The sequence below is a fragment of the Brevibacterium sp. ZH18 genome, from assembly GCF_022748595.1.
Lineage (GTDB): Bacteria > Actinomycetota > Actinomycetes > Actinomycetales > Brevibacteriaceae > Brevibacterium.
In genome coordinates this window covers 57356-103253 of the sequence record NZ_JALDSX010000009.1, presented here as the reverse complement: position 1 = coordinate 103253, position 45898 = coordinate 57356, and the positions used below count along the sequence as shown (strand labels likewise).

Sequence of the window (45898 nt, the reverse complement as noted above, 5' to 3'; positions counted from 1 at the left end):
CCCAACGCCACCAGTGCATTCACGGCTGCTCACGCCGTAGCGAGGAATTCGTGCAGCCTCGTGCCGAAGAGTTCCTCGGTTGCTGACGGACCGCAATCCGGTGACCCGTTCGGCTTCGACGCCCGTGTCCTCAGCTGACTGATATCGGCCATCAGGGTCGGTGCAGTCCCGGTCGCCGCAGACGGTGCGGGCTCCGCGGTGCTGGGCACCGTCGGGGTGGGCGCCATCGTGGTTGGCACCGTCGTGGTGGGCGCCGTCGACTGTCTGCCCGGCGGACTGAGTCCGACCCCATCTCCGCCTGCGTTGTCATCTCCGGTATCAATTCCCGGACTCCGCGCAGGCGAAACGATGGGCTTGGTCCTCACCTCATAGCGGTGGCCCGTCGGAGTCTTCACGATCAGCTTCTCGGGTGTCGCTTCGTGACTCCATCCCGGCAGCTCTTTGGCGAAATTGCACGCCGCGCACAGCCCCGAAGCATTGCACCAACCGGTCTCCCCACCTGCCGCATAGGGATCAGCATGATCGGCATGTTTGATCTGCGCATCGCACCAGGGCGAGCGACAGACATCGTCGCGGATGATGACCATGCGCCTCAGCAGCCCGGAGAACTCTCTGCGTTTCGAATCCATCCGCACCAGCTGCCCGTCGCTCGGGCGGGCATAGAGCCTGCGCAAGAACACCGCCGCCTCGTTCTCAGCCAGAAACTTGCGCGCCGCACCGGCGGGAACAGGTCCAAAACCGGGAAGCCAGCCAGGACTGTCCCCGGGTGCGACAAGGCTCTCTTCGCTCATCACGAGTTGAATTTCGGTCGGCACAGCTGCTGCATCAGCCTGGCCAGTGGCCCTCTCGACCAGCAGGTCAGCCATCACCTGAGACTGAGTCCGTCCATCTGCCTCACCGGTGCCGACGAGTGACTGTGCGGACTTCGACAGGTTGGCGTAGATCGCCACAGCTTGCGGCATCGGCAGGAGCGCAGTCAGGTAGGCCATATTTCCCGGCGCAGGACGCACGGACACTGCCCGCTCCTCTGTGCACCGCTCGAGATGTTCGACCGCCGCCTTCTGGTCGATCTGCTGAGCCAGCGCTCTGACTTCGTTGCCGAGCCGTCCGACTCCCACCTCGGCGAGGCGATCTGCCATGCGCTCGTCGACTTGCTGACGTTTGTCGTTGGGCAGCCAGTCGGTCTCCTTCGCGACGACTCGTGCCTTCTCCTCTGATATCTGCCCGGATACGAGCGCCGCATACGTGTGCGGAAGGTCCACGAGCAGCGTGCGTGAGAACTTGAGTAGTTTGCAACCGCGTGCACGTGAGACTTTTCGGGCCAACGCGATCTCTGCGCCGATGCCTCTGCCCTGCTTCTTGCTCGGCACACCGTCTTCGGCTTCACGATTACGCCTGCGCATGTCGAAAGTCAGGGATTCCCTGGCCTGAGCGGCCGCAGCCGCAGAAGTCAGTTCCTCAAGTGCCGTGATCCGTTCGATTGCTTCGTCTTCGCTGAGCGAGGGAGGCAGAGCGGCCAGCAGTTCGCGACACCGGTAGATCTCGGTGATCGCGTCGGGAACCTTCTCTGCTTCCATGTTCAAAGGCTAGCCGTCGCCCCTGACACGACATTTTCACTGCATGTCATCCCTGGTCAAGGACCTATTGGGCGCAACTGAATAATCAGAAGTCGATGTCGATGTGGGCGTCGCGGTCCCACTCGCCCGCCCAGCCGAGGTGGTCGAGCGCGAAGTCAAGGATGCCGGCAGTGAATCCCCAGACGCGGAGCACGCCGACGTCGAACGCCGGAGTGGAGATCTTGAGATCAGGGCGAGAGAACGTGCCCCGGTTGCCCGGCGCCACGAGGTCAGCGACAGAGACCCGATAGACCGAGTACGACTCGGCCTCGTCCACCACCCGAACTGCTCCGGGCCGGGCCCAATAGCCGACCACAGGGGTGACCTCGAACTTGCTGACGGGAATGTAGAGCGGGTCCATCTGCCCGAGGACATCGACCGTCGAGGGTGCGATGCCGGCCTCTTCCTCGGCCTCCCGCAGAGCTGCGGCAATCATCGACGAGTCCTCCGGATCCCGACCGCCGCCGGGGAATGCCACCTGCCCGGGATGATTGCGCAGCGTATTCGCCCTCTGCAGCAAGACGATGTCGACGTCGTCAACTCCCAGGTCAGCCAGCCGCGACAGTTCGGTCCGGCCAGCTTCGGTGCGCGGGGCCCCTCCCCTGCCGAAGAGCATCAGCACGGCCGCGTCGCGTGCGGGCGCATCTCCCTGCGCCCGAGATCGACGCAGCCACATCGGCGAACCCTTGGAGGTGGCCAGATCAGCCAGCTGGGCACGCAATGTCTGGTCCTGGACGGAAGCCCCAAACCCATCGGAAGCCCTGGAATCGCCCGTCGTTCCAGAATCGCCCGAAGCCCCAGAATCGCCCGTCGTCCCGGAATCGCCTGTAGCCCCGGACTCGCCGGAAGCCCCAGCCAACCCGTCGAGAAAGCCGCTCATGCCTCGGGTGCCATTTCGAACCGCAGCATCGCGCGGGCATTCTCCGGGTCGAGTTCGCCGACACCGAACGACGGGCACAACGCCATCAGCGGGCAGACGCCGCAGGCCGGCCTGCGCGAGTGGCAGATGCGCCGGCCGTGGAAGATCACCCGGTGCGAGAGCAGAGTGAGCTCCCTCTTCGGAAACAGCTCAGCGATGTCCTTCTCGGCCCGGACCGGATCAGTCTCATCGGTCCACCCGAATCTCCGCGCCAGACGCCCCATGTGCGTATCGACGGTCAGCCCCGGCGTGTCGAACGCGTTGCCGAGCACCACGTTCGCGGTCTTCCGGCCGACTCCGGCCAGCTTGACGAGCTTGTCCATTGTGTCGGGGACCTCGCCGTCGTAGGTGTCGACGAGTTCGTTCGCGAGCTTGACGATGTTGCGAGCCTTGGCCCGGTAGAACCCTGTCGAGTGGATGAGCTCCTCGACCTCGATGAGGTTCGCCACCGCGAGACTGTGCGCGTCGGGGAACGCTGCGAAGAGTCCCGGCGTCACCGCATTGACCCGGATATCCGTGGTCTGCGCGGAGAGGACAGTGGCGATGAGCAGCTGGAACGGCGTCGCGAAGTCGAGCTCGCACTTCGCGTTCGGATACACCTCGGCGAGGATACGGTTGATCTTCCGCGCCCGTCGAGTCCTGCCCAATGGGGTCTCTTTGGCGAACTTCCGTGCGCTCTTCTCTGCCACCGTCAACACGATTCACCATCCTAATCCGTGCCTCGGAATTCCGCAGTTGCGTCCCTCACCTCGCCGAGGTGGCTCTGCCCACCCAGCCGACCCAACAGTGCGTACGCGTCCGCCTCACCCACCTCGGCGAGGGTGCAGGAAACGGAAGCAAAACTGCTCGTTTTGCACTAATGACGCAAACTGCGGCGTCTTTGCTGGTATCGATACCGTTGACCAGGTAGATTTATGTGTGATTACCACGACAAGGAGGACACAGTGGATATTGAAGTTGTGCGGGGCGCCACGCTCTTCGCAGGGTTGGACGATGAAGCGACCAGCGCATTGATGAAGTTCATGAACCCGCGGAGTCTCCGTCGGGGAACCGTGCTCTTCCATGAGGGAGATGCCGGCGACGAGCTTTACATCGTCTCCACTGGCAAGCTCAAGATCGGCCGCGAATCCTCCGACGGCCGCGAGAATCTCCTCTCGGTCATCGGTCCCGGCGAGATCATCGGCGAGCTCAGCCTCTTCGATCCGGGCCCACGCTCGACCTCGGTCACTGCAGTTTCGCAGTCCGAGCTGCTCAGCCTTAAGCACGAGGATCTCACCACCTGGCTCAATGAGCGCCCGCAGGCCGGCATGAACCTGCTCAAGGCGCTGGCTCAGCGCCTGCGCCGGACCAACGAGACCGTGGGCGACCTCGTGTTCTCTGACGTCCCCGGACGCGTCGCCAAGGCGCTTCTGGACCTCGCGTCACGCTTCTCGAAGCCGGCACCGGACGGTGTGCTTGTCGCTCACGACCTGACCCAGGAAGAGCTCGCGCAGCTCGTCGGTGCTTCACGTGAGACCGTGAACAAAGCTCTGGCCGACTTCGCCGCCCGTGGCTTCATCCGCCTCGAGGCCCGCTCGGTCGTCATTCTCGACATGGAGCGCCTGCGCAACCGCGCCCGCTGAGCAGAGTTTCAGCCGGCTGTTGTCGAACTACTGAATTCTCAGTCGTCGAACGCCCAAGCACACAGTGTGCTTGGGCGTTCATCTGTTTGGTGGAGTTCTAGCTCGCGACCTATCTACGCCTGATCGTCGGCGGAGAGTGCCCCCAGATAGTGAAGCTGGGCCCGCACGATCTGTTCGGCAGCACCGCGGACACTGGGGTCGACGTCGGAGTAGACGATGTCGCACACCGCCGAGGCCGTCGTTGCGCCCTTCGCCAGTGCCTCCTTGACCTGTTCGATGCGTTCAAGGCGGTGGCTGCGGTAATAGTCGAGCACCTCGGCAGGCGATTCGATCGAAGGACCGTGTGCCGGTTCGATCCTCGTGTAGGCACCCTGGTCCAGGAGCGTGCGCAGACGCTGGAGGGATTCGAGGTAGTCGCCCAGTGAGCCTTCCGGGTGGGTGACGATGGTCGTTCCCTTCCCCAACACCGTGTCGCCGCTGTAGAGGACCTGACCGTGGATGAGGCTGATGCTGTCCATCGTGTGCCCCGGAGTCGTGACGACATCGAGGGCGTCTCCGGGGTCGGAGCCGAAGGAGATCCTCTCACCGTCGGACACAGTCGGCACGTGGCGGGCGAATCGCTCGAGAACGGCGTAGACGGGCACCTCGGGGGCCCACTGGTCCACGCTTCCGAGCATCTCCGAGTGATCGGCATGCTGATGGGTCAGGACGATGGCGGTCAGCTCCCGGTCCCCCACCTCGGCGAGAAAGCTCTGCCGATGCTCGGACAGCTCCGGGCCGGGATCGATGATCACCGCTGAGGTGTCATCACGCGAGGTCAGCACGTAGGTGTTCGTGCCGGTCAGTGTCATCGGGGAAGGGTTGTTCGCACGGATCCTCATCGGTCGTCCGTCTCCTCTGCTTTCACATCTGAATCGTCGTCATCGTCGCCCTGGGACAGGAATCCCGGGCTCTGGTCATTCTCGTCATCGCCGACGGCCACCGCGTAGTCACGCAAGGTGCCCTTCCGGTACAAGTCGCGGCCGGGTTGGATCACGACCCGCCAGTCGCCGTTGTCATCGATGACCTCCGGCCGCAGCGGATGCACGTCGCGCACCTGTGCCATGGCGGCTCCGACAGTGGGGACCTCGAGCAGGCTCTCAGCGATCAGCGTTGTGCTCGCGCTGATGCGGTCAGGGTCTCCGCCCGCGTCGGAGAGGACCTCCTCGGGGCGCTTCCAACCGCCAGACGTCTCATTGGGAGAGAGGAAGTCGACGTCCTGCCCGAAGGGCACTGTGGCCAGGAAGAACGTCGTGTCGAAGCGGTGCAGCTGCGTGGAGGTGTTGATCCATCGCAACCAGGGCTTGCAGAGGTCGGGGCGCAGCCTGAGATCGCGCTCGCGCAGGATCTGCGACCAGGAGATCTCGCTGGAGAACAGACGGGATCGGGTCCCGCGCCAGTCTGCCTGCGGGGAGGCCACGACGTCACGGTCGACGTCCTCGGCCAGGAGGATCCCGGTGGCGGCGAAGGCCACCCGTGCAGCGGCTGAGAAGTGGTGAAGTGCACGGGATTTGTTGTCGATGCTCAGCGCTCTGGCGCAGCGAGCCGAGTTCCATCCGGCGCACGGCAGTTTGCGCAGGTCTCCGGGCCGGAGACTGCCGACCGGGTAGGCCCAGCGGTTGCGGTCCTCGACTCCCCTGGCATCGATCTGCCGGGTGATGTACGTTTCGAGCCCATCGAGGGTGTCGCGGATGAGCACGATCGCCGAGGCGGGGCGTGGTGCTTCGGGGACGGGCAGCCGTCCGTCGGAACGCCACTGGTCCAACAGCCAGCGCAGCTCCGACGAGACGGGGAGGGTGCGTCCGCTAAGCGGCATCGTCCTCGACCTCGACGATGACCTCGACCTCGACGGGGGTGCCGAGGGGAAGGGTGTTGACGCCCACAGCACTGCGTGTGTGCTGGCCCTTGTCGCCGAAGATCTCACCGTAGAGTTCGGAGACTCCGTTGATGACGGCCGGCTGCTGGGTGAAGTCATCGGCCGAGTTGACGAACCCGGTCACCTTGACGACTCGCACGATCTTGTCGAGGTCGCCGATGACTCCGGCGATCGCGGCCAGGGCGTTGAGCCCGGCGGTGCGCGCCAGATCGTACCCGGTCTCGAGGTCGACGGTATCGCCGAGGTGGCCCGTTGTCGGCAGCTTTCCATCCACGACGGGCAGCTGACCCGAGGTAAAGACGTAGTTGCCTGTGCGCAGTGCCGGAACGTAGGCACCGGCGGGAGCTGCGATGGCGGGCAGTGTGAGCCCGAGTTCTGCAATGCGGTCAAGGATCTTCGACATAGCTATTCCTTCGACGAGGTTGTTCTGCGGGTGAGAGACTATGGTCCGGGTGCTCGGTCCGGAGGTCTCAGGCTGGGCGGAGTCTGGCGTCAGGCCTTGGGGCGCTTGAGGTAGGCGACGAGACCATTGTTGTCGGGCCCCGGAACGACCTGTACGAGCTCATATCCGTCCTCGCCCCACTGGTCGAGGATCTGCTTCGTTGCGTGAACGATGAGCGGCACGGTGACGTATTCCCACTTGGTCATGATTCTCCTCGGTTATCGGTATGCCCGGGGCTGCGCCCCGACTGGCCGTTCGTTGGTCGAACTGCGCTGTCATTCCCACACTAGCGGAGTTGCAACCGGCGGTGAGTCCAGCGCCCGAACTGATGACGGCGCCGATCATGACATCCTCAGCGAGCTCCGGTATCCGTGGCGAACTGTCGCAGAGGTCGCCGGTGCACAAGCCGTCGAATTTCTGCGGTCGTCACCCACGATAGAGGCCAACGACCCCAGCCTCGGGGTTTCATGATTAGGGTCGTCCGGCAGACGGACTGATACAAGAAAAGTGCTCCTGACCAGGGAAAATGTTGTTTACCACAACCGCACAAACCCGAAATCAAGGAGCACCCTCACGGTGAATCCTACCCGCACCTATCCGATGCCGCATGTCAGACCCCGCCCGGTGAACGCCGCCAGCCAGGCCGGCGGCCTCCTCATCACCGAAACCATCCGCACAGTCGGCCTCGACCAGACGTTGGGTGAAGCGTTGGCACCGTAGAAGAGACCATCGTCAACACATGATGCGGGCAAGATTCTCCTCGACCTCGCCGCCATCCTCGTCCTTGGCGGTGATGTCCTGTCCGACCTCGACATCATTCGCGACGAGCCCAGCATCTACGGATCCGTGGCGTCGATTCCCACCGTCACCAGACTCATCCAAACACTGGCTGCCGATGCCGATGCGGCACTGTCCGCGATCAACACAGCTCGCGCAGTGGCGAGAATCCGAGCATGGGAGCTGGCCGGACACCACGCTCCCGACCATGATGCCTGCGCCAAGGATCCAGTAGCCGTCGATCTCGACGCCACACTCATCACCTCCCACAGCGAGAAAGAACACGCGAACCCCACCTACAAGAAGGGATTCGGTTTCCATCCACTACTGGCGTTCATCGACCACGGTCAGATCGGTACCGGGGGTCCCATTGCTGAGCTCTTGCGTCCGGGCAACGCCGGATCGAATACGGCAGCTGAATCACATTGCTCTGGTCAAACAGGTCTTGTCCCAATTGCCGGGGGTGCCCCTATGTTTTTCGTCAAGGGGTAACCCGGACTTCTTCGAAGAGTTTTGCTAGCTGATGCTGGGCAGGACTGATCGGTCCGGGACGCAGTTTCGGACTGGACTCTCGAGTTTCTGAACTGGCCTACGCGGCGGTGGCCTCCATCGGTGTGTGGAAGTAGGAACCGTCACGCAGCATCGCGAACAATCGATATCAGCGTGGTTGGTGATCATGTCACTCATCTTCTTCGACTCATGTGACTGGATTGATATGGCGGCGGCTGGCCGGTGGTGCAGGTGCAGCTCCGGGGTTCGGCATCCACGTTACGGTCGGGCTCAAGGCATGTGTTCTGCCAGTGGTTCTGGCCCCTATTAGCGATTTGCCTGGTGCCTTCGATTCCCGGTGACAACACCCCCTGTAAGACTAGATCTAGCTGGTCTGGGACTAGCTGGCAGGCTTGGTGTAGGCCGCCTCTTTGAAACTGTGATCCAACACCCCCTCGGCCCCTTGCGGGCCTTAGGCCCGAATTGTCCGGCTTCGAAGCAGGCGGTCGACACCGACCCTGTCCACGCCGACGGCTTGATCAGAAGATTGCCCGGCCCAAGTGGTTGTGGCCCATTACAGGATTGCCTCGGAGTGACGTCCATTCGGGCTGATGTCGGCCGTGTCGCGGTCGAACGTATCTGCCCGCTCATCAGAAAGGACATCGGTGGCAATGACTACCGTCGCTCATTCTTATCCCTTCGTTATCGGCGTCGACACACACGCCCGGACTCACACCTATGCCGTGCTCGCCGCCAACGGTGAACACGTCGACACCGCCTCATTCCCGAACACCAAACCTGGGCGATCCCGTGCCATCGCCTGGGCAGCCCGCCGGACCGGAGCAGACCTCGCAGCTTTATGGGCCGTTGAAGGTACTGGAAGCTACGGCGCGCTGCTGGCCGGTACCGTCGCACGAGACGGATACGAGGTCATCGAAGCGCCCCGAGTCGCGGCCTATGCATCGGCACGGTCAGGGGCCGGTAAATCCGACCCGCTGGATGCCGCTGCCATCGCGGCAGCCAGCCTGCCGCTTGAACGAGCAAAGCTGCGGATCCCGCGCCACGATGAAGGGGCACGAGCGAGTCTGCGTGTCCTGCTCGCGGCCAGGGAACAGATGACCGACGATCGCACCGCGAAAGTCAACGCGCTCATCGCTCTTGTGCGCAGTGTCGACCTCGATATTGATGCCCGTCACGGCCTCACGCCCGACCAGATCACGACCGTGGCACACTGGCGCACGCGTCGTGAGGAGCTGGCGGCCTCGACGGCGCGGACCGAAGCCACCCGGCTGGCTAAACGAATCACGACTCTCGACATCGAACTCAAAGACAGCCATTCCCGCATCACTGAAATGCTCCAGGCCACACCCGCTGCCCCACTCTTGGAAGAGACCGGGATCGGGCCGGTCAATGCTGCAGTCGTTTACACCGTCTGGTCGCATCTGGGACGGGTGCGTTCCGAGGCTGCGTTCGCTGCCCTTGCCGGAGTCAATCCCATCCCTGCCTCGTCGGGTAACACTGTCCGGCATCGGCTCAACCGTGGCGGAGATCGTCGTCTCAATAGTGCTCTGCACATGGCCGTCGTGGTCAGGATGGCTCACGATCCCGCTACCCAGGAGTACGCTGATCGGCGAACGACGGAGGGCAAGACTCCGCGAGAGATTCGGCGTTGTCTCAAGCGCTATCTCGCTCGTCATTTGTATCGAGCTCTCAACGCCCTTCATGCCAGTGCTGAAAACAGCCCCGAGGTGTCTTGACCGATATAGAAGATTCGGATCATGATGACTGGGGGAATGAATCATGCCGGGAATCTCAGGCCAGCGACCCCTTCTATCCTGACGGATCTCGGGGCTACTTAAAAGGTAACGGGGGTGTTGCCGCCAGGAATCCAGGACGCGCGTGGACTGCTGATAGGGGCTCGGCCCAGCTTTGTCTGAGGTCTCGTCGTAACGTGGGTGCCAGCATCGGGTGTCACGACAACCAACGACCACAGGTTGGATGGTCAAGGAGGGCTGTCATGAACACCGAATACGACGTGTGGTTAGGACTCGACGTCGGCAAAACAAACCATCACGCGTGCGGACTGAATCCGGCGGGTGAGCGGGTCTATGACCATGAACTCCCGCAAGACGAGACTGCGCTTCGGGACGTGATCACGACCTTGCAACACGAGTACGGTCGCGTGCTGGTGATCGTCGATCAACCGAACACAATCGGAGCACTGCCAGTGGCCGTGGCTCGTGATTGCGATGCCGATATTGCCTATCGCCGGGGCTGGCGATGCGGAAGGCTGCTGATTTGTATCCGGGTCAGGCGAAGACCGATGCCCGGGATGCGTTCATCATCGCCGACACCGCCAGGACGATGCCGCACACGCTGCGATCAGTGGACCGTGAGTCCGACGTGCTGGCGAATCTCAAGGTCCTAGCTGGCACGGATGAGGACCTGGCTCATGACATCACGAGAGCCATCAACCGGTTACGGTCGTTGTTGCTCCAGATTCATCCGGCGCTGGAGTGTGTCTTCAAGGGCACGGTGTTGACCAGGACGATCGTGTTGGATCTGTTGGTCCGCTATCGGGGTCCGACCGGGCTGCGGTCGGCGGGGAAGTCTGGGGTGAAGCGGTGGGCGAAGAACCATACCCGCAAAGACCCATCACACCTCATCGACGCCATCTTTGAGGCCCTGGCTGAACAGACTGTCGTTGTGCCGGGTACCGCGGCGTCGGAGTCTGTGGTGCCTCGGCACGCGATGCGGATCAAGGCGTTGAAGGCTGAGCGTAAGGAGATCGAGGCAGAGGCTGAGTTGTTGGCTGATTCGCTCCCTCTTCTTCAGGTCTTAACGTCCATGCCGGGAGTCGGCGTTAAGACCGCATCCCAGATCCTCTTGGCAGCCGGTGATTTCTCTGCATTCAGGACTGCCGAGCATCTGGCTGTGTATGGCCGGTATCGCTCCGGTGACGCGGCGGTCGGGAACATCGATTCGGGGTGAGTTCCCGTCGCGAGCGGGCAACAAACGGTTGAAGAACGCGTTGTTCCACTCGGCGTGGGTGGCGTCGTGTCATGACCCGTTATCGAAGGCCTATTACGACTGGAAACGGGCCGAAGGCAAGCGACACAATGCTGCGGTGATGTGCCTGGCTCGTCGCCGGCTCAACGTCCTGTTCGCGATGGTCAAGACCGGGGCCTTGAACGAGGCGAAGACCCCGGTTGCTGCTTGATAATGAATGTAACGGGCAATCCGCGGCCGGGCAAGAGCGTGCTCATCCGCACCGATACCGCCGGCGGCACCCACGACTTTCTCGAGTTCTTGACCAGACGTCGCCTGTCCTATTCGGTGGGCTGGATGCTACCCAAGTCGATGCCTGACCTGTACAAGGAGCTGACACAGACCCACGCGTGGGAACCTACCTATGACACCAACGGGCAGCCCCGAGACGGTGCTGATGTGGCCGAGTTGACCGGGGTCCTCGACCTGGACTCCTGGCCACCTGGGATGCGAGTCATCGTCCGTCGCGACCGCCCACACCCAGGCGCACAGCTGCGGTTCACCGACGTCGACGGATACAGGCTGAGCGCGTTCGCGACGAACACACGCGGCATGCAGCTGGCCGATCTCGAGGTCCGGCACCGGTCCAGAGCCCGGTGTGAGGATCGAATCCGTATCAGCAAGGACTCCGGACTGCGCAACTTCCCCTTAACTGGATTCGGCCAGAACCGGATCTGGCTCCAAATCGTCGCCCTTGCCGGAGAGATTTCCGCGTGGACAGAGTTGCTGGCGTTCGGTGAACATGAGGCACGGCGGTGGGAGCCGAAACGAATGCGGTTTCGCCTGTTCTCGATTCGTGCGGTTCTGACCAAGCACGCTCGCCGCATCGTGGTGCGGGTGGAAGAGACCGCGGCTTCCGCGCTGTTGCTCGTCGACGCGATCACCAGGCTGCGCAACCTCATCGGCCCAGCCCCAGGCTAAGTCGGCCAGTGTCCGTGTCCGGTCAAGTTGAAAGAGTCAGGGAGTGGGATCCCCCGCCAAGTCGTGGCGTCACACGGCGGCGGTGTCATACCCGAATGGAAGAATCACACCAGGCCCCGCGCTCTCAGTGTGGACCAACGACCCGAAGCCAAGCCACGAAAAATCGAAGCTAGTCACCCAAATGCGAGACTCACAACTTCTTGACCAGGACGAATATTGTCTGAGATACTACTTCAGTTACGCAATCACCTTCCCTGTGCTGTCCGCACACACCGATGACTCCCCAGAGCAGTGATTCGCTGCTCGGGGAGTATCTTTTCACAGCCACTACAACTACTCCACACCTCACGGGGCGTAGAGTTGTATCATCCTCGTTATCCACCATTTCCCATCAAGGACATCGATCTCGTGGGCAGACAATCCAACAAGAAGCATTACCTCAGAAGAACCCGATGGTCGCTTACCATCGGCGCGATCGTCGTCGCTGTCACGCTCACCGGCTATGTGCTGATCGATCATTCCCTCGCTGCCGGAACCGATAACGGTCTCAGCGACGGCAACCCCTCTCCCGCGCCCTCCACCTCCGCACAGGCACAGCAGGCTGCACACGCAGAGGCTCCGGAGGTCTACTGCTCGCCCGATCAGCTCGGCAAGAACGACTGGACCACGGTCGGCGATGACCAGATGGCATTCGCATATCTGCCGACGCTCACTGGATCGACCGAGGAGATCAAAGGCGGGCTGGAGAAAGAGTCCTCGAAGGCAACGTTCGACCCCTACTCCACCGACAAGATCCTTCTCGCGTCCACTTCGCTCGACTCCAGCTCAGTTGCCGATGACGCGATCACCGAGGTCTCCGTCACGCAGATCACCACTTCGATGTGGAACGGCTGGAAGGTGAGGCAGTGCGGCCCGGAACAGAAGCTCCGCGTCACACCTGCCGGAAGCACGAAGATCACCTATCTCGACAATGAAGACACCCGTCGCACGAAGAATTGGACGGTGTGGGAGCTCTCCGGCGATGGCTTCAACTCAAAGCCGAAGGATCAGAACACCGAGGGTTTCTCGGCAGAGATCGCGGTGAACGATCACCATCTTCACACGATGCTGAGCAACAACCATGCCAGGTTGCCGGGCAGCTTCGTGGCATACGACGACCACATGGAAGTCCCGGGTCCTGGTGTGGAACTGATGAAGTACTACTACGAGCATCACGTGTGGTCGTGACGCACATCAGGGTCGGAGCGATCGCTCCGACCCTGATGTTCTTACCGCGAGAGATGAAAATCAGCTGATGATGCCCTCACCCATCCACATCTTCCCGTGCCGCTCAGAGTGGAGCACCTGATCGAGATCCGCTTCCTTCGCGAAAGAGCCGTCCGAATCGTTGTAGAGCTTGACGCCCGTGATCGCGTTGTACTGATCCAGAGACCAACTCTGGGGCATCCCCTGCCCGATGTTCGAACTCCACCCGGAAGACAGATTGGCGACGAAACTGGCGGTCGCACTCCCGTTCTTCGCGACTTCGTTGCATACCTGCCGAGGGCCGTACACCCCGATCGGGCGACCGCCGATCCTCTCCGTCTCCGTGTTCACCCTCGTGAAGTAGGCGAGGATGTCCAGCATCGTGGCTTCGTCATATGCATCGAAATCGACGGCGTAGTAGATCGTGATGTCGTCGGGAATGCTCAGATAATCACCGCGAGTTCTAAGACTGAAAAGGCTGTCCGAGACTTCCAAAAGAAGCATGGACTCTCCGTGGACGGAATTGTCGGCAAGAAGACCTGGTGTGCGCTAGACGCCGTGTGACAGGCACCAACAGCTTCGGCTCCTAATGGCTGGGGGTGGACCATGTCGGGACATGGTCCACCCCCAGCCATGTTCAGTTCCCGCCAAGACCCGGTGCCTCGCTACCGCCGCCGCTACCGCCGCCGGTCCCGCCGCCATCGCCGTTCGACGGGCCACCGCCACCGGTCCCGCCGCCACCGCCGTTCGACGGGCCACCGCCACCGGTCCCGCCGCCACCGCCGCCTCCGCCGCGGTTCGTGCCTGACGAGGAGCTGCCGCCTCCGGAGCCGCCGCCGCGGAAGTATTTGCTGCTGGGCTTCGGGAACGCGGTGTTGCCCTTGGTCTCCGTGACCGCCTGGCTCATGTAAGCCTGCCAGGTCTTACCGGAGAGCGTGGCACCGTAGACTTGCCCATTAACAGCACCAGCGCCGTCGTAGCGCCAATCGCGGGTTCCGCCCGGATCACCGGTCCAGACCGCGGTCGACAGAGTCTTCGTGAATCCGAGCAGCCAGGTATGGCCGACCTCGAAGTTCGTCGTACCGGTCTTCGCACCGGCAGGAACGCCGATCTTCAGCTGACTGGTAGTGCCGCCGTTGAAGGTCTGCGTCAGTGCGTAGGCGACCCCCTTGGCCACTTCTTTGGAGAGTACTCGTTTGCAGCCTTCACCCGGCAGATCGAGCTTCTTGCCGTTGCGATCCTTGATCTCGAGGATCGGCTTCGGTCCGCAGAACTCGCCTTCGTTCGCGAAGGTGGCATAGGCCGCGGCCATGGCGATCGGAGTGGTCTCCACGATTCCAAGAATTGAAGATGGACGGACGGCTTCGACCCCTCCCTTTCCGGCTCCAGACTTGGTCACAGTATCCAGCGTCTCTCCGTTGCCGTAGCGGATGCCCAGATCCATCGCGGTGTCCATGATGTCGCACATGTTCAACTGGTTGCCCATCGCGGCGTAGCCTGTGTTGACCGAATTCTTCGTCGCTTCGAGTGCGGTCATAGATCCCTTACCTGGTCCATCGCCAGCGTTGTTCGGGTCCCAGTCTCCGGCCATGCTCGGGCAGCCGTCGTACTTCCATGAACTCGCCGGGAAGTTGCGCTTCGTGGCGTTGACAGTGGTGTTCAGGCCCCTGCCGGACTTCAGCCACGTGGCCAACACGAACGGCTTCCACGTCGAACCGACCTGGAATCCGCCACCGCCGTTGTGCTTCCTGTCGACGGTGTAGTTGATGCTCGTGTCTCTGGTCTTATTCTTCTTCTTGACCTCACCCACCGTGTAGTTGCGGTTCTCGGCCATGGCGATGACCTCGCCGGTGCCCGGCTCGATCGTCACCAGCGCGTGTCCGGCGCCTGAGGGGTCGCCGACGGGGACGCGCTTCTTGACCTGTTTGTCCGCAACCTTCTGGATGTCGGGATTGAGGCTGGTCTTGATGGTCAGACCGCCACGCTGGAGGAAGGCCACACGATCATCGACGGTCTTGCCGAACGTCTCGTCGTTCTTGATCACGTTCTCGACGTAGTCACAGAAGAACTCCGCATGGCTCTTCGCCGCAGAACAGCCGTTCGGAGTCTTATGAAGGTCGAGATCGAGGCCGGTCTTAACAGCTTTGTCGTATTCCTTCTGGGTGATGTGCTTGTACTTGAGCATCTGCGACAGCACCGTGTTGCGGCGTTTGAGCACCTGATCGGGGAATCGCTGCGGGTTGAACGCAGACGGGTTCTGCACGATGCCGGCAAGCATCGCCGATTGCTGAATGTTCAGATCCTTCGCATCGATGCCCCAGTATTTGTGGGCGGCAGCCTGCACACCGTATGCATTGGGAGAACCGGAATAGTTGTTGATGTTCATGTAGCGGTTGAGGATGTCCTTCTTGTCGTACTTCTTCTCAACCGCAACTGCCAGCTTGGCTTCGCGCAGCTTACGCGCGTAACCGGCGGTGCCCTCGGACTCCTTCGCCGCACTCACGCCTTCCGAGTCTTCCTCGGCGTGTGCGTTCTCTGCCAGCACGTTCTTCACGTACTGCTGAGTCAGCGTCGATCCGCCCTGAGTCGTCGACGACACCAAGTTGTGCACCGCTGCACGGGCGATGCCCTCGATGTCGACGCCGCCGTGTTCGAAGTAGCGATAGTCCTCAACCGAGATCGTGGCATCCTGCATCTCCTGAGAGATCTCGTCGAGAGGGACTTCCTGGCGGTTCTGCCAGTAGAAGTCCGCCAGTTCTGAACCGTCGGAGGCCAACATCGTCGACTTCTCGCCCAGGTCCTGAATCTTCAGGGTCGCAGGAAGCGAATTGAAGATCTCGACCGCACTGTTTGCGCTTGCAGTTGCTACACCGACTCCGGGGATGGCAAGACCGGCTGCGACGATTCCAGCCACCGCGCTGACGGCGACGAACTGGAGAAAGGCAGCTGTCTTGGTCGGATTCGGATTTGACTCAGGAGACACCATGCCAACCAGTTTAACTAATATGAGTTGTGCAAATTCTCAAAAATCGATGAGAAGGTCAGGCTCTGGGAACCAAGGTCAGGAGGCTGACCTCGGGACGGCAGGCGAAACGCACCGGTGAGAAGGGCGAGAACCCCAATCCTGCGGAGATTTCGACGAGAGATTTCCGGTAGGGAAACAGGCCTCTCGCGCGTGTCCGATCGAGGTCGCAGTTCGTCACCGGCGCGCCCCAGAAGGGCACCCGGATCTGTCCCCCGTGGGTGTGCCCGGTCATGATGAGGTCGGCCCCCGCCGAGGTGAACGCCTCCAAAGTCCGCGAATACGGCGCGTGCGTAACGCCCACCTTCACCCCCGCCTCGGGGCTGAAGCGCGGGTAGTCGAAGGCGGCTGGGCCCCGCGCCCCATCATCGGAACTCATCCTGATCCGGTCACGGTCGATATGGGAGTCCCCCAGTCCGCAGAAATCGATCCGGGTGCCGCGGACGGTCAGGGTCGCCTCGGCGTTGTCCAGGAAGTGCCAGCCCCGAGTGCCACCGGGCGTGTCATGCGCCTCGAAGCCGCGGATGAGGGCCTTGACGTCGAGATCAGGTTGCCTGCGGTGCTTGACCTGGGACGGTGAGCGCAGGTACTTGGCCGGATTCTTCGCCTGCGGGGAGAAGAAGTCGTTGGAGCCGAGGACGAAGACACCGGGAATGTCGAGGAGACCGTCGAAGACATCGAGAACCTCGGGAACGATGTCCGCAGAGAGGTTGTCCCCCGTGTTGATGACGACGTCGGGCTCCAGCCGGGTCAGCGCCTTGACCCAGGCGGCCCGGTGCTTCTGCCAGGGAGCCAGATGCAGATCGGAGACGTGCAGCATGCGGATGCTCTGCGCACCCGCGGGCAGGATGGGCAGTGTGTGGCGACGGACCGCGAAGAGATGCGGCTCGATCATCGCGCCCCAGATCCCTGCGGCGGCTGGGACCGCGAGGGCGCCGGCGAAAAGTGCACGTTTCTTCATGCGCCCAACTCTAGTCGGAGCCCCTGATGCGCACGTTCAGACAGCCCCCTGCTAAGCCTCCCCGCAGCGATCAGGCGGGCGAGACTGTCTTCTCGTGCTCATCGGCGGCGCGGGCAGTGCGGCGACGATGCAAGTGCTTCATCCGGCGCTGGCCCACAAGCCGGCAGACGAGGTAGATGAGGAACGAGATCGTCGTGACGAACGGACTGATCGGGACCACCGGGGATCCGAGCGCAATGAGGATGCCGCCCACGGATGAGGTGACCGCGAAGATGACGCTGAGGACCGGTACCCACACCGGTGACGCCGAGAGCTGAGTGGCCGCGGCTGCCGGGGTGATGAGCAGGGCGAGGACGAGGAGGACGCCGACGACCTGTACGCTCAGCGCCACGGCGAGTCCGAGGGTGAGCATGAAGACGACCGTGAGCACAGACACTGGCACGCCCTTTGCCCGTGCCACTTCAGGGTCGAGGCTGGCGAACATGAGAGGACGCCAGATGACGGCGAGGACGAGGAGTACGACGAGAGAGCACACGACCAGTGTCGTGATCTGCCCGGGCGTGATCGCAACGATCTGACCGGTCAGCAGCCCGAACTTGCTTGCGGCACGGCCGTCGTAGAGGGCCAGGAACAAGATCGCCAGTCCCAATCCGAAAGGCATGAGCACACCGATGATGGCGTTCTTCTCCGAGGCTCTGGCACCGCCGATGCCGATGATCAGAGCTGCGATGATCGAGCCGATGATCGAGCCGCTGACGACGTCGAAGCCGACGAGCAGTGCGAAGGCAGCACCAGCGAAGGAGAGTTCCGAGATGCCGTGGACGGCGAACGGGATGTCTCGGGCCATGACGAAGACGCTGATGAGACCACCGACGACGCCGAGCAGCCCGGCCGCGATGAGCGAGTTCGTCAGCAGTGCGACCAGTTCGCCGTAGTCCTCGAAGGTGAAGAGGCTGCCGAAGATGTCCTGCACGCTCATCAGATCGCACCCCGTTCTACTGTCGAGTCGTCGTCATGAATATGGTGGTCGACGCATTCGGCTTCGCCGCCGACGACGATGAGCCTGCCACCGACGCGAACGACTTCGACGGGGGAACCGTAGAGACTGGTCAGTGACGCCGAGGTCATCACCTCAGCGGTCGTGCCGACGAGGAAGTGCCCGCCGACGATGTAGAGGACCCGGTCGACATAGGGAAGGATCGGGTTGATCTCGTGCGTGACGAACACGACGGACGTGTTCCGTTTGACCCGCTGGTCGTGGAGCAGGCCGGCCACGACGTTCTGATGGTGGAGGTCGAGAGAGAGCAGCGGTTCATCGCACAGCAGCACCGAAGGGTCGTTTGCTAGTGCTTGGGCGACTCGCAGGCGCTGGAGCTCACCGCCGGACAGCGTGCCTGCCGGGGCGTCGGCATAGTCGGCGGCGCCGACGGCCGCGAGCAGCTCGTCGACCTTGCGCCGGCGGACTCGAGATAGCCTGCCAGGTCCCCAGCGGTGTCCGTCGATGCCCATGCGCACGAGGTCGCGTCCGCGCATCGGAGTGTGCTGGTCGATGCCCCGCTGCTGTGGGATGTACCCGATCGCCGAGTTCCCCGTGTGCACGTTCTTCCCGTTGATCCGCGCCGACCCTGTCGACAGCGAATGCTGACCGAGCAGCACCTTCAGCAGCGAGGTCTTGCCGGTTCCGTTCGGGCCGAGCACAGCGATGAACTCTCCCGGCTCGACGTCGAGATCGAGGTCGTGCCAGAGAACGCGATCGCCGAATCGCAGCTCGGCATCGCGGAGGCTGATCACCGGCGGGCTGGGATCTGTCGAAACGGTGGAATCGTTGCCCATTCTCAGTGTTCGTGTCCTTCGAGCGCAGTGGAGATGTCGGTGATGTAGCTGCCCATCCAATCCGCGTAATGCGCATCGGCTGGCATGGTTTCGCCGAGGTCGACGACCGGAACATCGGACTCGTCGGCCGTGGATTTCAGCTGCTCCGCCTGGGGACCTGCCGCTTGAGTATTGTACCCAAGCAGGGCTGCCTCGCCTGACGAGATCTGCTCCTTGGCCTTCTTCAGCACCAGCGGAGGCACATCGTTGCCCTCTTCCACGGCGGCGAGGAATTCGTCCGAGGTGATGTTCTTCAGCCCCATGTCGTCGAACAGCCACAGCGGAACGGGTTCCGTGGCAGCGACTTTCTCACCACCGTGTGCCTTCTTCACCTCATCGATCCGCGACTGCAGATCGTCGAGGGACTTCTTGTACTCGGCGGCATTCGCCGTGAAATCGTCCTTGTGATCAGGTTCCGCCTCGCCGAGGTGCTTCGCCACTTCGTCGACGAGCTTCGTCATCGTGGGGACCGAATACCACAGGTGCTCGTTGAACTCGCCGTGGTCGTGTCCCTCGTGGTCGTGTCCCTCGTGGTCATGTCCCTCGTGGTCATGTCCCTCGGCCTCTGCTTCATGGGTATGGCCTCCGCCATGAGCCTCTTCGTCGCCGTGGTCGTGCGGCTCGTTGCCTGCCCCCTCCGAGCCGGGCAGCCCTGAGATCGAGACGGTGTCGATGGTCTCGACATCAGCACCGGAGGCTTCGAGCATCGTCGTCATGAACGAGTCGTAGCCGCCGCCGTTTTCCACGACGAGATCGGCCTTTGACAGCTTCAGCCGATCCTGGGTGGTGGCCTCGTAGGAGTGCGGATCCTGATTGGGATCATCGATGACCGCGCTGACATCGGCAAAGTCGCCGGCGACTTGGGACACGATGTCCTCGTACACGTTCGTCGAGGTCACGACCGAGAGCGTCGAGGATCCCGAGGCCGCTCCCCCACAGCCGCTGAGAGCGATGAGCGTGGTGAGAACAGCTGCGCCGGACGCGAAGCCGAGGAGGGAAGAACGCATTGTGGGCCTTTCAGAGCGTAAGCGGTGATCGATGTGTCAACGACGATCACACTACTCAGCTCCCGAACCGACCACTAATATAAATATTTATATATAGCGACGTGTTTATGTTTAGGTCGCACCCTCAAACAACGCTGCGGCCGAAAATGTCGTCGCTGGGGACGTCATTTTCGGCCGCGGCATTGATCCGTGGCGGTGAGGTTCTGGCTCAGGCTGCCTGCGACTCGAGCTTCTTGGCCAGAAGAGCGGCGATCTGCACGGTGTTGAGTGCAGCGCCCTTGCGCAGGTTGTCATTCGACACGAAGAAGACAAGTCCCTTGCCCTCAGGAGCCGACTGGTCGGCGCGGATACGGCCGACGAAGCTCGGATCCTGACCGGCGGCCTTCAACGGCGTCGGCACATTGTCGAGCACGACTCCGGGAGCCTCAGCAAGTACCTCGGCGGCCTTCTCCGGGGTGATATCCGAGTCGAACTCAGCGTGGATGCTCAGGCTGTGCCCGGTGAACACGGGTACGCGCACGCAGGTGCCGGCGACGAGGAGATCAGGCTTGCCGAGAATCTTACGGCTCTCATTGCGCAGCTTCTTCTCTTCGTCGGTTTCGTTCTGCCCGTCGTCGACGGTGCTGCCGGCCATCGGCAGCACATTGAAGGCGATGGGCTCGACGTAGTTGTTCGGCTCAGGCAGTGTCACTGCACTGCCATCACGCGTGAGCTTGCGAGCGTCGGCGATGCCGGCTTCAAGCTGGCTGGCGAGCTCTTCGACACCACTGAGACCCGAGCCGGACACGGCCTGGTAGGTGCTGACGATGAGGCGATTGAGGCCCGCCGCGGTGTCGAGCGCCTTGAGGACGGGCATCGCGGCCATCGTGGTGCAGTTCGGGTTCGCGATGATGCCCTTGGGCAGGGTATCGATCGCTTCGGGGTTGACCTCGCTGACGACCAGCGGCACGTCAGGGTCCGAACGCCAGGCCGAGGAATTGTCGACGACGATGACTCCGGCGGCGGCGAAGCGTTCCGCCTGCGCACGGGATGTGGCTCCACCGGCCGAGAACAGTGCGACATCGAGTCCACTGGGATCCGCCTCGGCGGCGTCCTCGACGGTGATGTCCTGACCGTTGAACTCGATGACCTTGCCGGCCGACCTCGCCGAGGCGAAGAGGCGCAGGGAGTTGATCTCGAATCCGGGATTCTGGGCCAGCAGGTCGAGCATGACGCCGCCCACCTGACCGGTTGCTCCGACTACTCCGACATTGATGCTCATCGTCCTGTACCTCCGTAAACCACTGCTTCGTCACTGTCGCTGTCGAGTCCGTACGCGGCATGGGCGGCACGGACGGCCACGTCGAGGAGATCCTCGCGCGTGACGACGCTGATGCGGATCTCCGAGGTGGAGATCATGTCGATGTTGACCTGAGCCTCGCTCAGGGCTTCGAACAAAGTGGCGGTCACACCCGGGTGGGACCGCATGCCCGCGCCCACAACCGAGAGCTTGCCGACCTGATCGTCGTAGCGGACCTGGTCGAAGCCGATCGAGGACTTGAGCGAGTCAAGTGCTTCGAGCGCCTTGGCTCCGTCGGTCATCGGCAAGGTGAACGAGATGTCGGTCTTGCCGGGTTCACGCGTGGAGATGTTCTGCACGATCATGTCGATGTTGATCTCCTGCGCGGCCACGGTCTTGAAGATCTCGGCGGCCTTGCCCGGAACATCGGGGACGCCGACGATCGTGACCTTGGCCTCCGAGCGGTCGTGCGCGACTCCGGAAATGATTGCCTGTTCCATGGTGGACTCCGTTTCTGATTCCGCTGCCGGGGCCTTGGTTCCCCGTCCCTGCCGGAAGGCTTCGGGGATGGGTGAGTCGGTCACCCAAGTGCCTTGATTGCGTGAGAATGAGGACCGCACGTGCACCGGCACGTTGAAGCGGCGAGCGTATTCGACGCATCGGAGCATGAGGACCTTGGCACCCGAGGCTGCCATCTCCATCATCTCCTCGTAGCCGATCTCGTCGATCTTACGAGCGCTCGAGACGATCCGGGGATCGGCGGTGAAGACACCGTCGACGTCCGTGTAGATCTCGCAGACGTCGGCATCCAGGGATGCAGCGAGTGCGACGGCGGTCGTGTCTGAGCCGCCGCGGCCCAGCGTTGTAATGTTCTTCGCCGACTGGCTCACGCCCTGGAATCCGGCGACGATGGCCACGTATCCCTCGTCGAGCGCGGAGCGGATGCGCCCCGGGGTGACGTCGATGATGCGGGCTTTGCCGAACTGTTCGTCGGTGATGACGCCGGCCTGCGAGCCGGTGAATGACTGTGCTTCGAAGCCGAGGTTCGCAATCGCCATTGCCAGAACTGCCATCGAGATGCGTTCGCCTGCGGTCAGCAGCATGTCGAGCTCACGCGCCGGAGGCATCGGAGAGACCTGTTGGGCTAAGTCGATGAGATCGTCAGTGCTGTCCCCCATCGCCGACACCACGACGACGACTTCATGACCGGACTGACGGTACTCGACAATTCGCTTGGCCACCCGCTTCACCGATTCCGCATCGGCTACCGAGGACCCGCCAAACTTCTGGACGACTATGCTCACTGCAGTCTCTTCCTTATCGCTGATAAGTTCCGTGCCGGACGATCGATTCCAGGTTCCAACCATGGAGTTCTTCGTGCTTGCATCGATCTCGATTTCAGCCGTGTCGGCTCTCCGGCACCTCGTCCATTGTATGAGGTCGACACTTTCACTTCACCTTCGCCCGTCATTCAGACACTCGAACGGAATTCCTGGTCAGGCGCCGATGCACCGTCCTTAAAGGGATCCGGCAGGGTCGGCACGCTCGTTCAGAAAGGCGCTCAGACCTGCTTGGCATCGACAGTGAACAGGTCTCCCGGCTGACAGTCGAGCGCGCTGCACAACGCGATGAAAGTGGAGTATCTGATGGCTTTGGCCCTGTTGTTCTTGAGCACTGACAGATTGGCCAGGGAGATGTCGACGAGCTTCGACAGCTCCGTCAGGCTCAGATTCCGCTGGGTCAGCAGCGAGTCCAAATGGCACACGACCTGCAGCGATTCGAATTCCTCAACCATCAGACGAGCCCTTCGAGTTCTTCCTGCACCGCACGACCGGAGTTGAAGCACCGGCGCATCAGCTCGATTCCGCCGACGATGCCGAGTACGACGAACGCCTGCATCGTCGTGATGCTGGGACCGGCATCGTTCGCGATCCCGAGGTCCCGGGAAGCCAGATTGCTGCCGAGCACAATGGCCACTACGTAGACAGCGAAACCTCCGGCGACGATCCACTCGAGAACTGCCAGTGCCTTGTTCGAACGTGCAGTGAACGGGGTGCCGGCTGCAATACCCCTGATAACGGGGACGATGGCGATTGAGGCTCCGAGGAGGGTGACGATGACAGCGATCTTCGCGATGAGCAGAAAGACGATGGTGCTCGCGGCCAGAGCTGACGTCGAGACCCAGATCTCGGTCGAACCACTCAGTGCTGCCGCAGCCCCCGGAAAATCGAGTGATGCCACGGAGTCTGATTCGAATACCAACGAAAGCTTGATCTCGGAGTGCACCAGGTCGGTGATCAGCTCGGTCACTGCGTAGATGACGTAGAAGCCGATCGCCAGGCCGACCCACAACTCATATCCGGTGCCGAAGAGCCTGCGTTTCACGTCGTCGCCGCTGAGATCTGCGCCACCTTTGCGGCTGCCGGGGACAGTGTCGTCAGGACTGTCAACCACTTTGGCGTTGCGGTCACGCGGTTCGTTTCCCTGTGTCAGGGTGAAGCCTTTCTTCGTCAGCGACCTCACCCGATTCCGGTGCTTGCACCAGTTCGATCGTTTTGAGATTCGCCGTTGCCTAAAAATTATATATCGATACTCGATATATCGATAAACAACATACTTCACGATAATCGATATGCTGTCAAGGGCGCCGAAGAACATTTCTGCCACGCTGATGATGTCGACGAGTGAGCGCTCGGGGCGCCCCGGAGTGAACCAAGCTGCTGCGCGCTGCAGGAGTGAACGAAGCCGCTGCAAGCTGCAGCAGGGACGAGCTGCAGGAGGAACGAGCCGGGTCAGTCCATTTCGCGGCGGCCGGAGAACGCGCGGCCGAGAGTGACCTCATCTGCGTATTCGAGGTCGCCGCCGACGGGCAGGCCAGACGCCAGCCTGGTGACCGTGACGCCCAGGGAATTGAGCAACCGGACCAGATACGTCGCCGTCGCCTCACCCTCAAGGTTGGGGTCTGTGGCGATGACGCACTCCTTGACCGCACTGTCCTGCAGCCGCGGCATCAGCTCTTTGATCCGCAGATTGTCAGGACCGACTCCGGCCATCGGATCGATCGCACCGCCGAGGACGTGGTAGAGACCGCGGTACTCGCGTGTCCGCTCGATGGCGACGACGTCCTTCGGCTCTTCCACCACGCAGATCATCGAACGGTCACGGCGCGGGTCTTGGCAGACAGTGCATTCGGACTCTTCGGAGACGTTTCCGCAGATATCGCAGAAGCGCACGCGCTTCTTCACTTCGGTCAATGCCTGCGCCAGATCATTCACATCGGCAGAGTCCGACTGGAGTATGTGAAACGCCAGCCGCTGAGCGGACTTCGGGCCGATCCCCGGCAGCTTGCCGAACTCTTCGACCAAGTCCTGGAGGGCACCTTCATATACCGCGCTCATACGTCTCTTTCATCGATGATCTCGCCGCCGAGGACTCGTGCGATCACGGCCACTCCTATCTGCGGGGCATCCGAGACGTCGAGGTCCGTCTCCGGATCATACTCGTCCTCATCTGCGCCGAAATTCTGAGGCTGGCCGTTGTCGTTAGCCGGCCCATTTCCGCCGAATCCGCCGGGTTCGGCATACGCGCCGTTGCCGTTTGCGGGGTACCCGCTTCCGGGCGGCTGAGCAGGAGAAGACTCCGAGGCCTCGACTCCGTGCCTCTGTGCGATCGCGGCGAAACGAGACTTGAATGGCTTCGCCGATCCGCTGCCCTGCTCACGCTGGAACCCAGAGGTCTGCACGGGCGCAGGCGCCGGGGACTGCGCAGAATCCTCCCCGCCTGCAGCGAAGTCGACATCAGGATCAGCATAAGCACCGAGGAAGTCGAGATCGTCGTCTTCGGGCGGCGGAACCACCAGAGCACCGACTTCCACTGCGCCGCTGCCGGCGCTGGTCGAATCGCCGACCGCATCCGTCGAGCTGCTGACCGACCCGGCAGACGCACCCGCTTGTGGTCCGTCGTGCCACGTCGGCTCTTCCCACCGAGGTTGGGCATACTCCATCGGTGCATCCGCAGCGGGCTCGACCTCAGGCTGATTGCCAGGGTCAGCCGACGTGTCCTGTTCCGTCGGGTCCCCGAAGAAGTCGTCATCCGAAAGATCGGGCACGACGATGTCGGAGTCGGCCGTAGGTCGTGTCTCCCCGGTGGGGCTGTCCGCACGAACTGCCGAATCGTCGGCAGCTGCATGGAGGTTGCCGGAATCGTTTGATGACGTCTGCCTGTCATTCCCATCGCGACCGTCTGATGACCTTGCGATCTTTTCAGCTTCGCCCGATTCGGCCTCGGAGGCTGGATCCGCAGACGCGGAGTCAGCTGGCCCTGAGTCGGTTGCCGCTGAATCAATTGTCTCGACATCAGCTGGCGTTGAGCCCGAAGACGGCAGTTCGGACTCAGAAGATTCCACAACAGGCTCGGTGGCCTCGGCCTCGATACCGGTGTCGACATCGGAAGCGGAACCAGCATTGGTATCGGAAGCGGCATCGGAAGCTGCGTTGGTTGACTGCTCGATCGATTCGGCGGCGCCCACCTGCGAATCGCTGTTGGCCGTCGACGAGTGATCTTCGTTCTTCTGAGATTGAGTGACCGGCGACGGATCATTGGATTCCGCCGACGGGTCTCCCTCCTCGTCGTCGGACGACCATGGGCCCCGCGGAGAGTCATTCGTCTCCCAGAACTTCTCATGATCGACCTGTGGTTTGTCGACTTCTCGCGTGCCGACGACTGCTGCGACTTCCTGTGGACTGGGACGTCGCTGATTCACTGCAGGACCGTGGTTGCCTGTCGAGCCATTCAGCACCGGGGCAGATGCCCCTTTGCCACCCGAATCCCGGCCGAAACCGCCCTGGCCCGAAGTGTCCTGGCCGGAACCACCTTGACCGGAACCGCTCTGGGCCGAACCGCCGGCGATACGACCGACATCGCCGATATCGATGCGTGCCTGAATGCCGAGGACATCATTGATCGCCATGGCCAACTTGGCCGCATGGTCTCTCTGTTGGAACCCATGAACCGACCCGGCGTTGTTGAAACCGAGGTAGACGACTCCGTCGGAGAACGACTGCGGGATCGCGTTCGCGGCAATGATCGCCCTCGTCAGGCGACTGCGTTTCTCGACGGCGGCAAGGATGCTGGGCCAGGCACGACGAATCGCCTCGATCTCGCCGCCGATGGCGCCAGCACCAGCACCAGCGTCACTCGTTGCGGACTCACCCGCAGGCGCGTAGTCGGAGGCTGCGCCGTGGTCCGAGGCTGCGCCGCCGGCAGAGGCAGAACCGTCGTCCGCGGCAGTGCCACCGGCAGAGGCCCGGCCTGCACCGAGATTATCTGCCGCACCGCCCGACTCCGTGGAGGAATTCGCTTGGAACGAGTCATCCCTGTTGATGTTGGGCGCCGCAACGCTGGCGTCGGAACCGGCCACGGGGGCGGATCCAACAGCTGCGGATTCCTGCCGAGCCGATTCGCGCTGGGCAGGCTCCTGCCGGGCAGGCTCTCGCTGAGCCGATTCGCTCTGAGCTGATTCTGGCTGAGCGGATTCGGGCTGAGCGGTCTGACTCGGAGCGGACTCACGCGGTGCAGGCTCACTCGGAGCGGGCTCATTGAGCATCGACTCCGCGGCGAGAGCCAGATCGGCCAACTCGTCGAAGTCGTCATGAACCGCTCCCCCGGCCGCACCCCGCAAGGATCGGGCAGAAGCCGATGACTGCGTGGGCCCAGAAGGCTGCGCTCCCGCAGCAGCACTCTGCCCGGGCTGTGCTTGCTGCCCCGACTGTGCAGACTGAGGAGACGACTGTGAAGGCTGAGGAGCCTCCGCCGGCTGAGATGTCTGCGCAGATCCCTGCGGGGCAGGCGGAATGTTCGCGCCCGTACCCGAAGCCGACATGCCGATCCGGCGTTCCATGCGCTCCACGCGACTGAGCACAGCGTCACGGCTGCGTCCGGAGCCTGGGAGCAGGATGCGCGCGCAGATGAGTTCGAGCTGCAGCCTCGGCGAGGTTGCGCCCGACATCTCGGTCAGGCCGTGGTTGAGGAGATCGGCGGCACGCGAGAGCTCACCCTGTCCGAAGCCGCTGGCCTGCAAGGTCAGTCGCTCCAGACGGTCAGGGGGAACCTCAGGCAGGAAAGCATGGGCCGACTCGGGGGCAGCATTGATGACGATGAGGTCACGCATTCGTTCGAGCAGATCCTCGACGAACCGGCGCGGATCCTGACCGGACTCGATGACCCGCTCGACGGCACGGTACACGCCGCCGCCGTCACCGGCGGAGAATGCGTCGACGATGTCGCTGAGCAGCGAGTCAGGAGTGTAGCCGAGAAGCGCAATGGCCCTCTGGTAGTCGACTCCGTCCGGCCCGGAGCCGGCGATGAGCTGGTCAAGGACAGACAGGGTGTCACGCACCGAACCTCCGCCGGCTCGTACGACGAGCGGCAGCACACCCTTGGCGACCTGCACATCCTCACGGCCGCAGAGCTCTTCCAGGTAGTTGCCCAGAGCCTCGGGCGGAACCAGTCGGAACGGGTAATGGTGGGTGCGGGACCGAATCGTGCCGATGACCTTTTCTGGCTCGGTCGTCGCAAAGATGAACTTGATGTGCGGCGGCGGCTCCTCGACGATCTTGAGCAGCGCGTTGAATCCTTGCGACGTGACCATATGGGCCTCATCGAGGATGAACACCTTGTAGCGGTCGCGCGCCGGCGCATAGATCGCACGTTCACGCAGGTCACGAGCATCGTCGACACCATTGTGGCTGGCAGCGTCGATCTCAACGACATCGAGCGAGCCGGGTCCGCCGTTGGCCAGATCCTGACAGCTCGGGCACTCACCGCAGGGCACAGGAGTCGGGCCCTTCTCGCAGTTGAGACAGCGCGCCAAGATCCTGGCCGAGGTGGTCTTGCCACAGCCTCGAGGGCCGGAGAACAAGTAGGCATGGTTGATGCGGCCACGCTCGATGGCAGCCTTCAGCGGATCGGTCACATGCTCTTGACCGATGACCTCGTCGAAGGTCTCTGGGCGGTATCTTCTGTACAGTGCGGTGGACACATGCTTAGCCTAATGCCAACGGCTGACACGACACACGCACCCGCTCCTCGTCGCCATCGTGAGCTTGCGCCCAACGCTGCCCCCTGCACGCTGCAGTCCGTTGTGAGCGACAGCGTGAATCGGGCACCATAGAGGCTATGAGCAACTCCTCCTTCGATTCCCCTGACAACGATCCTGCCGAGAACGACCCCGCGAAGACCTATCGCATCGGCCACAAAGAGCGTGACGAGGCAATCGAAGTTCTGCGCGAAGCCGCTGGCGATGGGCGGATCACGGTTGAGGAGCTTGACGAGCGCATGGAGAAGGTCCAAGCCGCGAAGGTCCCCGTCGATCTCGACGAAGTGCTCGCTGATCTCACGCTGAATCTGCCCTCTGACCGTTACCGACCCGGCAGCCAGGTCTCGCGCAGACACGTGGGCAATCGCGCCATCGCAGGCTGGGATTCGGCTCAACCGCTCGTCATCAAGGCCGGATGGGAGTCGGAAAACCGACGTGGCCGATGGCAGGTCCCCCACTCGATCCGCTGCGAACCGTCGATGTCGAACATCGAACTCAACTTCCTCGAAGCAGAGACCACCCTGCCCGAGATTCAGGTCGAGATCGTCGCTGGGCTGGGCAATGTGACCGTCGTCGTCCCGGACGACTGGGGCGTCAACGTCGATCAGCTGTCGAAGACGTGGGGCACCGTGAAATCGGTGGTCGGCGCAATCCCTGAGGGTTCGCGACCCCTCGTCGTGGTCAGCGGCTCGGTGGGTATGGGTACGTTCCGAGCACGGTTCGCGAACTTCCTCGATCGTCGGCGAATGGCCAAGTGATGGAACCGGGTCTCGGCGCCGTCATCTTCCTCACCTTCGCCATGCTCGCGGTGTTCAGCTTCGGTGCCTTCCTCGTTCACCGGGTGATGACTAAGCCCGGTGCCCATATCGGCTCCCGCCTGCCACCTCCGGAAGACGTGGATCCGGGCGCCGAGGCTGGACCGGGGCAGACCGATCCCGACGCCGAGGCCGGCCCTGGGACCGCATCGAACCACAGGCCAGACAACCCGGATCGATGAAACCCGACATTTCCGGGACGCTGGATCCTTGAAATCTGCGGAAGCCCGTGGTCGACTCGTGACATGGGTGATCTGAGCATCAGACGCATCGAACCCGACGACGAAGCCGGGCTCCTGGCCTGGCGTGGCCTCATGCGCGAGGGCTGCACCGCCGACCGCACCGCCGCCTGGTGGCAGAGTCCCGACACCACGCTCACGCAGTTCGCACACCCCAGAGCGGACAAGCGCGACATTGCCCTGCTGGCCAGCCTCGGCGATGAGGCCATCGGCGGGGCCGAGGTGAACATCGTCACCGATGCACCCGCCGACGTCGAACTCACCGTCCTCCCCGATCACCGACGCCGAGGCTTCGGCACCGTGATCGCGCGAGCCGTCGAAGAGCTGTTGGCAGGTCAGGCCTCGATCGTGCAGACGGAGACCTACAGTTCTGCGGGCATCGCCTTCGCCGAGTCCCGCGGTCTGGTCGTCGGCAATCAAGAGGACCGTCTGCTGCTCGATCTGCCGGGCTACCTCACCGCCGATGCGAACCGGTACAAGAAGGACTCGACCTCTCCCCCATCCCCAGCCCCGCCCGACCTGGGTCCTGACATGGCGATCACTTCGTGGATCGGCGGCTGTCCCGAGGAGATCGTCGAGGACTGGGCCGGTCTGCGCGAGCAGATGGACGAAGACGTGCCGCTCGGCGACCTCACCCGCCACCTCAAACATGCCGATGCCAACGCTCTGCGAACCCATGAGGAGCGCATGGACGAGCAGGGGTGGATCCTCGTCAGCTCGCTGGCCCACGTCGACGATCTGCCCGTCGGATATACGGAGATCATGGTCTCGCGCCACGAACCGGACATCGTCATCCAGGAAGACACACTGGTTGATCGCGGCTATCGCGGACGCGGGATCGGACGAGCACTTAAGGTCGCGAACATGCGGCAGGTGCACTCAGTTCCGGAAGCAGCCTCGGCGAGGTGGATCCAAACCTATACGGCCGCGAACAACGCTCCGATGCTAGCCCTGAATCGGGATCTCGGCTTCGCCACAGTCGATACGATGACGGCCCTCGAGGGGAAGGTGGACTTGGCCTCATAGAATGCTCAGCGACTACTATGGCACTTGAACGTTCCGGCACCCCCAGACAAACAGGCAGAGCAGGCACCCGTGACCGACATACTCATCACCGTCTTGGTGTTCATCATCGTCATCCTCATCACAGTGATCGTCATCCGCAAGCGTGCGGCAAGCCGTCGAAGGTCTGCAGAGGATGCGGCACCGGCAGCACCCCGTGACCCGTTCGCCCCCGAACAGAACGCTGGCGGCGACCCCGAGACGATCAAGGCCGGAGACCTGCTGGAATTCGGCAATGAGAAGTTCTTCGTCCGCGGCACTCTGCGGATCTCCGAGGGCGGCTACGACTGGGCCGAGCACTTCTTCCAGGCGGACCAGTCCGCCGCCCGCCTGTGGCTGACCGTCGAGCATGACCCCGACCTCCAAGTCTCCCAATGGCGCGACCGCCCCGATCTCGACATCGAGCCGAAGGCCAAGACCATCACGATCGACGGCACGGAGTACAACCTCGTCGAACATGGGACCGCTTCCTACCGTTCAGAGGGAACCACCGGACTGAACGAGAAGGGCGGGGTCGACTACGTCGATTATGAATCCGATGACCACAAGCTGCTGGCCTTCGAACGCTTTGATCACGGCCGCTGGGAAGTGAGCACCGGCGAGTCGATTCCGGTCGGTTCCTTCACCATCTATTCGGGCAGCTGATGACGCTCGCTCCCCCACCGCCGATCACCGTCGACGTCCCCTTCGCCGACACCTCTGCCGAAGCGCTGTGCTTCAGCCTCGAGCACACCCGCATCACACCGCTGGCCTCGACGATCATCGATCTTCCCGGGACCGACGGACTCCGCCTCGAACTCCACGTCATCGGCTCCTCCCACCAGGTCATCCTCAGCGGTCACGAATCTGACGCGTTCATCGAAACGTTCGCCTGCCTCGGCGACGGTGCGGCCGAGACCATGCGACCGGACTGGGGCACGACTCAGACCATGACCGGCATGTGGTCCGGGTTCACCCGGCACCGGTTCACCGCACAGACGCATGAGGTCGAGACCAGCTTCGCTGAAGCCGCCGCCGAGGTGGTCGAGCGTTCCAGCGCTTACGACAATCACCTCGTGGTCGCCTTCCCCGGTGATCCCGGTGCGCTCACCGCGCTCGCGCTCACCTCTGGCGACGATGGCGAGGATGGTGAGGGCGACATGAGCTGGGAGACGTGGCACTGCTATCCGCAGCATCGACAGATCGTCCACAGCCGCAGCGAGCTCAGGAGGAGCGCATGAGCCACGACCCCAACGTCTCCATGAGCGGAGGCTCCTTCAACTTCGATGCCCCGAACGGCGGTTCCGGCGACGGAGGTTCCGGCAACGGCGGTTCCGGCAACGGCGGACGCGGCTCCGGCGACTCGAACAACAACGGAGGACGCGAGAAGAAGGGCTCTGGCTGCGGAACCGTCATCATCCTCGTCGTCATCGTGCTCGTCCTCAGCAACGTCGTGAACGGCTGCTCGGATGACTCCGACGGTTCGGGCGGCGGCGGAGGGTTCTTCTTCTTGCCGTTCTTCGGCGGCGGATCCAGCAGCACCGGATCAACCTACGGCGATGGTTCCGGTTTCCGCGGCGGCGGACCCGGCACCGGCAAATGACAGTGTTCGACGCATTGACAGCACCCTGAAAGGCAATCATGTTGGCAGAACTCTTCCTGGAGATCGGGATCGTCCTCTCCTATGCCCTGAGCGGCCTCGTGCTCATGCTCATCGGCTACTTCGTCGTCGACCTCCTCACCCCGGGGAAGCTCCACGTCATCCTGTGGGAGAAGAAGTCGAAGAATGCCGCGATCCTCGTGGCCTCCGACCTGCTGGGCGTGGCGATCATCGTCATCGCCGCGATCCGCGCCAGCTCCGATGACCTGCTCCTGGGCATCATCTCCACACTGGTCTTCGGCCTTGTCGGCATCATCCTCATGGCTGCAAGCTTCCTGCTCATCGATGCTTTCACCCCCGGCAAGCTCGGCGACATCGTCAAACCCGATGAGTTCCACCCCGAAGTGTGGGTCAACGCCTCCGCTCACGTGGGCATCGCGGGCATCATGGCCGCAGCACTCCTTTGAGCTCCCAGACCGAGGCCGAGTATGACTCCGGCAGCACAGGCTCGACCAAACCGATCAACCTGCCGCTGAAGCCGGGGCCTGCCCGTTTCTTCGTCCTCCTTGCCGTCTTCATCTGCGCCAGCTGCGGCATGGTCTACGAGCTGGCTCTCGTCGCCCTCGGCTCCTACCTGCTGGGCGACACGATCGTGCAGGCCTCGATCGTGCTCGCCGTCATGGTCTTCGCCATGGGGATCGGCTCGCTGGCGACGAAGCGCCTCACTGAGTTCGCCGCCGTCGCCTTCGCCCTGATCGAAGCCGCGCTGGGTGTCATCGGAGGCCTGTCGGTCATCCTGCTCTACCTGGCCTTCGCATTCGCCGATGTCTACACGATCGCGATGGTCGCCATGGCCTTCGCCATCGGCGCGCTGATCGGGGCTGAGATCCCGCTGCTCATGGAACTCGTCCAGCGCATCCGGGCGCAGAAGGCCTCAAGCGCCGTCGCGGACCTGTTCGCCGCCGACTACGTGGGCGGACTCGTCGGCGGACTCGCGTTTCCGTTCCTGCTGCTGCCGCTCTTCGGCCTGACCCGCGGTGCTCTTGCTGTGGGGATCACGAACACCGTCGTCGGCGTCCTCATCGTCCTCTGGCTCTTCCGTGCCGAGCTTCGGCCCAGAGCACAGGCACTCCTGGCCGCGTTGCTCGTCATCATCGTCGGCGGACTCACCGTGGTGTGGATCTTCACCGACGACATCGAGGTGACCGCGAGACAGCGCCTCTACCGCGACCCGATCGTCGTCTCTGAACGCACGGACTATCAGGAGATCGTGCTCACCGAATCATTGAAGACCGGCGACACGAGGCTGTACCTCAACGGGGATCTGCAGTTCGCCTCGGCGGATGAGTATCGCTATCACGAGTCGCTCGTCCACCCGCTCATGAACGGTCCTCGGCGCAACGTGCTCGTCCTCGGTGGGGGCGACGGACTCGCAGTGCGCGAGATCCTCAAATACCCCGACGTCGAATCGGTGACCCTGGTCGATCTCGACCCTCGTATCCTCGAGATGGCCAAGACGTCAGATCACTTCACCGACTTCAACGAGGACTCGCTCGACGACCCGCGGGTGACGACGATCGCCGCCGATGCCTTCACCTGGCTGCGCGAAACCGAGCATCCCGCCTATGACGCAGTCATCGCGGACCTTCCGGACCCCGACGATGTGGCCACCTCGAAGCTCTACAGCGTCGAGTTCTACGGATTGATCAAGCAGGTGATGGCTCCGGGCGCCCGCCTCGTTGTCCAGGCCGGATCACCGTACTTCGCTCCCGATGCGTATTGGGGCATCGGCGAAGCCGTTGCTGAGGCGGGTCTTGCCACCACGCCTTATCACGTCGATGTGCCGAGCTTCGGAGACTGGGGATACTTCCTGGCCGCTGCTCCGGGCAGTCCTCGAGACACAGGCGCTGGCTCGGCTGTCGCCGACGGCGGAGAGGGCCCGGACGTGACGATGCCCCGGGGTGCTCCCGGGGATCTGAAGTTCGTCAGCGCCGAGGTGCTCGCCGCCTCGACCGCATTTCCTCCGGACCGCGACCGGCAGTCCGTGGGCAAGGTCGAGGCCTCGACTCTGCTTCACCCCTATGTGCTCGACCAGGAACGCGGGGCCTGGGTCGGGTACTGAGGCGACCGGCCGTCAGGCGCCGAGGTATCCGAACAGTCCGGAGAAGGCGCTGACCGAAAGTCCGAGCAGTCCGACGAGGACCGCCAGCGAGACGAAGGCGATACCGAGGATGAAGCCCCACTTGCCCATGGCATTATCTGCCAGACCTGCACTGCGGGAGTTCTTGCGTGCCATGTAGCCGGTGATGATGCCGACGACGGGCCCGATGAAGTTGAAGCCGAGGAAGGTCGAGAGGGTCGCGACGAGGGAGACGATGCCAAGCACTTTGCCCGGGTCCTCCTCCGCGCGAGGCGGCTGATGCCGTGCAGGGTAACTGCCTGAAGCATCGTATCCCGGAGAGCTTCCGTAACTCTGGGGATCTCCATAACTCTGCGGGTATCCATATCCCTGAGGAGCGCCGTAGTTCTGGGAGGCGCCGTAGTTTTGGGAGACGTCGTAGTTCTGGGGAGCGTCGTAGCCGGGAGACCCGCCATAGCTCTGCGGTCGGCCTGGAGCAGGAGCATCCAAAGCCGGATAGTCGTTTGAAGCCGAGGTCGGATCAGAAGGGTGGTTCGAATCGGACGGGAGGTTCGGATCAGACGGGAGGTTCGGATCAGACGGGTGGTTTGGATCGGGGACCGGGTTCGAGTTCGGGGCGACTGGCGTGTTCATGGCTGGACCTTTCGAGGTGTTCCTGCTGATGTCTTCAGCCTAGAAACCCTCAGCCTCCTGTGTGAATGCTGAAGTCCGTCGACCTGCCCGGGGGTTTTCCCGACTTCGCATCATTTTGGGACCACCCCACTCTCACCTGACGTCGACGAGAGCGTGCTCCTCGCGGCCCATCAGATAGAGCAGGATCTCCACCGGCTGACCGGTGATCGCAATCGGCCCGGCGCTGCTCTTCCCGGTACTGCCCTTCTTCCCGGTACTGCCCTTCTTACCGGCGCCCTTCTTTCTGCCGGCACTGCGAGTGCCGAAGCCCGGACTGCTGATCTCGACCGGACCGTCAGCCTTCGCTGCGAAGGCCAGGAGTGCGACCCGGCACTGCGTCCACACAGTCTTGTTGTCCTCAACGGAGAGCCTCCGCGGGAACCATTCGATCTCGGCCCGCCTGATGTCCTCGTGGTGGACGATGTATTCGGTCGTGTTCATCGCGAACTCGACGCCGGGCCACCCACCCGGGGTCCACTTCGGCGGTGATGCGACGAGGCCGAGCAGGCTCGAGAACGGCATCGCCGCATACTCCGCCTCCTGCTCATCGCGCCGGCCCTCGAACTTCGGGAGGAAGTATCCGAGAGCCGCAGCCGGATGACGTTCGCGGACCACAAGGTGAGTCGCGAGGTCTCTCACGGTCCACCCTTCACAGAGAGTGGGGGCGTCTTCGCCAGCCCGGCGGGCGGCGGCGACAAGGCGCAGTCGTTCAGTGCGTGCGAGGTTGGTCATGTCCTCACCTTGTCATCATCGCCTTGGATTCGGCTGAATGCCCATGCTTCCACGAAGTCAGCGACGCGTGTGATCGACCGATAGTCGGCGAGCTCATCGCCCCTGGTCGGACCGTCCGTGACGATGACGATGGGCTTCGACGCCTTCTCGGCCGCACGCACGAATCTCAGACCGGAGAGCACAGCCAGCGACGACCCGAGGACGACGAGTCCCTTCGCCTCCTCGCACAGTCGGTTGGCTGTCTGCAGCCGGTCCGGCGGTACTGAGTCTCCGAAGTAGACGACGTCGGGTTTGAGGATTCCACCGCATTCGGGGCACTCGGCCACTCGGAAGTCCGCCGTCTCCTCGAGCTCGACGTCGCCGTCAGGGGCGGTCTCGACGTCGATCGGATCGATGCCGACGGTCTTCGCGAACTCCGGGTTGAGTTCCGTCAGCCACCTCTGCACCACATCACGATCGAAGAGATGCCCGTTGGCGAGGCAGATGACCCGGTCAAGGCTTCCATGCAGGTCAACGACAGGGCTGGGACTGCGCTCCGCCTCGGCGGCGGCCTGGTGCAGTCCATCGACGTTCTGTGTGATGACCCCCGTGACCGGGATCTGCGCCAATGCGAGGTGCCCGGAGTTCGGCTTCGCCGAGCGCATGCGCGGCCATCCGACCCACGAGCGCGCCCAATAGCGCGCCTGCTGATCCGGGTGGGAGAGGAACGTCTGGATCGTCATCGGCCGCCGAGGCGGTGAGTCGGGGCCCCGGTAGTCGGGGATTCCGGAGTCCGTGCTCATTCCGGCACCGGTGAGCACCGCCCAGTCCTCGGCGGCGATCGGCCCGCTGCCGGGGTCGAACGCGCCCGTGAGCACGTCGATGATCTCAGCGTCGGTATGGCTCGCCTCGGGCCGAATCCGGCCCCGGAGCGGGTCGAAGATGACCGCCATGGACTCCCCCGTTCGTTCTCGCATCGTAGTGGATGAGCTCATCGACCCGTTCTCTCAAGGCTCGACGCACATCTTCAGGTCACAGGTCTAGGCTGATCCTATGGTCAGCGTACTGCTCGTTCATCACTCACCGTCGAAGGCAACGGCTCAGATCGCCGAGGCGGCCCAAATCGGACTGCACCTGCCCGAGCTGGGCGATATCGACATCACCGTCAGGCCCGCCCTCGAGGCCACCGTCGACGACGTGCTCGCCGCCGACGCCTATGTGCTGGGCACGACCGCGAACTTCGGCTACATCTCCGGAGCACTCAAACACTTCTTCGACACGACCTACGACGCGGTCAGAGAGCCAACCGCGGGGCGCCCCTTCTCCTACTGGGTCCACGGCGGATACGACACCACCGGCGCCGAGGTTGCGATGAAGCAGATCACGACCGGCCTGGGCTGGTCGCTCGTCTTCGATCCTCTGATCTTCACCGGAGAGGTCACCGACGCGCATCTGGAAAAGGCGACCGAGCTCGCCGCCACTGTGGCCGCATCGGCTCAATAGCTCACTCATTTCACACCTCCTGAACGTTCTCCGGAGAGTTCTTCGTGAATTTACTTTCCATGTTGGAAAGTAGTTGCTAAGCTGACATTGCTTCCATTCGGAAGTGAACCGTTCGCGGTGACGAATCCAACGAAGGAGCAGTCATGAGCACCCCCACCCCGCAGCAGGCCGACGATCTTCTCTCACAGGTCGAATCCAGTCAGAAGCAGGCTCGAACCGCCGATGCCTGGCCACTGGTATCGGCACTCTTCGTTATGAGCGCCGGCGTCTCGGTCGGACTCGTCGGAATCGGACTCATCGAGGACAACACAACACAGCTCATCATCCTCGGGGCCGGCTGGGCCTGGCTGATCCCGGCAATGATCGTCTACCTCGTCAAGGCACTGAGTTGGAGTCGACGCTCGATGTTCCTGCTCTTGACCTGGCTACCGGTCTACTTCATCGCGTTCTTCGTCTCCGTCATCCTCGACAGCTTCGACCCCACCTCGTGGGCGCCCTTCGTCGCAGCCGGCTTCCTCTGGGTCGCCTCGCCGATTCTCGCGCTGGTCGGCCTGCGCCGCTGAGCACCGGGTCACCCCGCAAGGCGACGATCCGACCAAAGAGCACGAAAGGCACGAACATGAATCGCTCACTCGACGACCAATCCGACAACCGATCTGACGACCACTCCGATGCCACGATGAGCAACCTCGGCGAGTCCCTGGCTCAGGTCGACTCCGACCTGAACAATCCCACCCGACTCGGGATCGTCGCGAGTCTGAAGAATCGTGACCGGGCGGAGTTCAAGCTCCTGCGCGACTCGCTGGGAGTCTCGGACTCGGTCCTCTCCCGCCACATCTCCACCCTCGAAACAGCAGGGCTGGTCTCCGTCAAGAAGGGCTACGTGGGCAAACGTCCCCGCACCTGGGTCTCGATCACTCCGGGAGGCATTCAGCGTCTCGACTCCCACATCCAGGCCCTGCGCAGACTCGCCGACGGGTGAACGAACCTGAGTCGAGGCTTCGACCGAGCCGAGGCAAAATGGCCTCTGACCTCGGGTGACCTTCCCCCGAATGCGCGATAGCATGAACCGAAACGATGCAAGGAGGCTTCCATGTCAACCACTTCAACGAACAGCGGGCTCGAGTTCCGCGAACTCCACGAAGTCTCGGAGCTGATCCGGTCCGGACGGCTGAGCTCTCGCGAAGCCACTCAGGCAATGTTCGACCGCATCGGCGAGCTCGACTCTCATCTGCTCTCCTATGCGACCCTCATGCGGGAGACAGCGTTGGCCGAGGCCGACGAGCGCGACGCCCGGCTGGCCCGAGGTGACTGGCTCGGCCCCCTGCACGGGGTTCCTCTGGCGATCAAGGACCTCGCCTTCACTCACGACGCGCCCACCGGCGGCGGCACCACGATCTACGCGGACTTCCGCCCCGACTTCGACGCCACCGTCGTCGCCCGACTGCGGGCAGCGGGCGCCGTCATCCTCGGCAAGCTGCGCCTAACCGAAGGGGCGTTCACCGGCCACCACCCCGATCTTCCGACTCCGGTCAACCCCTGGGACCCGAACACCTGGTCAGGCGTGTCCTCGAGCGGATCGGGCGTCGCCACTGCCGCGGGCCTCTGCTACGGCTCGCTGGGCTCGGACACAGGCGGCTCGATCCGCTACCCCTCTGCGGCAAACGGCATCACCGGCCTCAAACCCACATGGGGTCGGGTCTCACGCCATGGCATCTTCCCTCTCGCCGCAAGCCTCGATCACATCGGCCCGATGACCCGCAGCGCCCGTGACGCCGCGATCATCCTCGAAGCCATCGCCGGCCACGATTCCAACGATCCGACCTCTGCCCTCGAACCGGTCCCCCGCTACAGTCGGGAACTCTCGCTCGACCGCGCACCGGTCGTCGGCTTCGACCGCGAACTGGCAGCAGCCCACTTCGACGACGTCACCAACGAAATGCTGGAATCGACCGCCGAGGTGCTCGTCGGCCTCGGCTGGCGCGTGCTCGATGTGCGCACCCCGGACCTGCCTGCGGCGGCAGCCGACTGGACTGCTCTCTGCGGAGTCGAGACCGCGGGGGCGCATGTCGAGACCTACCCCGCCCGTTCGGCCGAATACGGCCCCGATCTGGCTGGGCTCATCGAGATCGGCCGGGGACTCTCGGCCGTCGACTACCACGAACTGTTGGAGTCCCGGCGCGCATTCACCGGTCGCATGCGCTCACTCATGAACGACATCGACCTGCTTCTGCTCCCGGGAATCGGCGTCGGTTCGCCCACGATCACGCAGATGGAAAGTTTCGGCTCGGACCCCGAGCTGTTCAATGCCGTGACAATTCCGACAGGACCGATCGACAGCTGCGGAATGCCCTCGATCACTCTGCCCGCTGGCTTCACCGACCGCGGGACTCCCCTCGCTGCGCAGCTCGTGGCCGGCGACTTCGAGGAATCTCTGCTGCTCGCGGCCGGGCACAGCTTCCAACAGGCCACGGACTTCCACCGGCAGCACCCCCCAGATCATCGCCGTGTAGTCGAGCCGGAGACGGTTCAGTGAAGAGTTCTCAGGCCTCTGACTTCCGGCGAACGATCTCCGTGATCCAGGTTGGAGCGAAGGGTGATGTGCAGTTCGGCGGGGCGGGTTCGCGGGCGCATTATGAGGATGGCCACCAATTGGGCGGCCGTGTCCCTGGTCGCCGTTGAGTTCGGGTGGCGCCCTGATTTCAGTCAGGGATCGAGTCTCTGTCGGCGAGCAGTATTCGGGTGGTGCTCTGTGTTCAGTCGTGCCGCCTGCCGGGTGAGGTGGTCACGTTCGGCGCGGTTCGTCGCCGCGGCCGCCGCCCGTGCATAGAGGCGAGCGGCCACCTCGAATTCGCCGGCACGTTCACGCAGATGCGCCTCGACCGCAGAATGCCTGGGCAGAGCCTCGTCGAGATCACGCAGCTGCGCCAACCCTGCCGCTGGCCCGTCGGCCTCACCCACCGCCACGGCGCGATTGAGCCGGGCCACCGGGCTGTTGCCCAGTTCCACCAGGTCGTCGTACCAGCCGACGATCTGTACCCAGTCAGTCTCCTCAACGCTCGGGGCATCGGCGTGCAGCGCGGCAATCGCGGCCTGTGCCTGGAACTCCCCCCCCCCACATCATCGCGGGCGAGCGCGTCCTGGAGGATGGCGATGCCCTCGGCGATGAGAGTCGTGTCCCAGCGCGAACGATCCTGATCCGCCAACGCGATGAGCGCTCCGTCGGGGCTGAACCGGGCTGAACGGCGAGCCTGATGAATGAGCATGAGGGCGAGAAGCCCGGCCACCTCGGCGTCATTGATCGACGCCTGCAGAGTCCGAGTCAGGCGGATGGCCTCGGCAGCGAGGTCGACGTCACCGGAATATCCCTCATTGAACACGAGATAGAGAACGGTGAGGACCTCCGCGACGGTGCCCGGCCGGTTGACCCGGCGGCCGGCGATTGTTGCCTTCGCCCGGCTGATGCGCTGAGCCATCGTCGATTCGGGGACCATATATGCCTCGGCGATCTGCCGGGTGGTCAGTCCCCCGACCGCACGCAGGGTCAGGGCCACAGCCGAGGCTGGGCTGAGATCCGGATGTGCGCACAGGAAGTAGAGGTCGACGGTGTCATCGGCCGAAATGGACAGCGCATTGACCGTCTCGGATAGTGCCCGCTCCTCCCGCGCTGTACGCGCAGACTCGGCACGCGTCCGATCAAGAAATTTGCGCCAAGCGACCGTGATCAGCCATCCGCGCGGATCCCGAGGAGGGTCTGCGGCCCACGTGTCAACGGCCTCGACGAGCGCATCCTGAACGGCATCCTCGGCGGCGGCGAAGTCTGCTCCGCGCCGCCGAAGGATGCCGATCACGGCCGGGACGAGTGTCCGCAGCTGCTCATCGTCCATGCCGATCAGCCGCTCTCACTCAGTGACTACGGGCGATTCGCCGAGGAAGGGCCGCAGTTCCAGCCATTCCCGGATCGGTTCGCCACCGGCACCCGGCGCCGCCGAGAGCTCCCCGGCGAGCTCGAGGGCTCGATCGTAGTCGTCGACGTCGATGACCATCCATCCGGCGATAAGGTCTTTGGTCTCAGGGAACGGCCCGTCGGTGACCGGTGGCCGGCCCTTCCCATCGGAACGGACGAACGTGCCTTCGGGCGAGAGCGCCTGTGAGTCGACGAACTCCCCCGTCTCCTTGAGCCGCTCTGCGAAGTCGTTCATGTACTTCACGTGGGCGTCGACCTCGGCGGGTGTCCACTGGTCCATGGGCGTGTAGTCCATGTACTCCGGAGCCATCTTGTAGTGCTTGAGCATCAGATACCTAGCCATGATCTTCTCCTCCTCCGTCGCGAACCCTGTTGTTCGCTGACACCCCTGGGACGAAGCTGCGGGCGCATTCTCGACATCGCTGCCGAGATCTCTTCCAGGTTAAGTGACTGACCGCGCGAATCCGAGGGGCCGAACTGGGCCGTTCGACTCTGGCCGGTTGGAACGGGCCGGGGCGGAACGAGCCGGCCGGAGCGGGCCCGCCGGTGCAGCCTCTGTGATTCGGCGATGTAACCGACCTGGAACACGGGTCTCCGAATGCGAACACGGATACGCCCCGCCGCCTGGACTGCGCTGACAGAGTGAAGTCATACCCGACCCCCACGTCATCAGGAGCCCATCATGAAGACCACGAAGCTGATCCGTTCCCTCACCGTCGCCGGCGCCCTCGCCGCAGCCCTGTCCCTGTCGGCCTGTGACATGAAGGTCACGTTCGGTGGCTCGAACCCAGAACAGACCCAGGATGGACCAGAACACCAGGAACCGCAGGAACCCTCGACCAATCCGGAGGAACCGGCTGCGGAATCCGACAATGCGAGCCAGGGCACCGACTCGTCGAATGGATCCTCGTCGACCTCAGACACCTCGTCGACCTCAGACGCCTCGTCGACCTCCGACTCCTCATCCGGATCGTCCACTTCGGGAACCTCCACGTCCTCGGGAACCTCCACGTCCTCTGGAACCTCCTCATCGTCAGGAACCTCGTCGGGGTCGTCGTCCTCGTCGGGCGCTGACGACGGCAGCAACTCCTCCTCCAGCAGCTCGAACAGCGACAGCTCGTCGATCGGTCAGGACCAGAATGCAGGACCCGGGTTCGAAATGGACGACGACGGCAACGGTGTCATCCCCGCCGAATACCTCGAGAAGGACATCAAGAAGGCGTACTCGAAGCAGGGCACAACTGTCGACGACGTCGACTGCTCCTACGATCTGCGCATCACCCTCAAGCGCGGCTCCACCAGCTGCAGTGTCACAGCCCATGGAGAAAAGCGCTACGGCACGGTCTCGGTGACCTCTGTCTCGGGCAACTACGTCGGCTACAAGCTGGACTTCCCGAACATCGGCTGACCCCAGCACCGAGGTGGGAGGGGCGTGGAATACTGCGCCCCCACCTCGGTGTTGTGCGAAGTGAACCGCCACAGGTGGTCGAACGACGCACACGACAGTCAGGAGCACACACAATGGCTATCTCAGACAAGAAGGTCGCATTCCTCCTCACCCGCGGGGTCGAGCAGGTCGAACTGACGAATCCTCGCGCCGCACTCGACGAGGCCGGGGCCACAACGGTCATCGTCTCTCCGTCCGACAAGTCGCTCCAGGCGATGAACGGAGATTGGGAGCACGCGGACGAATTCCCTGTCGACGTGCCCGTCGCTCAGGCTTCGGCCGATGACTACGACGCACTCGTACTTCCCGGCGGAACCCTCAACGCCGATGCCCTGCGCCTCGATGAGGACGCGGTCGCGCTGGTCAAGGCCTTCTTCGCCGCGGACAAGCCCGTGGCCGCAATCTGCCACGCCCCATGGATCCTCGCCGAGTCCGGCGTGGCCAAGGGTCGGAAGCTGACCTCGTTCGTCTCGACGAAGACCGACCTGGTCAACGCGGGCGCGGACTGGACCGACGCCGAGGTCGTTGTCGACGGCAACCTCATCACTTCGCGCAATCCCGGCGACCTCGACGCGTTCAACAAGGCCATCGCAGAGGCGCTGAGCTGAGCTGAGCTGAGCTGAGCTGAGATCAGACGCTGACAGTGAAACTCCCCGGATCGTGGTGATCCGGGGAGTTTCTCGTCTCCGTGTCCTCAGACGTTGACAGTCGTGAGGATTCGTCCTCAAACTCCGGCAGGTGTGAGGATCCCCTTCGCGGTCAATTCGGCTTCCTTCTCACGCACGATCGGGATGACGGTCTGACCGAACGCCTCGAGCTCCTCTTGGACATGGAGGAAGCCGGTGAGGATGAGGTCGACACCGATCTTCTTGTATTCGATGATCCTGTCGGCGACCTGTTCAGGGGTTCCGATGAGCTGGGTGCGGAATCCATCGTTGTACTGCACCAGATCTTCGAAGCTGGAGTCGGCCCACATGCCCTTGCCATCCGAAGTCGAGGCACCGGCTTCCTGCACCGATCTACGGAAGCCCTCGACCGCACTTTCATCTGCATGGGCGATGATCTCGCGCAGCTGTTCGCGTGCCTCGGCCTCGGTGTCGCGGACGATGGCGAAGCCGTTGAGCCCGAAGCGGACCTTGCGATTGTGTGCTCGGGCCACCTCGGTGACGTCGTCATACTGTTCGCGAAATCCATCGAAGTCCTTGCCGTTGGAGAAGTACCAATCGGCATGACGACCGCCGTTGATGCGGGCGGCACTGGAGTTTCCGCCCTGGAAAATCTCCGGGTACGGCCGTCCCTCGACCGGGTACGGCCCGGGCCGGAGAGCGAAGTCGTCGACGGTATAGAAGTTGCCGCGGTACTCGACGTTCTCCTCGGTGAAGAGTTTGCGGACGACGTCCATGAACTCTGCCGATCGGCGGTAGCGCTCACCGTGCTCCAACCACGGCAGGCCGAGCTTCGTGTACTCGTCCTTGAACCATCCGGAGACCACGTTGATGGCAGCTCGGCCGTGGGTGAATTGGTCGGCGCTGAGGATGAATTTCGCGAGCACCGCCGGCTCCCAGATGCCCGGGTGGATGGCTGCGATGACCTTGAGCTTCTCAGTGGCCAGTCCCAGTGCCAACGATGTGGCAGTGGACTCATGCTGCTGTGCGGCGCCGTAGCTGGAGAGGTAGCGTAGCGGACCTGACTGAGCGCGTACTCGTAGCCGACGTTCTCAGCCGTCTGGGCGAGTTTGACGTTGTAGTCATAGTTCCAGTCGGTGCGCTGCTCGATGCTCGAGACGACCAGCCCACCGGAGACGTTGGGCACCCAGTAGGCGAATTTGAGGTCTTCGGGTTCACCCGTCCAGATTGGATTGGCGTGGATCTCGGTCATATCGCTTAGCTCCCTTGCATCACTGTCGCTGGTGAGGATGACGGATTCAGCGTACTGAGATCCCTGAACAGCAGAGCCCTGGGTTACTCACCTCGTCGCACGGCGTCATACCGACGCAGTTCGCAATCCGCCGTCATCTGAGTTGAAATTCGTCGACATCGGCCTCAGTGACGGGTCCAACCACCTCGGCGCTCAGATTCGAAACTCCCTGAGCCTTATTCAATCGGGGAGTTCTTCGTTCTATGGCGTTGAGCCTTGACACCACTCCTTATGCTTTGATCATGCGCGCCTCTGCTGCCGTCAGACTGACGGCACTCATGATCTCTGCCTTCGCAGTCAGTCTGCTTCTTCTCATCGCCACTGAACCGTCACCGGTCCATGCCGCCTACCCGACGGGTGGCGGCATCGGAAAGGTGTACAAATCGCTGGGCGGAAGCTCGGGTCGACTCGGCCCGGCCACGGGGTCCGAGCACTGCACTCTCATTCAGAACGGCTGCTATCAGTCCTTCCGAAACGGAAGCATCCATTGGACGAAGACCACCGGTGCGCACGCGACCTGGGGCGCCATCCGCACAGCATGGAAGAAGTCAGGTTGGGAGAAGGGGGCACTGGGCTACCCGACGAGCAACGAGTACAAGTCCGGGTCCGAGACTCGTCAGAGCTTTCAGAAGGGCCGCATCACCTGGAGCAGCTCACGCGGCGCCGCAGTGATCTTGGCCAAGGCCACGGCGTCGTTCTCGCTCAAGGGCGCAGGCTACGGCCACGGCGTCGGCCTGAGCCAGTACGGCGCCAGGGGCATGGCGGTGCAGGGGAAGAGCGCGACACAGATCCTTGAGCACTACTATGATCCGGCACAGGTGACCTCGACGACGAAGAGCGCCAATGCCAACCTCAAGGTGCAGCTGGTGTCGGGGAAGCAGTCCGTCACCGTCACCCCATCCGCGGGACGCCTGCGGGTGCACGTCGGATCGAAGAAGATCGAGTCGAGCCAGAAGATCACCGTCGAACGAACTTCGGCAGGCACGGTCAAGGTCAGCGTCAACGGCAAGTCCTATCAGAGCTCATGGATCTCCGTGGAGTGGCAGGGCACCCGATATTGGACCGGCAGCCAGAAGACCACCGTCGCGGTGAGCTCTGCCCAGAACGGTTCGACCGGCACCTATCGCCACGGGAAACTCGAGATCCGCCAGCTGTCGAAGGCGCTCAATGTACTGGGCGTGCTCCGCGTCAACAGCGAATATCTGCCCGGCATCGCGGAGATGCCCGCGTCCTGGCAGCAGGAGGCGCTGCGCGCGCAGGCCATCGCTTCCCGCACGTATGCCTACCGCAACCTCGGCTCCCTCAAGTCCGCGTGCGCATGCAATGTCTACGACGAGGTCACCTCGCAGCGCTTCCTCGGCTGGAGCCACGAGAACGCCTCGGGCAGCTCACCCTGGAGACAGGCCGTGGCCGCCACTCAGAACGTCTCGGGTTCAAGCGTGAAGTCCGCGAAGGTCGTCACCTACAAGGGTTCTCTCATCAACGCCGTGTATTCGCCGTCCTCCGGAGGGAAGACGAATTCCGCCGCCGAGGTGTGGGGAAGTTCGGTCCCCTACCTGAAATCCCGAGACGACTCCGTTGCGAAGTCGAAGGCGGCGGGCAACCCGTACGCCAG

At 63.0% G+C, this 45898-nt stretch carries 42 protein-coding genes and 4 pseudogenes (1 of these 46 only partly in view); 21 read left to right on the top strand and 25 right to left on the bottom strand.

From position 1 onward, the window contains the following. Positions 1 to 29: 29 nt before the first annotated feature. From MPN20_RS05795 to nth, 3 genes are all read right to left on the bottom strand, one after another. Positions 30 to 1577: a DUF222 domain-containing protein gene (locus MPN20_RS05795; protein ID WP_242780415.1), complete on the bottom strand. Its 1548-nt coding sequence runs from the start codon at positions 1575 to 1577 to the stop codon at positions 30 to 32. Between the two features lie 85 nt (positions 1578 to 1662). Further along, complete coding sequence (locus MPN20_RS05790) at positions 1663 to 2496, bottom strand: CoA pyrophosphatase (protein WP_242780413.1); 834 nt, start codon at positions 2494 to 2496, stop codon at positions 1663 to 1665. Further along, positions 2493 to 3230, bottom strand: a complete 738-nt coding sequence (nth, locus tag MPN20_RS05785; protein ID WP_242780425.1) for an endonuclease III — start codon at positions 3228 to 3230, stop codon at positions 2493 to 2495. The genes MPN20_RS05790 and nth overlap by 4 nt, the downstream gene beginning before the upstream one ends. 249 nt (positions 3231 to 3479) lie before the next feature. Between nth and MPN20_RS05780 the strand changes: the two genes are divergently transcribed. After that, on the top strand, positions 3480 to 4157 hold the full coding sequence (locus MPN20_RS05780; RefSeq protein ID WP_242780411.1) for a Crp/Fnr family transcriptional regulator: 678 nt from the start codon (positions 3480 to 3482) through the stop codon (positions 4155 to 4157). A 113-nt stretch (positions 4158 to 4270) separates the two neighbouring features. Here MPN20_RS05780 and MPN20_RS05775 read toward each other — a convergent pair whose 3' ends face one another. From MPN20_RS05775 to MPN20_RS05760, 4 genes are all read right to left on the bottom strand, one after another. Beyond that, complete coding sequence (locus MPN20_RS05775; RefSeq protein ID WP_242780409.1) at positions 4271 to 5038, bottom strand: MBL fold metallo-hydrolase; 768 nt, start codon at positions 5036 to 5038, stop codon at positions 4271 to 4273. Continuing rightward, on the bottom strand, positions 5035 to 6012 hold the full coding sequence (locus MPN20_RS05770; RefSeq protein ID WP_242780407.1) for a hypothetical protein: 978 nt from the start codon (positions 6010 to 6012) through the stop codon (positions 5035 to 5037). The genes MPN20_RS05775 and MPN20_RS05770 overlap by 4 nt, the downstream gene beginning before the upstream one ends. After that, positions 6002 to 6475 carry a RidA family protein gene (locus tag MPN20_RS05765; protein WP_242780406.1) on the bottom strand — a complete coding sequence of 158 codons (474 nt, stop codon included), beginning with the start codon at positions 6473 to 6475 and terminating at the stop codon, positions 6002 to 6004. The genes MPN20_RS05770 and MPN20_RS05765 overlap by 11 nt, the downstream gene beginning before the upstream one ends. Positions 6476 to 6564: 89 nt before the next feature. Beyond that, positions 6565 to 6720 carry a hypothetical protein gene (locus tag MPN20_RS05760; RefSeq protein WP_096158366.1) on the bottom strand — a complete coding sequence of 52 codons (156 nt, stop codon included), beginning with the start codon at positions 6718 to 6720 and terminating at the stop codon, positions 6565 to 6567. Between the two features lie 370 nt (positions 6721 to 7090). On the opposite strand from MPN20_RS05760, the pseudogene MPN20_RS05755 reads away from it, so the two are divergent. From MPN20_RS05755 to MPN20_RS05735, 5 genes and pseudogenes are all read left to right on the top strand, one after another. Further along, positions 7091 to 7751, top strand: a pseudogene (locus MPN20_RS05755) (transposase); the annotation flags it as partial. Positions 7752 to 8451: 700 nt separating this feature from the next. Continuing rightward, on the top strand, positions 8452 to 9537 hold the full coding sequence (locus MPN20_RS05750) for an IS110 family transposase (protein WP_242780404.1): 1086 nt from the start codon (positions 8452 to 8454) through the stop codon (positions 9535 to 9537). A gap of 260 nt (positions 9538 to 9797) precedes the next feature. Further along, positions 9798 to 11000 (top strand): annotated as a pseudogene (locus MPN20_RS05745) (IS110 family transposase). A 17-nt stretch (positions 11001 to 11017) separates the two neighbouring features. After that, positions 11018 to 11749, top strand: a pseudogene (locus tag MPN20_RS05740) (transposase); the annotation flags it as partial. Between the two features lie 408 nt (positions 11750 to 12157). Beyond that, positions 12158 to 12976: a hypothetical protein gene (locus tag MPN20_RS05735; RefSeq protein WP_242780402.1), complete on the top strand. Its 819-nt coding sequence runs from the start codon at positions 12158 to 12160 to the stop codon at positions 12974 to 12976. A 60-nt stretch (positions 12977 to 13036) separates the two neighbouring features. Here the strand turns inward: MPN20_RS05735 and MPN20_RS05730 are convergent, their stop codons facing one another. From MPN20_RS05730 to MPN20_RS05675, 12 genes are all read right to left on the bottom strand, one after another. Beyond that, on the bottom strand, positions 13037 to 13498 hold the full coding sequence (locus MPN20_RS05730) for a glycoside hydrolase domain-containing protein (RefSeq protein WP_242780400.1): 462 nt from the start codon (positions 13496 to 13498) through the stop codon (positions 13037 to 13039). A 133-nt stretch (positions 13499 to 13631) separates the two neighbouring features. Beyond that, complete coding sequence (locus tag MPN20_RS05725; RefSeq protein ID WP_242780398.1) at positions 13632 to 15980, bottom strand: transglycosylase domain-containing protein; 2349 nt, start codon at positions 15978 to 15980, stop codon at positions 13632 to 13634. Positions 15981 to 16035: 55 nt separating this feature from the next. Continuing rightward, positions 16036 to 16977, bottom strand: a complete 942-nt coding sequence (locus MPN20_RS05720; RefSeq protein ID WP_242780396.1) for a metallophosphoesterase — start codon at positions 16975 to 16977, stop codon at positions 16036 to 16038. Positions 16978 to 17047: 70 nt separating this feature from the next. Continuing rightward, positions 17048 to 17956 (bottom strand): metal ABC transporter permease, encoded by a 909-nt coding sequence (locus tag MPN20_RS05715; RefSeq protein WP_242780394.1) that lies wholly within the window; start codon positions 17954 to 17956, stop codon positions 17048 to 17050. Then, positions 17956 to 18810 (bottom strand): ABC transporter ATP-binding protein, encoded by an 855-nt coding sequence (locus MPN20_RS05710; RefSeq protein ID WP_242780392.1) that lies wholly within the window; start codon positions 18808 to 18810, stop codon positions 17956 to 17958. The genes MPN20_RS05715 and MPN20_RS05710 overlap by 1 nt, the downstream gene beginning before the upstream one ends. Before the next feature lie 2 nt (positions 18811 to 18812). Then, positions 18813 to 19856 carry a zinc ABC transporter substrate-binding protein gene (locus tag MPN20_RS05705; RefSeq protein WP_242780390.1) on the bottom strand — a complete coding sequence of 348 codons (1044 nt, stop codon included), beginning with the start codon at positions 19854 to 19856 and terminating at the stop codon, positions 18813 to 18815. Positions 19857 to 20064: 208 nt separating this feature from the next. Beyond that, positions 20065 to 21117, bottom strand: a complete 1053-nt coding sequence (locus MPN20_RS05700) for an aspartate-semialdehyde dehydrogenase (RefSeq protein ID WP_242780388.1) — start codon at positions 21115 to 21117, stop codon at positions 20065 to 20067. Then, complete coding sequence (locus tag MPN20_RS05695; RefSeq protein ID WP_242780386.1) at positions 21114 to 22439, bottom strand: aspartate kinase; 1326 nt, start codon at positions 22437 to 22439, stop codon at positions 21114 to 21116. Before MPN20_RS05695 ends, MPN20_RS05700 begins: the two co-directional genes overlap by 4 nt. 257 nt (positions 22440 to 22696) lie before the next feature. Continuing rightward, on the bottom strand, positions 22697 to 22930 hold the full coding sequence (locus tag MPN20_RS05690; RefSeq protein WP_242780384.1) for a helix-turn-helix domain-containing protein: 234 nt from the start codon (positions 22928 to 22930) through the stop codon (positions 22697 to 22699). Beyond that, positions 22930 to 23589: a hypothetical protein gene (locus MPN20_RS05685; RefSeq protein ID WP_242780383.1), complete on the bottom strand. Its 660-nt coding sequence runs from the start codon at positions 23587 to 23589 to the stop codon at positions 22930 to 22932. Before MPN20_RS05685 ends, MPN20_RS05690 begins: the two co-directional genes overlap by 1 nt. 338 nt (positions 23590 to 23927) lie before the next feature. Next, positions 23928 to 24533: a recombination mediator RecR gene (recR, locus tag MPN20_RS05680; RefSeq protein ID WP_242780381.1), complete on the bottom strand. Its 606-nt coding sequence runs from the start codon at positions 24531 to 24533 to the stop codon at positions 23928 to 23930. Next, positions 24530 to 28174, bottom strand: coding sequence for a DNA polymerase III subunit gamma and tau (locus MPN20_RS05675; RefSeq protein ID WP_242780379.1), 3645 nt, complete (start codon positions 28172 to 28174; stop codon positions 24530 to 24532). Before MPN20_RS05675 ends, recR begins: the two co-directional genes overlap by 4 nt. 137 nt (positions 28175 to 28311) lie before the next feature. Between MPN20_RS05675 and MPN20_RS05670 the strand changes: the two genes are divergently transcribed. From MPN20_RS05670 to MPN20_RS05635, 8 genes are all read left to right on the top strand, one after another. Beyond that, the gene (locus MPN20_RS05670; RefSeq protein ID WP_242780377.1) at positions 28312 to 28989 is read left to right on the top strand and encodes a DUF1707 domain-containing protein; all 678 of its coding nucleotides are present in this window, start codon (positions 28312 to 28314) and stop codon (positions 28987 to 28989) included. Further along, positions 28986 to 29228: a hypothetical protein gene (locus MPN20_RS05665; protein ID WP_242780375.1), complete on the top strand. Its 243-nt coding sequence runs from the start codon at positions 28986 to 28988 to the stop codon at positions 29226 to 29228. The genes MPN20_RS05670 and MPN20_RS05665 overlap by 4 nt, the downstream gene beginning before the upstream one ends. A 63-nt stretch (positions 29229 to 29291) precedes the next feature. Continuing rightward, the gene (locus MPN20_RS05660) at positions 29292 to 30311 is read left to right on the top strand and encodes a GNAT family N-acetyltransferase (RefSeq protein ID WP_242780373.1); all 1020 of its coding nucleotides are present in this window, start codon (positions 29292 to 29294) and stop codon (positions 30309 to 30311) included. A 69-nt stretch (positions 30312 to 30380) separates the two neighbouring features. Further along, complete coding sequence (locus tag MPN20_RS05655) at positions 30381 to 30992, top strand: DUF4178 domain-containing protein (protein ID WP_242780371.1); 612 nt, start codon at positions 30381 to 30383, stop codon at positions 30990 to 30992. Then, positions 30992 to 31567 (top strand): DUF2617 family protein, encoded by a 576-nt coding sequence (locus MPN20_RS05650; protein WP_242780369.1) that lies wholly within the window; start codon positions 30992 to 30994, stop codon positions 31565 to 31567. Before MPN20_RS05655 ends, MPN20_RS05650 begins: the two co-directional genes overlap by 1 nt. Beyond that, positions 31564 to 31929 (top strand): hypothetical protein, encoded by a 366-nt coding sequence (locus tag MPN20_RS05645; RefSeq protein WP_242780367.1) that lies wholly within the window; start codon positions 31564 to 31566, stop codon positions 31927 to 31929. Before MPN20_RS05650 ends, MPN20_RS05645 begins: the two co-directional genes overlap by 4 nt. A 38-nt stretch (positions 31930 to 31967) precedes the next feature. Beyond that, positions 31968 to 32393 (top strand): DUF350 domain-containing protein, encoded by a 426-nt coding sequence (locus MPN20_RS05640; protein ID WP_242780366.1) that lies wholly within the window; start codon positions 31968 to 31970, stop codon positions 32391 to 32393. Further along, positions 32390 to 34048 carry a polyamine aminopropyltransferase gene (locus tag MPN20_RS05635; protein WP_242780364.1) on the top strand — a complete coding sequence of 553 codons (1659 nt, stop codon included), beginning with the start codon at positions 32390 to 32392 and terminating at the stop codon, positions 34046 to 34048. The genes MPN20_RS05640 and MPN20_RS05635 overlap by 4 nt, the downstream gene beginning before the upstream one ends. A 12-nt stretch (positions 34049 to 34060) precedes the next feature. On the opposite strand, the gene MPN20_RS05630 is transcribed toward MPN20_RS05635, so the two are convergent. From MPN20_RS05630 to MPN20_RS05620, 3 genes are all read right to left on the bottom strand, one after another. Further along, a complete protein-coding gene (locus MPN20_RS05630) occupies positions 34061 to 34699 on the bottom strand; it encodes a DUF4190 domain-containing protein (RefSeq protein WP_242780362.1) in 639 nt (212 codons plus the stop codon). 132 nt (positions 34700 to 34831) lie between these two features. Beyond that, on the bottom strand, positions 34832 to 35470 hold the full coding sequence (locus tag MPN20_RS05625; RefSeq protein ID WP_242780360.1) for a TIGR03085 family metal-binding protein: 639 nt from the start codon (positions 35468 to 35470) through the stop codon (positions 34832 to 34834). Further along, complete coding sequence (locus MPN20_RS05620) at positions 35467 to 36444, bottom strand: Sir2 family NAD-dependent protein deacetylase (protein ID WP_242780358.1); 978 nt, start codon at positions 36442 to 36444, stop codon at positions 35467 to 35469. Before MPN20_RS05620 ends, MPN20_RS05625 begins: the two co-directional genes overlap by 4 nt. Positions 36445 to 36502: 58 nt before the next feature. On the opposite strand from MPN20_RS05620, the gene MPN20_RS05615 reads away from it, so the two are divergent. The 4 genes from MPN20_RS05615 (at position 36503) to MPN20_RS05600 (ending at position 39488) form a co-directional block, all read left to right on the top strand. After that, complete coding sequence (locus tag MPN20_RS05615; protein ID WP_242780356.1) at positions 36503 to 36952, top strand: NAD(P)H-dependent oxidoreductase; 450 nt, start codon at positions 36503 to 36505, stop codon at positions 36950 to 36952. Positions 36953 to 37095: 143 nt separating this feature from the next. Continuing rightward, positions 37096 to 37515 carry a hypothetical protein gene (locus tag MPN20_RS05610; protein ID WP_242780353.1) on the top strand — a complete coding sequence of 140 codons (420 nt, stop codon included), beginning with the start codon at positions 37096 to 37098 and terminating at the stop codon, positions 37513 to 37515. 56 nt (positions 37516 to 37571) lie between these two features. Further along, complete coding sequence (locus MPN20_RS05605) at positions 37572 to 37934, top strand: transcriptional regulator (RefSeq protein ID WP_242780352.1); 363 nt, start codon at positions 37572 to 37574, stop codon at positions 37932 to 37934. Positions 37935 to 38045: 111 nt separating this feature from the next. Further along, positions 38046 to 39488 carry an amidase gene (locus MPN20_RS05600; RefSeq protein WP_242780350.1) on the top strand — a complete coding sequence of 481 codons (1443 nt, stop codon included), beginning with the start codon at positions 38046 to 38048 and terminating at the stop codon, positions 39486 to 39488. A 220-nt stretch (positions 39489 to 39708) separates the two neighbouring features. On the opposite strand, the gene MPN20_RS05595 is transcribed toward MPN20_RS05600, so the two are convergent. Both MPN20_RS05595 and MPN20_RS05590 read right to left on the bottom strand, forming a co-directional pair. Next, entirely contained in the window at positions 39709 to 40839 is a 1131-nt protein-coding gene (locus MPN20_RS05595) for a sigma-70 family RNA polymerase sigma factor (RefSeq protein ID WP_347566802.1), read from the bottom strand. Between the two features lie 15 nt (positions 40840 to 40854). Next, on the bottom strand, positions 40855 to 41262 hold the full coding sequence (locus MPN20_RS05590) for a YciI family protein (RefSeq protein ID WP_242780348.1): 408 nt from the start codon (positions 41260 to 41262) through the stop codon (positions 40855 to 40857). A 339-nt stretch (positions 41263 to 41601) separates the two neighbouring features. Here MPN20_RS05590 and MPN20_RS05585 point away from each other — a divergent pair, with 339 nt between their 5' ends. Together MPN20_RS05585 and MPN20_RS05580 are read left to right on the top strand one after the other, a co-directional pair. Beyond that, complete coding sequence (locus tag MPN20_RS05585; RefSeq protein WP_242780346.1) at positions 41602 to 42327, top strand: DUF4333 domain-containing protein; 726 nt, start codon at positions 41602 to 41604, stop codon at positions 42325 to 42327. A 113-nt stretch (positions 42328 to 42440) separates the two neighbouring features. Next, complete coding sequence (locus MPN20_RS05580) at positions 42441 to 42974, top strand: type 1 glutamine amidotransferase domain-containing protein (protein WP_242780344.1); 534 nt, start codon at positions 42441 to 42443, stop codon at positions 42972 to 42974. Positions 42975 to 43090: 116 nt separating this feature from the next. Here MPN20_RS05580 and sfnG read toward each other — a convergent pair. Then, positions 43091 to 44244: pseudogene (gene sfnG, locus MPN20_RS05575) on the bottom strand (dimethylsulfone monooxygenase SfnG). A 281-nt stretch (positions 44245 to 44525) separates the two neighbouring features. Here sfnG and MPN20_RS05570 point away from each other — a divergent pair. Then, positions 44526 to 45898 carry the 5' portion of a SpoIID/LytB domain-containing protein gene (locus tag MPN20_RS05570; protein ID WP_242780342.1) on the top strand. The gene runs 202 nt beyond the window's last position, so the window shows 1373 of its 1575 coding nt (coding positions 1-1373); it begins with the start codon at positions 44526 to 44528; its stop codon lies beyond the right edge, outside the window.

Bases quoted from the DNA above. Each gene is read 5' to 3' on its own strand.
- MPN20_RS05795 (WP_242780415.1), bottom strand. From the start codon at position 1,577: ATGGAAGCAGAGAAGGTTCCCGACGCGATCACCGAGATCTACCGGTGT.
- MPN20_RS05790 (WP_242780413.1), bottom strand. From the start codon at position 2,496: ATGAGCGGCTTTCTCGACGGGTTGGCTGGGGCTTCCGGCGAGTCCGGG.
- MPN20_RS05775 (WP_242780409.1), bottom strand. From the start codon at position 5,038: ATGAGGATCCGTGCGAACAACCCTTCCCCGATGACACTGACCGGCACG.
- MPN20_RS05770 (WP_242780407.1), bottom strand. From the start codon at position 6,012: ATGCCGCTTAGCGGACGCACCCTCCCCGTCTCGTCGGAGCTGCGCTGG.
- MPN20_RS05765 (WP_242780406.1), bottom strand. From the start codon at position 6,475: ATGTCGAAGATCCTTGACCGCATTGCAGAACTCGGGCTCACACTGCCC.
- MPN20_RS05760 (WP_096158366.1), bottom strand. From the start codon at position 6,720: ATGACCAAGTGGGAATACGTCACCGTGCCGCTCATCGTTCACGCAACG.
- MPN20_RS05750 (WP_242780404.1), top strand. From the start codon at position 8,452: ATGACTACCGTCGCTCATTCTTATCCCTTCGTTATCGGCGTCGACACA.
- MPN20_RS05730 (WP_242780400.1), bottom strand. From the start codon at position 13,498: ATGCTTCTTTTGGAAGTCTCGGACAGCCTTTTCAGTCTTAGAACTCGC.
- MPN20_RS05725 (WP_242780398.1), bottom strand. From the start codon at position 15,980: ATGGTGTCTCCTGAGTCAAATCCGAATCCGACCAAGACAGCTGCCTTT.
- MPN20_RS05720 (WP_242780396.1), bottom strand. From the start codon at position 16,977: ATGAAGAAACGTGCACTTTTCGCCGGCGCCCTCGCGGTCCCAGCCGCC.
- MPN20_RS05715 (WP_242780394.1), bottom strand. From the start codon at position 17,956: ATGAGCGTGCAGGACATCTTCGGCAGCCTCTTCACCTTCGAGGACTAC.
- MPN20_RS05710 (WP_242780392.1), bottom strand. From the start codon at position 18,810: ATGGGCAACGATTCCACCGTTTCGACAGATCCCAGCCCGCCGGTGATC.
- MPN20_RS05705 (WP_242780390.1), bottom strand. From the start codon at position 19,856: ATGCGTTCTTCCCTCCTCGGCTTCGCGTCCGGCGCAGCTGTTCTCACC.
- MPN20_RS05700 (WP_242780388.1), bottom strand. From the start codon at position 21,117: ATGAGCATCAATGTCGGAGTAGTCGGAGCAACCGGTCAGGTGGGCGGC.
- MPN20_RS05690 (WP_242780384.1), bottom strand. From the start codon at position 22,930: ATGGTTGAGGAATTCGAATCGCTGCAGGTCGTGTGCCATTTGGACTCG.
- recR (WP_242780381.1), bottom strand. From the start codon at position 24,533: ATGAGCGCGGTATATGAAGGTGCCCTCCAGGACTTGGTCGAAGAGTTC.
- MPN20_RS05670 (WP_242780377.1), top strand. From the start codon at position 28,312: ATGAGCAACTCCTCCTTCGATTCCCCTGACAACGATCCTGCCGAGAAC.
- MPN20_RS05660 (WP_242780373.1), top strand. From the start codon at position 29,292: ATGGGTGATCTGAGCATCAGACGCATCGAACCCGACGACGAAGCCGGG.
- MPN20_RS05650 (WP_242780369.1), top strand. From the start codon at position 30,992: ATGACGCTCGCTCCCCCACCGCCGATCACCGTCGACGTCCCCTTCGCC.
- MPN20_RS05645 (WP_242780367.1), top strand. From the start codon at position 31,564: ATGAGCCACGACCCCAACGTCTCCATGAGCGGAGGCTCCTTCAACTTC.
- MPN20_RS05640 (WP_242780366.1), top strand. From the start codon at position 31,968: ATGTTGGCAGAACTCTTCCTGGAGATCGGGATCGTCCTCTCCTATGCC.
- MPN20_RS05630 (WP_242780362.1), bottom strand. From the start codon at position 34,699: ATGAACACGCCAGTCGCCCCGAACTCGAACCCGGTCCCCGATCCAAAC.
- MPN20_RS05625 (WP_242780360.1), bottom strand. From the start codon at position 35,470: ATGACCAACCTCGCACGCACTGAACGACTGCGCCTTGTCGCCGCCGCC.
- MPN20_RS05620 (WP_242780358.1), bottom strand. From the start codon at position 36,444: ATGAGCTCATCCACTACGATGCGAGAACGAACGGGGGAGTCCATGGCG.
- MPN20_RS05615 (WP_242780356.1), top strand. From the start codon at position 36,503: ATGGTCAGCGTACTGCTCGTTCATCACTCACCGTCGAAGGCAACGGCT.
- MPN20_RS05610 (WP_242780353.1), top strand. From the start codon at position 37,096: ATGAGCACCCCCACCCCGCAGCAGGCCGACGATCTTCTCTCACAGGTC.
- MPN20_RS05605 (WP_242780352.1), top strand. From the start codon at position 37,572: ATGAATCGCTCACTCGACGACCAATCCGACAACCGATCTGACGACCAC.
- MPN20_RS05600 (WP_242780350.1), top strand. From the start codon at position 38,046: ATGTCAACCACTTCAACGAACAGCGGGCTCGAGTTCCGCGAACTCCAC.
- MPN20_RS05595 (WP_347566802.1), bottom strand. From the start codon at position 40,839: ATGGACGATGAGCAGCTGCGGACACTCGTCCCGGCCGTGATCGGCATC.
- MPN20_RS05590 (WP_242780348.1), bottom strand. From the start codon at position 41,262: ATGGCTAGGTATCTGATGCTCAAGCACTACAAGATGGCTCCGGAGTAC.
- MPN20_RS05585 (WP_242780346.1), top strand. From the start codon at position 41,602: ATGAAGACCACGAAGCTGATCCGTTCCCTCACCGTCGCCGGCGCCCTC.
- MPN20_RS05580 (WP_242780344.1), top strand. From the start codon at position 42,441: ATGGCTATCTCAGACAAGAAGGTCGCATTCCTCCTCACCCGCGGGGTC.